The 57671-nt window shown below is 39.5% G+C and carries 58 protein-coding genes and 1 pseudogene (2 of these 59 only partly in view); 21 read left to right on the top strand and 38 right to left on the bottom strand.

The annotated features are described in order from the left end of the window. Positions 1–973, top strand: partial view of a GGDEF domain-containing protein gene (locus F909_RS05145; protein ID WP_005152876.1) — the 3' portion only. The gene continues 257 nt to the left of window position 1, outside the view; only the last 973 of its 1230 coding nucleotides appear in the window; its start codon lies beyond the left edge, outside the window; it ends in the stop codon at positions 971–973. Positions 974–1080: 107 nt separating this feature from the next. Here the strand turns inward: F909_RS05145 and aroC are convergent, their stop codons facing one another. The 7 genes from aroC to F909_RS05180 all read right to left on the bottom strand — a co-directional run bounded on the left by aroC (position 1081) and on the right by F909_RS05180 (position 7337). Next, entirely contained in the window at positions 1081–2172 is a 1092-nt protein-coding gene (aroC, locus tag F909_RS05150; RefSeq protein WP_005152874.1) for a chorismate synthase, read from the bottom strand. Positions 2173–2183: 11 nt separating this feature from the next. After that, entirely contained in the window at positions 2184–3194 is a 1011-nt protein-coding gene (gene prmB, locus F909_RS05155; RefSeq protein WP_005152873.1) for a 50S ribosomal protein L3 N(5)-glutamine methyltransferase, read from the bottom strand. A 126-nt stretch (positions 3195–3320) separates the two neighbouring features. Continuing rightward, the gene (gene trpB, locus F909_RS05160) at positions 3321–4526 is read right to left on the bottom strand and encodes a tryptophan synthase subunit beta (RefSeq protein WP_005152868.1); all 1206 of its coding nucleotides are present in this window, start codon (positions 4524–4526) and stop codon (positions 3321–3323) included. A 37-nt stretch (positions 4527–4563) separates the two neighbouring features. Next, a complete protein-coding gene (locus tag F909_RS05165; protein WP_005152866.1) occupies positions 4564–5751 on the bottom strand; it encodes a vWA domain-containing protein in 1188 nt (395 codons plus the stop codon). A gap of 12 nt (positions 5752–5763) precedes the next feature. Further along, positions 5764–6615, bottom strand: coding sequence for an AAA family ATPase (locus tag F909_RS05170; protein ID WP_005152864.1), 852 nt, complete (start codon positions 6613–6615; stop codon positions 5764–5766). A gap of 37 nt (positions 6616–6652) precedes the next feature. Beyond that, positions 6653–7039 (bottom strand): hypothetical protein, encoded by a 387-nt coding sequence (locus F909_RS05175; protein WP_005152862.1) that lies wholly within the window; start codon positions 7037–7039, stop codon positions 6653–6655. After that, a complete protein-coding gene (locus F909_RS05180) occupies positions 7032–7337 on the bottom strand; it encodes a YcgL domain-containing protein (RefSeq protein WP_005152860.1) in 306 nt (101 codons plus the stop codon). The genes F909_RS05175 and F909_RS05180 overlap by 8 nt, the downstream gene beginning before the upstream one ends. A gap of 170 nt (positions 7338–7507) precedes the next feature. On the opposite strand from F909_RS05180, the gene F909_RS05185 reads away from it, so the two are divergent. Further along, complete coding sequence (locus F909_RS05185; RefSeq protein ID WP_005152858.1) at positions 7508–8242, top strand: class I SAM-dependent methyltransferase; 735 nt, start codon at positions 7508–7510, stop codon at positions 8240–8242. Between the two features lie 22 nt (positions 8243–8264). On the opposite strand, the gene F909_RS05190 is transcribed toward F909_RS05185, so the two are convergent. The 4 genes from F909_RS05190 to F909_RS05205 form a co-directional block, all read right to left on the bottom strand. Then, positions 8265–9407: a ribonuclease D gene (locus F909_RS05190; RefSeq protein ID WP_005152856.1), complete on the bottom strand. Its 1143-nt coding sequence runs from the start codon at positions 9405–9407 to the stop codon at positions 8265–8267. Positions 9408–9696: 289 nt separating this feature from the next. Next, positions 9697–10293 (bottom strand): recombination mediator RecR, encoded by a 597-nt coding sequence (gene recR, locus F909_RS05195; protein WP_004653413.1) that lies wholly within the window; start codon positions 10291–10293, stop codon positions 9697–9699. 68 nt (positions 10294–10361) lie between these two features. Next, positions 10362–10691 (bottom strand): YbaB/EbfC family nucleoid-associated protein, encoded by a 330-nt coding sequence (locus F909_RS05200; protein WP_005152852.1) that lies wholly within the window; start codon positions 10689–10691, stop codon positions 10362–10364. A gap of 12 nt (positions 10692–10703) precedes the next feature. After that, the gene (locus F909_RS05205; RefSeq protein WP_005152848.1) at positions 10704–11891 is read right to left on the bottom strand and encodes an O-succinylhomoserine sulfhydrylase; all 1188 of its coding nucleotides are present in this window, start codon (positions 11889–11891) and stop codon (positions 10704–10706) included. Between the two features lie 135 nt (positions 11892–12026). Between F909_RS05205 and F909_RS05210 the strand changes: the two genes are divergently transcribed. Both F909_RS05210 and F909_RS05215 read left to right on the top strand, forming a co-directional pair. Further along, on the top strand, positions 12027–13112 hold the full coding sequence (locus F909_RS05210; RefSeq protein ID WP_005152847.1) for an alpha/beta fold hydrolase: 1086 nt from the start codon (positions 12027–12029) through the stop codon (positions 13110–13112). Positions 13113–13115: 3 nt separating this feature from the next. Continuing rightward, positions 13116–13988 carry an NAD(P)-dependent oxidoreductase gene (locus F909_RS05215; protein WP_005152846.1) on the top strand — a complete coding sequence of 291 codons (873 nt, stop codon included), beginning with the start codon at positions 13116–13118 and terminating at the stop codon, positions 13986–13988. Between the two features lie 109 nt (positions 13989–14097). Here F909_RS05215 and F909_RS05220 read toward each other — a convergent pair whose 3' ends face one another. The 3 genes from F909_RS05220 to F909_RS05230 form a co-directional block, all read right to left on the bottom strand. Further along, on the bottom strand, positions 14098–14679 hold the full coding sequence (locus tag F909_RS05220) for an isochorismatase family protein (protein WP_050559998.1): 582 nt from the start codon (positions 14677–14679) through the stop codon (positions 14098–14100). 188 nt (positions 14680–14867) lie between these two features. Beyond that, a complete protein-coding gene (locus F909_RS05225) occupies positions 14868–15077 on the bottom strand; it encodes a hypothetical protein (RefSeq protein WP_005152844.1) in 210 nt (69 codons plus the stop codon). Positions 15078–15124: 47 nt separating this feature from the next. After that, positions 15125–15718, bottom strand: coding sequence for a LysE family translocator (locus F909_RS05230; protein ID WP_005152841.1), 594 nt, complete (start codon positions 15716–15718; stop codon positions 15125–15127). A gap of 437 nt (positions 15719–16155) precedes the next feature. On the opposite strand from F909_RS05230, the gene F909_RS05235 reads away from it, so the two are divergent. Further along, on the top strand, positions 16156–16599 hold the full coding sequence (locus F909_RS05235) for a BLUF domain-containing protein (RefSeq protein ID WP_005152839.1): 444 nt from the start codon (positions 16156–16158) through the stop codon (positions 16597–16599). Between the two features lie 197 nt (positions 16600–16796). Next, positions 16797–17114: a DMT family transporter gene (locus tag F909_RS05240; protein ID WP_005152836.1), complete on the top strand. Its 318-nt coding sequence runs from the start codon at positions 16797–16799 to the stop codon at positions 17112–17114. Positions 17115–17602: 488 nt separating this feature from the next. On the opposite strand, the gene F909_RS05245 is transcribed toward F909_RS05240, so the two are convergent. The 3 genes from F909_RS05245 to F909_RS05255 all read right to left on the bottom strand — a co-directional run bounded on the left by F909_RS05245 (position 17603) and on the right by F909_RS05255 (position 20409). Then, a complete protein-coding gene (locus tag F909_RS05245) occupies positions 17603–18715 on the bottom strand; it encodes an OmpW/AlkL family protein (protein WP_005152831.1) in 1113 nt (370 codons plus the stop codon). Between the two features lie 240 nt (positions 18716–18955). Next, entirely contained in the window at positions 18956–19540 is a 585-nt protein-coding gene (locus F909_RS05250; protein WP_005152830.1) for a lysozyme, read from the bottom strand. 683 nt (positions 19541–20223) lie between these two features. Beyond that, positions 20224–20409, bottom strand: coding sequence for a hypothetical protein (locus F909_RS05255; RefSeq protein ID WP_005152822.1), 186 nt, complete (start codon positions 20407–20409; stop codon positions 20224–20226). A 754-nt stretch (positions 20410–21163) separates the two neighbouring features. Between F909_RS05255 and F909_RS05260 the strand changes: the two genes are divergently transcribed. The 3 genes from F909_RS05260 (at position 21164) to F909_RS05270 (ending at position 23280) form a co-directional block, all read left to right on the top strand. After that, entirely contained in the window at positions 21164–21433 is a 270-nt protein-coding gene (locus F909_RS05260; protein WP_005152820.1) for a YARHG domain-containing protein, read from the top strand. A gap of 82 nt (positions 21434–21515) precedes the next feature. Beyond that, positions 21516–21929, top strand: a complete 414-nt coding sequence (locus F909_RS05265; RefSeq protein ID WP_005152819.1) for an HIT family protein — start codon at positions 21516–21518, stop codon at positions 21927–21929. 253 nt (positions 21930–22182) lie between these two features. Then, on the top strand, positions 22183–23280 hold the full coding sequence (locus F909_RS05270; RefSeq protein WP_005152816.1) for a porin: 1098 nt from the start codon (positions 22183–22185) through the stop codon (positions 23278–23280). Positions 23281–23340: 60 nt separating this feature from the next. Here the strand turns inward: F909_RS05270 and F909_RS05275 are convergent, their stop codons facing one another. Next, positions 23341–24237, bottom strand: coding sequence for a LysR family transcriptional regulator (locus tag F909_RS05275; RefSeq protein WP_005152814.1), 897 nt, complete (start codon positions 24235–24237; stop codon positions 23341–23343). A gap of 138 nt (positions 24238–24375) precedes the next feature. On the opposite strand from F909_RS05275, the gene speB reads away from it, so the two are divergent. Both speB and F909_RS05285 read left to right on the top strand, forming a co-directional pair. Beyond that, the gene (gene speB / locus F909_RS05280; RefSeq protein ID WP_005152811.1) at positions 24376–25338 is read left to right on the top strand and encodes an agmatinase; all 963 of its coding nucleotides are present in this window, start codon (positions 24376–24378) and stop codon (positions 25336–25338) included. A gap of 53 nt (positions 25339–25391) precedes the next feature. Beyond that, positions 25392–26705 carry an MFS transporter gene (locus tag F909_RS05285; protein WP_005152810.1) on the top strand — a complete coding sequence of 438 codons (1314 nt, stop codon included), beginning with the start codon at positions 25392–25394 and terminating at the stop codon, positions 26703–26705. Between the two features lie 48 nt (positions 26706–26753). On the opposite strand, the gene F909_RS05290 is transcribed toward F909_RS05285, so the two are convergent. Both F909_RS05290 and F909_RS05295 read right to left on the bottom strand, forming a co-directional pair. Continuing rightward, the gene (locus tag F909_RS05290) at positions 26754–27368 is read right to left on the bottom strand and encodes a YidB family protein (RefSeq protein WP_005152809.1); all 615 of its coding nucleotides are present in this window, start codon (positions 27366–27368) and stop codon (positions 26754–26756) included. A 147-nt stretch (positions 27369–27515) separates the two neighbouring features. Continuing rightward, positions 27516–27977, bottom strand: a complete 462-nt coding sequence (locus tag F909_RS05295; protein ID WP_005152807.1) for a DUF6231 family protein — start codon at positions 27975–27977, stop codon at positions 27516–27518. A gap of 37 nt (positions 27978–28014) precedes the next feature. On the opposite strand from F909_RS05295, the gene F909_RS05300 reads away from it, so the two are divergent. Then, on the top strand, positions 28015–28884 hold the full coding sequence (locus F909_RS05300) for a DUF2797 domain-containing protein (protein WP_005152802.1): 870 nt from the start codon (positions 28015–28017) through the stop codon (positions 28882–28884). A 42-nt stretch (positions 28885–28926) separates the two neighbouring features. On the opposite strand, the gene lpxB is transcribed toward F909_RS05300, so the two are convergent. Next, the gene (gene lpxB / locus F909_RS05305; RefSeq protein ID WP_171067321.1) at positions 28927–30105 is read right to left on the bottom strand and encodes a lipid-A-disaccharide synthase; all 1179 of its coding nucleotides are present in this window, start codon (positions 30103–30105) and stop codon (positions 28927–28929) included. Positions 30106–30352: 247 nt separating this feature from the next. Between lpxB and F909_RS05310 the strand changes: the two genes are divergently transcribed. From F909_RS05310 to F909_RS05320, 3 genes are read left to right on the top strand one after another with little or no spacing between them, the layout of a single operon-like run. Beyond that, the gene (locus tag F909_RS05310) at positions 30353–30646 is read left to right on the top strand and encodes a hypothetical protein (RefSeq protein ID WP_005152796.1); all 294 of its coding nucleotides are present in this window, start codon (positions 30353–30355) and stop codon (positions 30644–30646) included. Positions 30647–30648: 2 nt separating this feature from the next. Continuing rightward, a complete protein-coding gene (locus F909_RS05315) occupies positions 30649–32205 on the top strand; it encodes a PepSY-associated TM helix domain-containing protein (protein ID WP_005152794.1) in 1557 nt (518 codons plus the stop codon). Then, positions 32202–32474, top strand: a complete 273-nt coding sequence (locus tag F909_RS05320; RefSeq protein ID WP_005152792.1) for a hypothetical protein — start codon at positions 32202–32204, stop codon at positions 32472–32474. The genes F909_RS05315 and F909_RS05320 overlap by 4 nt, the downstream gene beginning before the upstream one ends. Before the next feature lie 63 nt (positions 32475–32537). On the opposite strand, the gene F909_RS05325 is transcribed toward F909_RS05320, so the two are convergent. After that, complete coding sequence (locus F909_RS05325; RefSeq protein WP_005152789.1) at positions 32538–32729, bottom strand: hypothetical protein; 192 nt, start codon at positions 32727–32729, stop codon at positions 32538–32540. Between the two features lie 36 nt (positions 32730–32765). Further along, positions 32766–33138: pseudogene (locus F909_RS0120335) on the bottom strand (hypothetical protein). 216 nt (positions 33139–33354) lie between these two features. Here F909_RS0120335 and F909_RS05330 point away from each other — a divergent pair. The 3 genes from F909_RS05330 to F909_RS05340 all read left to right on the top strand — a co-directional run bounded on the left by F909_RS05330 (position 33355) and on the right by F909_RS05340 (position 36204). After that, positions 33355–34242 (top strand): sulfite exporter TauE/SafE family protein, encoded by an 888-nt coding sequence (locus F909_RS05330; RefSeq protein ID WP_005152786.1) that lies wholly within the window; start codon positions 33355–33357, stop codon positions 34240–34242. Positions 34243–34360: 118 nt separating this feature from the next. Continuing rightward, positions 34361–35452 (top strand): 3-deoxy-7-phosphoheptulonate synthase, encoded by a 1092-nt coding sequence (locus F909_RS05335; RefSeq protein ID WP_005152784.1) that lies wholly within the window; start codon positions 34361–34363, stop codon positions 35450–35452. A gap of 149 nt (positions 35453–35601) precedes the next feature. Beyond that, complete coding sequence (locus F909_RS05340; protein ID WP_005152782.1) at positions 35602–36204, top strand: LysE family translocator; 603 nt, start codon at positions 35602–35604, stop codon at positions 36202–36204. 24 nt (positions 36205–36228) lie between these two features. On the opposite strand, the gene F909_RS05345 is transcribed toward F909_RS05340, so the two are convergent. Continuing rightward, the gene (locus tag F909_RS05345) at positions 36229–37047 is read right to left on the bottom strand and encodes an AraC family transcriptional regulator (protein WP_005152780.1); all 819 of its coding nucleotides are present in this window, start codon (positions 37045–37047) and stop codon (positions 36229–36231) included. A 119-nt stretch (positions 37048–37166) separates the two neighbouring features. On the opposite strand from F909_RS05345, the gene F909_RS05350 reads away from it, so the two are divergent. From F909_RS05350 to F909_RS05360, 3 genes are all read left to right on the top strand, one after another. Continuing rightward, positions 37167–37670: a hypothetical protein gene (locus F909_RS05350; protein WP_005152778.1), complete on the top strand. Its 504-nt coding sequence runs from the start codon at positions 37167–37169 to the stop codon at positions 37668–37670. 72 nt (positions 37671–37742) lie between these two features. After that, positions 37743–39854, top strand: coding sequence for a TonB-dependent receptor (locus F909_RS05355; protein ID WP_005152776.1), 2112 nt, complete (start codon positions 37743–37745; stop codon positions 39852–39854). Between the two features lie 3 nt (positions 39855–39857). Continuing rightward, a complete protein-coding gene (locus F909_RS05360; protein WP_005152773.1) occupies positions 39858–41321 on the top strand; it encodes a PepSY domain-containing protein in 1464 nt (487 codons plus the stop codon). Positions 41322–41380: 59 nt separating this feature from the next. Here the strand turns inward: F909_RS05360 and F909_RS05365 are convergent, their stop codons facing one another. From F909_RS05365 to F909_RS05430, 14 genes are all read right to left on the bottom strand, one after another. Continuing rightward, positions 41381–42124 (bottom strand): adenosylcobinamide-GDP ribazoletransferase, encoded by a 744-nt coding sequence (locus F909_RS05365; protein WP_005152771.1) that lies wholly within the window; start codon positions 42122–42124, stop codon positions 41381–41383. A gap of 100 nt (positions 42125–42224) precedes the next feature. Beyond that, positions 42225–43808 (bottom strand): histidine-type phosphatase, encoded by a 1584-nt coding sequence (locus F909_RS05370; protein WP_005152769.1) that lies wholly within the window; start codon positions 43806–43808, stop codon positions 42225–42227. A gap of 111 nt (positions 43809–43919) precedes the next feature. Further along, on the bottom strand, positions 43920–44531 hold the full coding sequence (locus F909_RS05375; RefSeq protein WP_032878075.1) for a histidine phosphatase family protein: 612 nt from the start codon (positions 44529–44531) through the stop codon (positions 43920–43922). Further along, positions 44521–45588 (bottom strand): nicotinate-nucleotide--dimethylbenzimidazole phosphoribosyltransferase, encoded by a 1068-nt coding sequence (cobT, locus tag F909_RS05380; RefSeq protein WP_005152761.1) that lies wholly within the window; start codon positions 45586–45588, stop codon positions 44521–44523. The genes F909_RS05375 and cobT overlap by 11 nt, the downstream gene beginning before the upstream one ends. A 1-nt stretch (position 45589) precedes the next feature. Further along, positions 45590–46108, bottom strand: a complete 519-nt coding sequence (cobU, locus tag F909_RS05385) for a bifunctional adenosylcobinamide kinase/adenosylcobinamide-phosphate guanylyltransferase (RefSeq protein ID WP_005152758.1) — start codon at positions 46106–46108, stop codon at positions 45590–45592. 2 nt (positions 46109–46110) lie between these two features. Then, positions 46111–46734 (bottom strand): 2'-5' RNA ligase family protein, encoded by a 624-nt coding sequence (locus F909_RS05390; RefSeq protein WP_005152756.1) that lies wholly within the window; start codon positions 46732–46734, stop codon positions 46111–46113. A gap of 84 nt (positions 46735–46818) precedes the next feature. After that, on the bottom strand, positions 46819–48942 hold the full coding sequence (gene mtlD, locus F909_RS05395) for a bifunctional mannitol-1-phosphate dehydrogenase/phosphatase (RefSeq protein WP_005152754.1): 2124 nt from the start codon (positions 48940–48942) through the stop codon (positions 46819–46821). Between the two features lie 197 nt (positions 48943–49139). Beyond that, on the bottom strand, positions 49140–50309 hold the full coding sequence (locus tag F909_RS05400) for an MFS transporter (RefSeq protein WP_265596702.1): 1170 nt from the start codon (positions 50307–50309) through the stop codon (positions 49140–49142). 112 nt (positions 50310–50421) lie between these two features. Beyond that, on the bottom strand, positions 50422–52680 hold the full coding sequence (locus F909_RS05405) for a TonB-dependent receptor (RefSeq protein ID WP_005152749.1): 2259 nt from the start codon (positions 52678–52680) through the stop codon (positions 50422–50424). 9 nt (positions 52681–52689) lie between these two features. Beyond that, on the bottom strand, positions 52690–53940 hold the full coding sequence (locus tag F909_RS05410; RefSeq protein WP_005152747.1) for an MFS transporter: 1251 nt from the start codon (positions 53938–53940) through the stop codon (positions 52690–52692). Then, positions 53937–54308 carry a hypothetical protein gene (locus tag F909_RS05415; protein WP_005152743.1) on the bottom strand — a complete coding sequence of 124 codons (372 nt, stop codon included), beginning with the start codon at positions 54306–54308 and terminating at the stop codon, positions 53937–53939. Before F909_RS05415 ends, F909_RS05410 begins: the two co-directional genes overlap by 4 nt. Next, a complete protein-coding gene (locus tag F909_RS05420; protein WP_005152742.1) occupies positions 54305–54946 on the bottom strand; it encodes a GNAT family N-acetyltransferase in 642 nt (213 codons plus the stop codon). Before F909_RS05420 ends, F909_RS05415 begins: the two co-directional genes overlap by 4 nt. A gap of 29 nt (positions 54947–54975) precedes the next feature. Next, on the bottom strand, positions 54976–56793 hold the full coding sequence (locus tag F909_RS05425; protein WP_005152736.1) for an IucA/IucC family protein: 1818 nt from the start codon (positions 56791–56793) through the stop codon (positions 54976–54978). Further along, positions 56790–57671: the 3' portion of a lysine N(6)-hydroxylase/L-ornithine N(5)-oxygenase family protein gene (locus F909_RS05430; protein WP_005152735.1), read on the bottom strand. Its footprint extends 600 nt past the window's final position; the window shows 882 of its 1482 coding nt (coding positions 601–1482); its start codon lies off the right edge, out of view; the stop codon is at positions 56790–56792. The genes F909_RS05425 and F909_RS05430 overlap by 4 nt, the downstream gene beginning before the upstream one ends.

The raw sequence follows: 57671 nt of genomic DNA, 5'->3' as shown, positions 1-57671 counted from the left end.
CATCATTACCTTGGCATGGTTACTGTCTTTTCTGCCGATCATGAACAAATGGTTTGATCATTACGTTTGTATTGGCTCGACAGGTGCTGTTGCAATTTCCTTCACCATCATCAACGTGTTAGAACAAGGTCAAAATAATGTCCTGTTCCATGCTGCGATGATGTATGCCGTGGTCATCATCTATGCTTTTGTTGGAATGCGCTTCTACACTGCAATTATTGCTGGCTGGGTCGGTGGTTTGATTGGTATTGCAGCCAGTACATGGTTCAGCGGTGCAATTGACTGGACCTTCTTAAACCGTACTTATACCTTCAGTAGTTTCTTAGGTATGGCACTCGCTTATGCAACCGATCGGCAGCACCGTGAAAACTATTTGCAGAACTGTATGATCGAACTTAATCGCTTAGAATTGATGCGACAAGCACAGCAACTGTCCATTCTCTCTCAACAAGATGCATTGACTGGTCTAGCCAACCGACGCTATCTGGATGAAGTGCTTGAAAATGAGTGGAAACGGGCGACACGTCATGAAATGCCAATCACCATCATGATGATCGATATCGACTTTTTTAAGCTCTACAATGACACTTTAGGACATATTCAAGGTGATCAATGCTTACGGCGAATCGCCATCATGTTAGGCTCTATCGCCTCACGTAGCGGTGATCTTGCAGCACGTTATGGCGGAGAAGAATTTCTTTTGCTCTTTTCGATGACTGATCGCGATCAGGCCGTCACGCAAGTACAAAGACTGATGGAGTTAGTACGTAATATTGGAATTTTGCACCCACGTAGCAATGTTTCGAAACACGTGACCATTAGTGTAGGTGTTGCAACCATGGTTCCCTGTGTTGGAGATAGTCTTTCTGAGTTTGTTGCACAAGCAGATCATGCATTATATATCGCGAAAAGTAATGGTCGGAATCAATATCATATTGCGACATCAGATAATATGATTTCTGAAGCTTTATAATTCATTCATCATTATTAAATGAATATTAAACTAATTTAATTTCATACTGTTAAAATGTGACACAAGCCACACATATAATAAATTATTTGTGTGGCTTAATATTTTTATTATGGCTCAATCGGTTTAAATGGAGCAACAACATCTGCATTTTGTGCGCGATGTCTTAAAAAGTGATCCATTAATACAATTGCCAACATTGCTTCTGCAATCGGTGTTGCACGTACACCCACACAAGGGTCATGACGACCTTTGGTCAATACATCCGTATTTTCCCGCTCGATGGTAATGGTTTTCCCTGGCGTGGTAATACTTGCAGTTGGTTTCAATGCAATTGCAACACGAATGGTTTGACCGCTTGATATTCCACCCAAGATACCACCAGCATGATTGGCAAGGAATCCATCTGTCGTCAGTTCATCACGAGTCTCATGACCAAACTGCCCAGCAACCGCAAAACCATCACCAATTTCAACGCCTTTGACCGCATTGATGCTCATCATGGCATGGGCAATATCTGCATCTAAACGATCAAATACAGGTTCACCCCAACCCACAGGTACTTTTTCAGCAACGATTTCAAGTTTTGCACCACAACTGGTTCCTTGCTCACGTAAAGCAGTGACTAGTTGCTCAAAACGCGGAACTGCATCGACATCACCACAGAAAAATGGATTATTCGGCACTTCTGCCCAATCCAGTTTTTCAGCGACTTCATTACCAATTTGTGTGACATGTCCACGAATATCAATACCAAACTTTTCAGCAAGATATTTCTTCGCAATCGCACCCGCAGCAACACGCATTGCCGTTTCACGCGCACTAGAGCGGCCACCGCCACGATAGTCTCGGAAGCCGTATTTCTGTGTATAGGTATAATCAGCATGACCAGGACGGAACGTTTGAGCAATATTGCCGTAGTCTTTTGATTTTTGATCGGTATTGCGAATCAATAAACCAATCGATGTTCCAGTGGTTTTACCTTCAAAAACACCAGAAATAATTTCGACTTGATCAGGCTCTTTACGTTGAGTTGCAAACTTTGAAGTTCCCGGTTTACGGCGATCTAAATCTTTTTGCAGATCGGCTTCACAAAGCTCAAGACCAGGCGGCACGCCATCGACAATCGCCATCAAGCCTGCACCATGTGATTCACCACATGTTGTTACTCGAAAGAGTTGTCCAATACTATTCCCTGCCATGCTTTAACCCCTTAGTTTTGAACTGATTGCTGAAATACTTCTTTATAACGGCGGCATTGTTCAGCAGTTAAAGCAAAAATACCAGAACCGCCTTTTTGGAAAGTTAACCAATGGAAGTCAACTGTATTGAAGTTCTGACGCATTGCCCACTCAGAATTACCAACCTCAATCACGATTAGACCATCTTCAGTTAAATAATCAGCAGCTTGAGCTAACATTTTACGGACCAGATCCAAACCATCTTGACCCGCTGCCAAAGCAAGTTCAGGCTCATGCAGGAATTCTTCTGGTAAATCCGCCATATCTTCAGCATCGACATAGGGTGGATTACTTACGATCAAATCATATTGATTTTCAGCAGGAATTTTTGAAAATAGATCAGATTCAAGCAACGCCACTTGATACTGCTTATCATGATGCTCTGTATTAATTGAAGCCACTTCCAATGCTTCTTTCGAAATATCAGTCGCATCTACTTCTGAGTCAGGGTATGCATAAGCTAAAGCGATCGCAATACAGCCTGAACCCGTACACATATCCAAGATACGTTGCGGTGTTTTTGGGTTTTTGCTTTCTGGTAAGTTGTTTAATGCTTCCAACATTTGACCATTTTCATTTAAGCAATATGGTGCAAAGCGTTGTTCAATCAACTCAGCAATCGGTGAACGCGGAATCAAGACACGCTCATCGACATAAAATGGTTTATTGAAGAAATATGCAAGGTTCAATAAGTATGAAGTTGGAATTCGATCATTGATACGACGTTCCAAAAGACTTAAAAATTCAGCTTTTTCACTTGGCAATAGCTTCGAATCTAAGATTTCTGCATCAGCTTTCCATTCAAGTGAAAGTGTTTGCAAAACAAGTGCAGAGCTTTCTGCAAAATAATCTTGAGTCCCTTGACCTAAGTGTGCGTCGTATTGACGGAGTGCGGTTACACCAAAACGGATAAAATCTCGAATGGTTACTAAGTTTTCAGCCGCTTCTTGTATATGTTCAGGGCTGATTGTAGGTCGCTCCACTTAGGCGTCTCCAAAAGTGCTAATTGCAAAACGCTTTATTCTAACGGGATTAAGGTCGATTTAACAATAAAAAAACCGCCTCTCTACTAGAAGCGGTCTTTTAACATCAAATATCTGGTAAAAAACTTATAAGCCTAATTTTTCAGCCACATAATCCGAGTCTTTATCACCACGACCAGAGAGATTAACCACAATCTTGATGTTCTTATCCATTTTAGGCGCTTCACGTAAAGCCCAAGCAACCGCATGTGAACTTTCCAACGCAGGTACTATACCTTCTACACGTGAAAGGGTCATAAAGGCATCTAAGCATTCTTGATCAGTCGCTGTTTCATACTGCACACGACCCAACTCTTTGAGGAAGCTATGCTGTGGTCCTACACCAGGATAATCCAACCCAGAAGCAATTGAATGTACGGGTAAAGGTTCACCCTTATCATCTTCGAGAACATAACAGGCCATACCATGAATCTGACCCGGTTTGCCTAAGGTTAAAGTCGCTGAGTGTTTATCGGTATCAAGACCATGACCCGCAGGCTCGACCCCCACCAATTTAACGTCGGGCAGATTTAGAAATGCGGTAAATGCACCAATCGCATTCGATCCACCACCGACACAAGCCACCACATAATCTGGATTTTGTCCAAAACGCTCATTGGATTGAGTTTTGATTTCATCGCCGATAATCGATTGAAAATCTCGAACCATTTTCGGGAAAGGATGTGGGCCGACGACCGAACCAATCGCATAGATATAGTTTTTCGGATCTTTTAAATATTCTTCAAAAGCACTATCCACCGCATCTTTTAACGTCGCTGTACCTTGTGTTACTGAAACCAGTTTTGCACCCAAGATTTTCATTTTCACGACATTAGGATGTTCTTTTTCGATATCCACTTGCCCCATATGAATTTCACATGGAATACCGACCAGAGCACACGCTGTCGCCAAAGCGACACCATGCTGGCCTGCACCCGTCTCAGCAATCACTTTGCTTTTGCCCATGTATTTGGCAAGTAAAGCTTCACCCAAACAATGGTTGATCTTATGTGCACCAGTATGGTTTAAATCTTCGCGTTTCAGATAAATCTGCGCGCCACCAAGTTGTTCTGACAAACGCTTGGCATGGAACAATGGACTTGGTCGACCCACATAGTTTTTGAATAGGTCGTTTAACTCATCTTTAAATTCAGGCGTATGACGAATCTCTTCATAGGCCGCATTAATTTCATCCATTGCTTCTTTTAAATGCGGTGGAATGAACTGACCACCAAAGCTGCCAAAGAAACCGGCTTCATTCGGCAAAGCAACGCCATTAATTTGATGTTCCATATATTTTCCTGTTCTTATAAAGTCTTCATCTAAAATTTTAACGTGATAAATAGCGGGTCATGTCCTCAAGGCCTTTTAAAGTCATTGGAAACATATGACCTTCAAAAATTTCTTTAATCCAGTTAATCGTTTGAGTGTAATGCCAATAACCTTCCATTTCAGGATTGAGCCAAGCCGTTTTATCAAAATGCTGACGTAAACGTCTGAGCCAAACTTCCCCAGATTCTTCATTCATATATTCAACTGAACCACCCGTAGACTTTAACTCATACGGCGCCATGCTGGCATCACCAACTACGATGACACGATAATCACGTCCATAAGTATGGAACAGATCCCACGTATTCATACGTGTTGAGCTACGGCGATGGTTATCTTTCCAGACATAGTCATACAAACAGTTATGGAAATAGAAATATTCGAGAGTTTTAAATTCTGATTTAGCTGCGCTGAATAGCTTTTCGCATTCCGCAATATACGCATCCATTGAACCGCCAATATCAAACAGTATCAAAACTTTGATACGGTTACGACGCTCAGGGACTAACTGTACATCTAAGATACCTTGCTTTGCCGTTTCGCGAATGGTGCCATCGACATCCAGCTCTTCAGCTGCACCTTGACGAGCAAACTTGCGCAAACGACGTAAAGCAATTTGCATCTGACGTGTTCCCAACACTTGATCATCATCAAGATTTTGGTATTTACGTTGTTCCCAAACTTTTACCGCTGAACGTTTACGTCCTGGCCCACCAATGCGCACACCTTCTGGATGATCACCAAAAGCACCAAATGGTGAAGTTCCCCCAGTGCCAACCATGCGATTGCCACCCTGATGCTTTTTATGCTGTTCACGTAAACGCTCTTCCAACATTTTCATCAGTTCTTCGAGAGAACCCGCTTTTTGCAATTCTGCACGTTGTTCAGGGGTAAGATGCTTCTCTAACAGTTCGAGATCAAACCAGTCTTGAGGTAACTTTTGCACTTGTCGAAGTAACTCATCCAAGTCAAAAGTTTCAATGCCATCAAAATAATCTTTCATGGCCCGATCGAATTTGTCAAAGAAGCGTTCATCTTTGACTAAAACCGTTTTAGCCAGTTGATAAAACTCGTCCTGATCTGCAAACACAAGACCTGAAGCTACCGCCTGATTAAGATCAATGAGCTCACGTGTTGTTACAGGTACGCCATATTTGCGTAAGGTGTAAAACAGTCGCACAAACATTTTTAAACACTCTTAGCGGCGTGACATAAAGGCTAAACGTTCAAGCAATTGCACATCTTGTTCATTTTTAATCAATGCACCATACAATGGTGGGATCGCTTTAGATTTATCGTGGTTACGTAACACATCTTCAGGCATATCATCTGCCATCAATAAGCTCAGCCAGTCAATCAATTCAGAAGTTGACGGCGGTTTCTTCAAATTCGGAATTTCACGTAATTTAAAGAATACCTGTAAAGCTTCACTCACCAACGTAGTTGAAATATTCGGAAAATGAACTGCGATGATTTCACGCATGGTTGCATCATCAGGGAATTCAATATAATGGAAGAAACAACGGCGCAAGAATGCGTCTGGAAGCTCTTTCTCATTATTTGAAGTAATAATCACAATCGGGCGTTGTGTTGCGGTAATGGTCTCGCCTGTCTCATAAACATAAAACGACATTTTGTCGAGTTCATGTAATAAGTCATTCGGGAACTCAATATCCGCTTTGTCAATTTCATCAATCAACAATACACAACGCTCTTCACTGGTAAATGCTTCCCACAATTTACCAGGCTTAATATAGTTTTTAATGTCGTAGACACGATCATCACCTAACTGGCTATCACGCAAACGCGAAACCGCATCATATTCGTACAAACCTTGCTGAGCTTTGGTTGTCGATTTGATATGCCACGTAATCAACTTTAAACCCAGACTTTCAGCCACTTGTTCGGCAAGTAAGGTTTTACCTGTACCTGGCTCACCTTTAACCAAAAGTGGCTTTTGCAAGGCACGTGCAGCTTTCACTGCAAGTCTTAAGCTATCGGTCGCAATATATTGATCTGTACCAGTAAAGTGTTGTGTATCAGCAGACATTTAAAAAAACCTTATTTTTCTATATTTAACATCGTATCTAAACTGAACGTGCAGTTTTATTTGCAGTGTATTTTGACCAGCAGAAACCGATCAGCAACCCCAAACCAATGACAAACAGAATCAATGATAAGTTTGACCAGATTAAGACATGCTCTTTGGTTAGAACACCAAAAAGTAAGCCAAAAATTGCTGGTGCCAAGGCCGAGTTTGGACCTTCAGAAATTGTAGGTGTTGCAAGAACGGCAAAGGCCACAATCCATAAGATTCCACCAATTGGATTCGGTAGGCGTGACATCAAGCGATACCAACACCACAATGCAATTAGCGTCCCTGTAACATAAACAATGATCGCAACATTCTCTTCAGGAAACTGATCCAGTACTGAAAGAATGTTTGACCAAATTGCTGTTAAAGTTTCAAGCACCGCGTAAGCCCTCTGGTTCTACCGCATTCGGATTGATCAACCCTTCTGGCGGCATTTGAATGAAGAAGCCTTTGGTATTTAATGAATCTAAAACATGTAGAACATTAGCACGTGCAAGTTTACGTTCATTATGAAGTTCTAAATGCATCACAAAGGTCGCTTTGCCAAATGCTTGTAAAACTGTTTCTGGAACACCTTCAAATGGGCTTTCTTGTTCCTTGTCATCAGGATAATTTGGACGAGCAATATACATATACATTTCATCTTTCTTGCTCGATCTATAAATATCGCAGTGCATGTTTACTCACATCTATTAACAATCAAAGACAGCATACATGAAAATAAAAATGGATACATTAAGGATTGTTAACGCTAGAGTCGTCTTTTTAACGCTGCATAACAGAAGCAACTTTCGGTTATAAAATCAAAATGTCATAATCCAACGATAAAACTCATGCGAAAATTTATATGTCACAAAATAAATATGATGATCCACACTTTTTTACTGAATATTCAAAAATGCCTCGCTCAATCCATGGGCTAGATGCCGCTGGTGAGTGGTCAGTATTTAAAACCCACATGCCAGCGTTGAAGGACAAAAAAGTTTTGGACTTAGGTTGTGGCTATGGCTGGCATTGCCAATTTGCCGCTGAACAAGGTGCTCGTTCAGTGATCGGGATTGATTTATCCGCTAAAATGCTTGAAAAGGCGCGTCAGCTAACATCAGCCAAAAACGTGGATTATCAACAGGCCGCAATTGAAGACTTTGCAGCAGATACTGCCAGTTTTGATGTCATAATCAGTTCTCTCGCCTTGCATTACATCCAAAATTTAGAGACTGTCTTTGAAAACGCAGCACGATTACTGGTTCCGCAGGGTGAGCTGTATTATTCCGCAGAGCATCCAATATTTACTGTACGCGCACAACAAGACTGGATCTATGCTGCAGACCAACAACCTATCTATTGGCCTGTCGACCATTATTTCGAAGAAGGTAAAAGAGAAACCCATTTTTTGGATGCGAATGTGGTGAAATATCACCGAACTATCGAAACTCATGTGATGGCACTAATTAAAGCTGGGTTTGAGATCACCGCACTTATTGAGCCAACACCTCCGTCCGAAATGATTAAGAAAATGGGCTGGGAAAATGAACTCAGACGTCCAATGATGTTAATCATTAAGGCAAAAAAAAAGAGCTAATTGTTTAGCTCTTTTTAACATTTTAATGTGCAATCTTCATTTGACTGGCTAAATACTCAATATCTTCTCGCAACAGTGCAATCAATGGCTGAGTGAGAAGCTCATAACGCCAACCCATTAAATAATTAGGTAATGATTGTTCATCCAAATGAAATACCACATGCTCATAGATGGCATTCATCCATTTTTTGCGCAGCAACACTTCTTTTGGTATCCCTGTTTTCAGCACTACACTTTCAATCAAAGCATCAATTTTCGGTGCAATTTCCTTGGAATTACTCTTCACAGGTCGTGCCATGCGCAATGGCCACTCATCCTCAGGTGGTAAAAACTTGAGTAAATCTAAAATGGTTTTGCCATGCTCACGAACAATATGTGGACGGATATCTTTAATCCGAACCAGCTGAAAATTATTACGTGGATTTTTTTCTACCAAATCAATCATCGTGGAGTTTCTAAGAATAAAACTACGCGGTTGATTCAATGCCTTGGTAATCTGCTCCCGCCAAATACTCAATTGTTGCAGTTGCATTAACTCACGGCGTGAATGACGGTAATTGCCAATATCGGTATACAGTTCTGCCAATGGGGTTTCCATTGCGATCTCTTTGGTGAGATTCTGGCAATCCTCCAACACGTATTGATACAGCCCCTTCACTTTCAGATCATTTTTTAGGGTGTCTGCAAGTTTGGTTAAGTAGATGACATCATTTGCCGCATAACACATCTGCTCTTGTGTCAATGGTCGAGCTAACCAGTCTGAACGGGTTTGATCTTTTTCAATCTCAATATTCAAACACGTCTTCAGCGCATTTTGATAACTGACTTGTAAACCGTGCCCTAGAAATGCTAATGCGACTTGCGTATCAAATACATTGGCTAACGGTTTTTGATCTGCGTAGTGGTAAATCAAATCAATGTCTTCACCACATGCATGGAAAATGTTCTGCTGTGCCGCAAAAATTTTTGGCCAAAACTCGGTAAAATCCAAGCTTGCGCCATCAAGTAATACAATCTGACCGTTTAAATTAATTTGGCAGACACCAAGTTTGGGATATAAGGTATCGACCTTAATAAACTCAGTATCAAGTGCGTAAGTGGAACATTGTTCCATCTGGCTGAGGAGAACAGCTAAATCGTTTTGCTGCTGGATAAACTGAAACATGTTTGCTCAAATAAAAATAATATAGAACCTTGTGCAATAGGACTGTCTAATATCAGTCCTTGCTCAACTGAAATCAAATACAAAAAAATAACTGGTATTCCATATACAGAACATGAAATCACTCCTCTTCCATTTATCAAAAAACGAAAATCCTTTTCGCTTGCTCATAGTGCCACAAAACATCCCAAATAGATCTACGATAATGTTAGACAATATGTAAAATTTAATTATTTGTTTAAATTAACAGCATGAATTTAATATAAATATAAAAAAATGCGAATGAAGCCTATTATTTCATTCGCATACGGTTATGTACAGCTTGGCTCAAAGTATGGCTATCTACATATTCCAGCTCACCACCTTGTGGCACGCCTTGTGCAATTCGGGTCATATGAATCGGTAAATGTTTGGTCGCTTCAACCAGATAATGTGCTGTGGCTTGTCCTTCAACAGTCGCATTAGTCGCCAAAATGACTTCTTGAATCTGCCCTGCGCTTAAACGCTGAATCAGATAAGGAATCCCAATTTCTTCAGGACCAATACCATCTAATGGTGACAAATGCCCACCTAAAACATGATACTTGCCACGAAAGCTACCACTCTGTTCAATTGCCATCACATCTGCGGGTGATTCAACCACGCATAACAATTGTTCATCGCGTTCCACCGAAGCACAAATATCACAAATTTCATTTTCGGTTAAGGAATGGCAAATATGACACTCATGAATATGGCTTGATGCTTCATGTAAAGCATGTGAGAGCGCAAATGCACCTTCACGGTTTTTCATTAACAAATGTAATGCCATACGTTGTGCTGATTTAGGGCCAACACTTGGTAAAATACGCAATGCTTGAACTAATTGTTCAAATCTTTCACTAAACACAAATTAACTCGATCATTGATAAAAAAGACACCCTAAGTGCTTCATCTGAACACTTAGGGTGTTTTGAATTAGAATAAACCAGATAAACCTGGTGGTAAGCCCATTCCTGTGTTTGCGCTTTGTAGCTTTTCTTCAGAAATAATTTCAACTTGACGTGCAGCATCGTTCATCGCTGCAGCAATCAAATCTTCAATCATATCTGCTTCATCTTGTAACAATTCAGGGCTAATTTCGATACGCTTAACCACATTGCGGCAAGTCATCGTTACCTTAACTAAACCACCGCCTGCTTCCGCATGAACTTCAGTCTTCGCAAGCTCTTCTTTGGCTTTTTTAAGATTTGATTCCATATCTTTTTGCATGCGCTGAGCTTGCTGCATGAGCATATTAATGTTCATAAGTTTCTCTCGTTAAATTAAATCTAAACCGCGTGATATGTCGCGAATAATATCATCAATGTCTTCCAAACCAACAGACACACGAATCAAGCCTTCTTCAATTCCTGCGGCTTGTTTAGCTTCAGCCGACATTCTACCATGCGAGGTGGTTGCTGGATGTGTAATTGTTGACTTAACGTCACCTAGATTACTGGTGATCGACAAGAAACGGGTGTTATCAATTACCGTCCACGCACCTTCACGTTCACCTTTCACTACAAAAGATACAACCCCACCAAAACCTTTTTGCTGTTTTTTCGCCAGCTCATGTCCTGGGTGATCAGGTAAACCTGCGTAATACACTTTTTCAACTTTTTCATGTTGATGTAACCATTCAGCAAGTTTTTGTGCACTTTCACAATGTGCCTTCATGCGAATGCTGAGCGTTTCCAAGCCTTTCAAGAAGATCCATGCATTAAATGGACTCATTGAATTACCCAAGGTACGGATCACGCCGTTTACTTCTTCAAGTAGATCATTTTTCCCAACCACCGCACCACCTAAGGCACGGCCTTGCCCATCGATATATTTTGTTGCTGAATACAACACTAAATCAGCACCAAATTTAATCGGCTGTTGTAATACTGGTGTACAGAAACAGTTATCCACTGCGAATAAAGCGCCATTGGCATGTGCAATATCTGCAATCGCCTGCATATCACCCACTTGTGCCAAAGGATTAGACGGCGTTTCAATGAATAAAATACGCGTATTTGGACGAATCGCTTGTTTCCAGCCCTCAAGATCGTCTAGATCAACAAAGGTCACTTCAACCGCAAATTTCGCTACATATTTTTCAAATAAAGCAATGATTGAACCAAATACTGCACGAGAACAAATCACATGATCGCCAGCTTTTAGGTACGCCATACACATCGCATGTACTGCAGCCATGCCTGAACTGGTTGCAACTGCACGCTCTGCTCCATCCAGCACAGCTAAACGCTTTTCAAATGCCTGAACCGTTGGATTGGTATAACGTGAATAGGTATTTCCTGCGATTTGACCTGAAAATTTTGCAGCGGCATCAGCAGCACTTTCACATACAAATGATGACGTTAAAAAAATCGGCTCACTATGCTCACCTTCAGATGTACGATCATGCCCTGTGCGAATTGCCAGTGTTTCTAATTGGTATTCTAAATCATCGCTTGGATTCATCGTTTTGTATGCCTTATGATCATAATGTGGAAATATGCCAATATTTTGAGCGTCTAAGGTATTTAAGGTCAAGGCATAAGATGAAATTATCGCTTAGACTTCGTGCAATCTTGACTCATGATGAGACATTCTAAGATGAAATCGCTTGTGGAACAGCAAAAAATAAATTTTAAACATCTGGCTATGCGTGTATTCGATGCAGACAAACTGGTTTTGTCTCAATCAACACCATATCAAGTGATTGCGCAATTCCAACAAACTCGTGTGCGTTTCTACGCATCAGAAAATAAACGCTATAAAGAACCCTTAGTTTTCGTCGCGCCATTGGCAATCAATATGGATATCTATGACTTATATCCTTATCGCTCATTGATCAAATACTTTCAGGAAAGTGGTTTTGATGTTTATCTGATTGATTGGGGCAAACTCACCTATAAAAATTATCAAATTAACTTTCTATCTTTTATTGATAAGTTTATTCCAAAATGTATTGAAGCCATTCAACAACATTCCAAATCCGAAAAAATTTCGCTGCATGGTTGGAGTATGGCAGGTATTTTTGTCACACTTTATACCGCACGCCATCAGCCAAGTGTTGTCAAAAACCTGGTGGTTTTAGGCAGCCCAATCGACAGCTATGCTTCAGGTTATATTGGCAAACTCTATAAGACTTTGGCCTATCTCACGACCCGCAACCCAACCATTAAAGACTATATCTACAATCGTTTACCAACGCTGATGATCCATTCGCCAGGTTTTCTAAATTCGCTTGGATTCAAGTTGTTAGATCCAAAGGGATGGATTGACGGCAATATCCAATTATTAAAAAATTTGGATAATCTGAAACTGGTACAAGAAGATGCTACCTTGAGTCACTTCTTAAATAACATGATTGATTATCCGGGCGGTGTGAATCAGGACATGCTGTTTAATGTCTGGCTGCAAAATCCATTAAAAAATGGTGTCATCCAGCTCAAGAACAAAACCATCGAATTGAAAAAGATCAATTGCTCACTCTTGGTTGGCGCAGGTAAAGGCGATCAATTGGTGACTGCAGAATCAGCATTTCCGCTAACCCAGTTGACAAGCAGTCAAGATGTCACGTTTACTCTTATCCCTGGCGGGCACTTAGGTTTAATGTCTAGTCAAAACAGTTCAATTGAGTTCTGGCCAACACTGGCGACATGGTTAGCCGAACGATCGACGCAAATAAAAAGGTAAAGTATGACTCAATCTGTTGCATTTATTGGTTTAGGCGCTATGGGCTATCGTATGGCAGCGCATCTTCCTAAAGATTTCGAAAACGTTTATGTCTGGAATCGAAATTTTAGTAAAGCAGAACAACATGCAGCAGAATATGGCAGCACAGCAGTTGAGCTAGCTCAAGCAGTCCAAGCCGACATTATCTTTTCTTGTTTGCCGACCAGCGATGACGTTGCAGCATTGATCGAAGGTGTGGAAATTAAATCTGGATCGATCTGGATTGACTGTACCAGTGGCGTGCCAGAAACTGCACGCCGTTTGGCTGAAAAATTAAAAGCACAAAATGTAGACTTCCTGGATGCACCTGTCAGTGGGCAAACCATTGGTGCTGAAAATGCAACCTTAACCTTCATGGTTGGCGGTGATATTAATGCATTTGAAAACGCTTACCCTGCAATGGCCGCTGTGGGTAAATTGATTCAACATGTCGGCGAATCTGGCGCTGGCTTTGCAGTAAAAGCAATCAATAATATGTTACTTGCTGTGAATTTATGGTCTGTTGCAGAAGGTTTTAGTACTTTAAAAGCACATGGTGTCAATCTGGATGCAGCACTGAACTGTATTAATGCTTCAAGTGGCAAGAGCCTAGTGACTGAAACCATTTTTCCACAACGTGTACTGAGTCGAGAGTTCCCCGTAACTTTTGGTCTACCACTACTCGCAAAAGATACAGGTATTGCGCTTGATTTAGTCAAGGATGCAAAACTTCCTGCACCAATTCTGTCTTTAACTCAAAGTTTGATTCAAGCAGCGAGCTTAACAGCTGAACCAAATAGTGACTTCTCCACAGCAGTTAAGTTGTATGAATCGTGGAGTAAAATTACGCTGAAATAGGATTTATTCTATATCAAACTTTATCTATAAAATATTAAAAACCGCTCATTTGGGTGGTTTTTAATGATTATAACACTTTGTTGTGTATCATCATTTGTGTCAAATTTTCTTAAAAAAATACCTCATTCACTGATGCACAAATTATAATTTCATCACCAAGTGACCATTCTGCTACTCTAGCCACCATAGCAGCAGGTACACTCTCCGATCCTGGTCCTGCTGGCACATCATAAGTCGCATGCGCATCATGAGGTAACAACACATCAAAACCAAGTTCTAAAGCAGCACGTGCTGTTGCAGCAACACACATTTCAGATAAAACACCACATATCGCTATAGACTTAACATGATGATCATCCAAAATTTGTTGAAGTGATGTTCCTTTAAAACCACTATCTTCACTTTTTCGAATAATAATTTCATGCGGCTCTGGAGGAAAAAATAACTCCCAGCCAACTTCGTAGGGTTCATCTAAAGCCCCGATTTCTCCATCATTTTGCAAGAAAATCACTGGTGCATGAGCAGACCTCGCCTTAGCAAGTAAAATACGGATTGAAGCAAGCAGTTGCTTTGATGCAGGCACAGCTTCTGCACCTGATACAAAAGCATTCTGCATATCTACCACAATCAGCGCATCGACAATATTTGCTTGAATTGAAATAGCGATCTCCTCTATTGATTCAAGATCAATTTGGTCATAGGGCTTACTAGTATTCACATCAATTTTGAAATCTTTCCATTAAAAACCAAGGCTGTGTAGATCTGTATATCAATTTCATAAACATATTCTATAGCCTAACAGGAGCGACGACCTTCTTTTATTTATCGGGATAGAAAAACCTCCCGAAGGAGGTCTTATTGAGACGTATCTAAATATGCCTAAACAGCCCCTACATATCGATAAATACTTCCATCTTTAGGGTTCTCAAAAAGCAAATCCATATTTGGCAAAAGAATCTCTCCTTCAACTTCGATATGTTCAATTCGTTTAAAGAAAGGAATTTCTTGATCATTAATGGCCTTTACTTTGGCAGTCGCGATCTTTTCAGCTTCAAATTGATCCTTTACTTTAATTTTTATAGTCTTCATTAAAAACTCCAATTTTTTAAATTTTAAATACAATAGCAAAAATAAATTTAGAATGATGAAATTGCTGAATAAGCCAGCGGCATCGCAAAGAAAGTCAAAACAAACGCTGCCGAACGTTGCAAGTTACGTTGATTCAGCCAAGAAATTTTGTTGGAAATTAAAATAGATCCAAACGCGATCCATAAGAAAGCAATCGGAGTAATTAATGCTAAGAACGTCCCCATATGAACAAGATATTCATGAAGGTTGATCCAAGCAGTGTGTGGAAAAATGGCTGAAGCAAATAATAATGCTTTCGGGTTAAGTAAGGTCGCTACGAATAAAGCCTTAGAGGTAATCAAAGGTTGATTCAAATCTAGATCTCTAGTTGAAGTAATCCATAATTTAATTGCCAAATAAATAATAAAAGTCGCACTGAGCAATTTAATTAAAGGAGGTAGCCAAGGAACATAGTGTGAAACAGACTCAAGTAAAAAGCCCCATGTTGTAATGGCAATAAAATAACCGATGACCTCCGCGGGGATCAGTTTCAGAGAACGTTTGATCCCGGCTTGGATTCCAGATGAAGCCAATAATGTATTCGTTGGACCTGGTGTTAGTAAGATCGTAATAATCAAACCAATAAACAGAAATGACACCATAGACAAATACCTTTGCTAAGTTTCGCAAACGCAATATGGCAAAGTAGATCATTACTTGTCGACAAAATGGTTGTAACCAAAAATATTGTTATTATTTTTTCACTTTATAAATCAGCAGCTTAATAAGTTGTAAATTTAATTCAAAACTTAATCAATCCTTTATGAATATGTGATAAAAATCACATTTTATTAATAATTCCATGCAGATAGCCCGACTCTAGTTCACATAATATTTTAATTCGCAATAAAAATGTATAGATCAGATTTCAAGTACATTCGCCTTTTTCTCCTTGGCAAATTATGACTAACTCTCCGTTTTCACTCAGATTAAGCAGTGATGGTTTATGTTATTCACGACTCCTGTTACAGACTAAAGTATACAAACTATTGTTTTTTCTATATAACAAGGTATCAACCTTCAAAAATGAGCATATTTAATGGAGTCTGTAAGACTTTTATACGTAAGCAAAATTAAGAATATTGACTCAAACTTAAAAAAAGACCTGATTAAAATCCTTGATGAGGCTGTTGATTTTAATTATCGCAATGATATTAGAGGTGTTTTATATTATGGTCATGGCTATTTTGTACAATGTCTAGAAGGTCAAAAGCATATTGTTGATGATTTGTTTTATAACAAAATTGTGAAAGACGAACGGCATATCAATTGTGAAATCCTCTATTACACTCAATGTGAAAATCAATTTTTCTCACAATGGTCTATGAAATTTTCCCCTATTAATCAGAACATTTCAGATTTTTTTACGAAGTACCATCTAGAAGAATTCAACCCGTATCTGCTCACAGCTGAGACCGTTGAGAAATTCGTTTCTGTATTAGCAGGTGAACCTGAATACGATGTGCAAGCTTATGTTTCGTAAATGAAATACCTTTTCATCTCAGGGTAATAAGTAAAAGGGATTGTTTATTCAATACCTTTTACCAACAGGAAAAATTTAACAAAAATAAATTGAAGTCATTCCGCAGTGGTGCTTATATAGCTTAGAAGAGGACGACCTCTTTGTTGAGTTTTTTCAAGCTTTAGGACGACCTAAAATATTAATAATGAGGTGTCGAAATGGCTTGGGCCTATCTAATTTTGGCTGGTATTTTTGAAATCGTATGGGCATATTCAATGAAAATGTCCGATGGTTTTACTAAACTTACCCCCAGCATCATTACCATTGTATTTATGATCTTAAGCTTCGGCCTACTCGCTGTGGCAATGAAAACTTTACCGTTAGGCACTGCCTATACGATTTGGGTTGGCATCGGTGCTGTTGGTGCATTCTTGATTGGTATATTTTTTCTGCATGAGCCAATGGGCTTTTTACGTCTTTTAGCTGCTGCTTCTATCGTATTTGGTGTGATATTGATGAAGGTAACATCAAGCTAATTTTCATTTATATAAAAGCCCTCGAATGAGGGCTTTTATATTACTTTTAAAGAATATTCTCTTTTTTCTATTTTCCTAATCTCCAAAATCTCTCACTTAATTTGGATTAATAAAATAGAAATATACGATAAGAGTAGCTAGCAGAATGCTTGCAAGTGTTAAATAGAACCCCGTTGTATTGAAGCTTTTCAAGAATTTCAAAATAGTCATATTTCGCAATTTATTGATAAGTTACGAGAATTATCACACAATTCAACTCTCATTTGAGTTTTAATTGATCAAAAAACAAACATTCATATATTTTTCTCTTCGGTATAATTTACCTATATTAAGGATGTATCAGATCAATTCGTATAGTTCTTATTTAAATCCTACTGCTCAAAATAATAAGTCTTTCACACCTCCTGCATTATAAAATTATTATGTAGAAAAGAGCAGCTACACGAATAATCACTCTTCTCTACACCCTTCATAGCAGAAACTAGTATTTAGAAGCGATAGCCAATCCCCATATAGGTAATAAGTGGGTCAATATCAATCTTTGTTGTTGCATGAATTAATCTACTGCCAGTGCTATTGTTGACAACATCAATTGTTGCCTTATTATTCAGCTTCGCATAGGAAACCGAACCTACGCCATACCAAGAATCATTAAAGTCATAAGTAAAACCAACCGAAACAATAGGTGCAATTGCATCATCAGCATCGACTTTAACACTCATATCACCACTCGAAACTTTACGATCTAACGCAGCCCCAGCCTTTCCGTCCAATACATTTTGAATCATGTGTCCAGCTGAGATTAGATCAGACCGGATACCATCATTGAGTTTAATTTGATTAAAATGAGCATACATCAAACCTGCACCAACATATGGCCTAAACTTATCTACTCCGCTTTTCCCAAACTGATATTGTGCTTCTATTGTTGGTGTCCAGGCACGAACTGTTGCGGCTTTAGATTTATTACCTAAATTAGTAATAGGTACAGCTTGACCCAGTGTAATTCCATCAGGGAATAGAATTTTTACAATATCATTCGGTGATACGGCCAACCCACTTAATGGGGCCAAAATTTCCCCTTTACCTTTAATATCAACTTTTGGTGGTATTCCACCAATAAACTGTAATGAAACTTTATCATTCAAGTAATAGTTGAACGTCAAGCCCAAGGTATCTACGTCATCAACCTCTAAACCTGCACCATTTTGTTGCCATTTTTCTAGTCCGTAAATATTAGCATTGCCTGCCACCTCAGGCAAAATATTACCATTCCCATCTGTTAGCAAGACAGTCATAGATGGGTCAGCTAAAGCCAGTTCTAGAAATTCTTTTTGATTAAATTTCTCACCACCTAAATCAGTTCCCATTGCATTCGGATCAACTGAATTTAGAAAGCTAGTCGTTGAAATGCTTCCAACTGTAGCTACCGTTCCATTTTTAACATTCGTATTAATATTAAAAGGATTTGCTTTACCCTGAGGCATCACATGTAACCAACCCACTGAAACAGAAAACCTTTTAAATTCCTGTGCATAAGTCAGATTAGTTAATGTGATCAAAGTAGTTGCTATTACAATTTTTGTTGCTGTTTTTTTCATTGTATTTCATCCTGAAATTCTACATTACCTGATTTAGTAATGTGTTTCCCGAATATAACTACAAACATATTTTTATCAAATGTTAAATTTTAGTTCCTGATAAAAGGAGATTAATCACTTGAATAGTGTGATCTACTTAACAAATGCATAGTCTTTTTTATTGATTGGTAAATTAAATTTAAAACAAAATGAAGTTATTGTTATAACTAAAATCTCAAGACACTACGGCACAAATAATAATTACATCTTTAAGAATAAACTCCTCTCTACTTCACGACGGCGCACTAACCCTCTTAAGATTTTCCCTCCACCTTTATTCCAAACTAGGAATTGATCTGCTGCACCCCCATAGTCATTGAGGTTTAACTTTTTTAAAAGTGTGGAATTTTTAAAAGCTGTCTGGCCAATGTTATAAGTCAGAGAAACCAGTGCATCGAATTGATTTTGAGACAACGCAACACTTACATTTTCATTTACAGTAGCCTGAAATCGTCTTAAATCATGCTGAAAAAAGAACTTTGCCTGTTCCAAAGTACAAGAGTCACCTTTCTTAACTCGAGTACCGTTTGGATAAACAGTTGTGCCAAAGCCAATCGTCCACACATCTGTACTATCGTCATAGGCATGCAATTTTAAATTTTCAAAGCTTGTAATTAGATGAATACCATCAACACTTATAATTCTTGCTGAATCAATGGCGACACCCAGCATTTCAGTAACATCAGTTGCAATTGCAATATTACTTGAGTCATCAGTAGGATGCTTCTTTGTTCTTATTAAACTGTCAAGACCGATTTTTATTAAGAAATCAAATATCGCTTTCATCAATCATTCCTACCCTACCTAACCGCTTTATCACTTAAAAGCTATTATGCTCAATGAAATAACGTTGATCAAAGCACGCATCAAACGATTACTCTGACGCTTTCGCTCAATCCACCCAGCTAACAGCTAAGATTTCTGAACCATATCACTTTTCTTTAGACAATAAAAAACCATCTTCGCAGATGAGGTGAATTAATTTTTGAAGTTTTAACAAAAAATAGTTAATATTCTTATAATTAAAAATGTATGAAGGCAGGATTAGCTTTACTTTATCATCGTCTTAATTTGGGTTAATAAAGTAAAAATATACAATAAGAGAAGCCAATAACAAAGTGGCAAGTGTTAAATAAGACCCTGTCGTATGGAAGCTTTTCAAAAATTTCAAGATATCCATATTTCACTATTCCTCACAAAATCGAGGCAATTATCACATATTCATGAGAAAATTGTGAAACATATTGTGCTAAGAAAATTAGCATTTCAGCCAAAAATTAAAGTTTAATCAATTTCACCTTCCTTCGTATGCTTCAACAGATCGGCCGAAGTAAATGCATTCCAACAATGAATGTAGGTATATACCCATTCTAAAGTTCAATGCTTTTAGTCCGCTTATGATGTCGTCTAGACAAATTTCAGCCATAAAAAAAACCGTACTCATTAGTACGGTTTCTTAGAATTTTAAATTATTCGGCTTTTTTCCAAAAAACAACAGCTATATTGAACTCATATTTTATTAAGAATGCACAAGCGATAAGCCCTATACACACTGACAGTAGTGTTAAATCCCCAAGCACACTACCTACTACAAAAATTAGCAGTCCAAGTATATTCAAAATATAAAAGACAACAACTCCCAAACCATCATTCATCATGTTCCCCAAAACACAATTTCAAGAGCATATAAATTAATTGTATTACAAACTTTATACAATATAGCTGGGCTATTGAATTTTATGTATAGTTTCTTTAGTTTAAATGGTTTTTCCAGTTACACAATCCTACATTAAGTACAATCTTTAACCATTGTCTGACATATGGTTATTTCCATCGATTTAAAACTCATCTAAATATTTTCGGCGATTAAAAAGCCCACTCTAATGAGTGGGCTTCCCCTTAATTCTTTTGCGCTGAATGAAGGTTCTTGTTGTTTAGTTATTATCAAACAACAGAGCGAATATAGATAAAAGCGTGATGCAAATCAACAAAATTATGCGATTCTTGTGATTATTTTAAAGATAAACTAAATAATTAAGAACCCTAGGGCACCCAATCCTTAGCGTTGATGAAAGCTTATTTCTTTCCTAAAATTTAGCTATGAGTCAGAGAAACAACAAAATTGCAATATCGTAAAAAATGCCCAAATGCCATACAACTAAGTTAAAGTATGAAAAACAACAATAAATATAATCACTTGTTTTATATTAAATTAAATAAAAACTATTGATATATAAGGTTTTTCTGTATTATATGGATAAATTATGGAGTAAAATTACACTCGTACTATACAGTTTCATTGAAATTTCTTTAATAAACCTTATATTGGTATATACGTAGCAATCAAGTGCCATATGAATAGATTCCATACAGCTTTGATTTATACTTTTTTGATTAGAGGAACACCTCATGAATAAGTTAATGGTTGCAGTTTTCGCGGGTTTAGTTACCCTGACTGGTTTTAGTGTACAAGCTGCAACACCAGAACAAGAATGTAAAAAATTACAGGACGATTATAACCTGATCTATGCATCTAAGGGTTTCTGCTTCAAAGATGCAGATGCTAAAGCAAAGTTTGGTAATGAAAACTGCCACACCACTAAACCAAAATTTTCAGACAAAGAACAACAACGTCTTGATGAAATCAAAGCTCGCCAAAAAGAGCTAAACTGCAAATAGATAATCCTTTACGGAGTTAACTGCTCCGTATCCCTCTGCATTTTACCGCTTAAAGCAATACGCTCTATTTAAAGGATGAATCATGGCATACGATGACCAAAATATTTTTGCACGCATCCTACGCGGCGAATTACCTGCGATCAAAATCTATGAAGATGACCAAGTTCTCGCTTTTATGGATATTATGCCCCAAGCCGATGGTCATGCTTTAGTAATTCCTAAAACACCTGCTGTGACTTTGCTAGATCTACCTGCTGATGCGGCTGCCTATACCATCCAAATTGTTCAAAAAATTGCAAAAGCTATAGAAGCAGCGTTAGATGCTAAAGGTATCGTTTTAATGCAGCTGTCTGGTGCAGCAGCAGGACAAACGGTACCTCATGTACACTTCCATTTGATTCCAAGTTCAGTGCATGAACTTGGTCGCCATGCCGCAAAAATGGGTGATCAGGAAAAGATTGAAGCATTAGCTGAAAAGATCAAAGCTGCACTCTAGTTTTTGATTTTTAAAAAGACGGAGCCTTTACTCCGTCTTTTTTATTTCCTAATTATATAAAAAATAATAAGAAATATAATTATTACTAAATATGAATCGTCATCAAACTGTCATTTATTCTTCACTTCTCTGTCACAAAGTTTACCGATACTGCATACAAGTCAGTGAGCTATGTAACTTTATGTACATATGCAAGCTCATAACAGTAACTAAGGCATCAGCCATTTACAAAAAGTGTTTTGGAGAAATCTCAATGAAAAAATTGCTTCTTGCTGCTACTGTAGCAACTTTAGCCATGAATGCAGCGCAAGCAGCACCAACATTGTATGGTAAGCTCAATGTGACTTTGGATCAAATTGATAAAAATGGCTTTAAAGATGAAAGCGTAACAAAAGTAAACTCTAACGCTTCTCGTATTGGGGTGAAAGGCGAAGAAAAACTGACTGATAACCTTTCTGCAGTTTACTTGATCGAATGGCAATTTAATGCAGATGGTGATGGCGATCAATCATTCAGCAACCGTAACCGTTATGTAGGTATTAAATCTGAAGGTATCGGTACTTTAAAAGTAGGTCAATTCGATTCTTACTTTAAAAATGCTGCTGGTAACAACCAAGATATTTTCAACGATCACAACGAACTGGATATGACGAAGGTACTCGTTGGTGAAGATCGCTTAAAGAACGTGATTGGTTTTGAAACTGATAAAAAATTGTTAGGTGGTTTAGCATTCAACATCATGTTCCAACAAGGTGAAGAATCGTCTGCCATTAAAAATGATGCAAAAGGTCAAAAAGGCAGCCGTGATGGTTTCGGCGATGGTGTTTCTACCTCGCTTACTTATGAAAATAAGGACTGGGGCTTGGCAGCAGCTGTTGCTGGTAACTTTGGCGTTGCATCAAAATACAACGCGTATAGTGACCTAAGTGGTGACAATAGCGTTTATTCAGACGCAATCCGTGTAACAGGTTCTTTAGACTTAACACCTGCTGGCGTTAACGGTTTAGTATTTGGTGCTCTATGGCAAACTGCTCAACCAACAGATGATACAGTTGTGGTAGGTACTACACCTGCTGTTTCATACAAAGGTTTACAAGAAGATGCTTATGGCGTAACAGCTGCTTATACAATCCCATCGACTCCAGTGAAGTTGAAAGCAGAATATATCTCTTCTACAACTGAAGTGAATGGTCGTAAAGACCGTCAACAAGATCTCTATGGTGTGGGTGCTGACTACCAAATCAACAAACAAACGCGTTTCTACGGTGTTGTAGGTCAACAAAAACGTGATTGGTTGGTAAAAGATGATAAGAAAACTACAATCGGTTTAGGTATGGAATATAACTTCTAATTTGAAGTTCGAGTCATACAAACAATAAAAGGGCTATCAGCCCTTTTATTTTTACATTTATTATTTTTCATCAAAAAAATTTTTTATCACTTTACGAAAATTTTGAATCACTATTTCCCGTGTTCTGCCACGCCTAAAAATAAGAGAGAATGGCGCGCAGTAACCGAACGTTGCGGGTAATAGAACTTTTAAACGTTTTTGTTCCACCCAGTACTGTGCAAAATGTTCGGGTAAATAACCAATGTACTGCCCAGATAAAATTAAAATTAATTGTGCTTCCATGGAATCAACTGTCGCAAATGAATGCTTAAATCCCTGTTTTGCGAGTTCAGTGTGGCTCCAGTAACCACGACTCACCATTTTTCCTTGTCGAATGACGTCAGCAGTCAGTTTCTGCTGTGCGAACATAGGATGTTTATCACTACAAAATAGCCAATGCTGTTCTTTATGGAGAGGCTGATATATAACCCCATTCATTTTCATAAAGAATGAACCAATCGCGACATCAAAACGATTTTCTAAAATTCCCATTTGCAGCTCATACGGCGACTGCACCTGAATTTTGATATAAATATGAGGGTTTTGTTTTGAAAAAGCACTGATAATTTGATCGAGAGGAATATTCTTGTCGGTTACCATTGAATCTAACATACCGATTCTTAACGTACCGGTTAACTCACCTTTAATCTGAGCCGTATGCCTTGAAAAATTTTCCAGTTCATGCAAAATCCGTTTGGCCTCCTGTAGAAACATCTCTCCTTTTTGCGTTAAAGAAAAACCACCACGTCCTCGTTCACATAACTTAAAACCCACGATTTGTTCTAGTTGAGTCATATAGGTACTAATTGCGGAGGTTGATAGATTCAACTCCTGTTGAGCATTTGCAAAGCCTTTATTCCTTACAACGCTGACAAAAATTCGAATTAATTTAATATCAGAATAGGCCACTTCTTCCATCATATTTTCCTTATTTCCTCTGCATTATTTTAAAGCATCCAACATCAGATTAGTTTAGAAAAATCTGAACTAAATTTTTTAAAAAAAGGATTTATTCCTACCTGAGGCTGGTTGATAAATAAATAAAAGGAGAAATAAATGAACAAGATGTTAAATCAACCACTCGGTGGAAATGAAATGCCTCGATTTGGTGGTATTGCCTCAATGCTGCGCCTTCCAGTGGTAGAACATGAGGCTGGGCTTTCTAACCTAGATGCTGCTTTTATTGGTATTCCTTTAGATATTGGCACCTCCTTACGGTCAGGTACCCGTTTTGGTCCCCGTCAAATCCGTGCTGAATCGGTCATGATACGCCCATATAACATGGCAACAGGTGCCGCACCTTTTGAGTCTTTGAATGTTGCAGATCTAGGTGATGTTCCTATTAACACCTTTAACCTAGCTGAAACAGTACGCATTATTGAAGAACATTATGACCACATTCTGGCGCATCCAATTATTCCACTCACACTGGGTGGCGATCATACACTAACCCTCCCCATCCTCAGATCGATCTATAAAAAACATGGTCCTGTTGGCCTCATTCATATTGATGCGCATGCTGATGTCAACGATGAAATGTTTGGCGAAAAAGTCGCACATGGCACCACTTTTCGCCGTGCCGCAGAAGAAGGCTTACTCGATTGTCAACGTGTTGTTCAGATTGGTTTACGTGCTCAGGGCTATAGCGCAGACGATTTTAACTGGAGTAGACGTCAAGGTTTTCGTGTCGTTCAGGCCGAAGAATGTTGGCATAAATCACTGGCTCCTTTGATGGAAGAAGTAAAACAGCAAGTAGATGGTGGGCCTGTTTACCTCTCCTTTGATATTGATGGGATTGATCCTGCATGGGCACCCGGTACAGGTACACCCGAAATTGGTGGGTTGACCACAATTCAGGCAATAGAAATTGTTCGGGGTTGTCAGGGCTTGAATCTTGTTGGATGTGATCTGGTCGAAGTATCGCCGCCATACGATACCACGGGCAATACGTCTTTATTAGGTGCCAATTTACTTTATGAAATGTTATGTGTTTTGCCAGGCGTAAAGATACATAAATAATTGTATTTACAAATGATAATAATGAAATAAAGGAATATTAAAGGTTTTATAGGATGAAGATAGAACAATCAAAACGGGCTGCTGCGGCAGCATTTATCGGCACAACCGTAGAGTTTTATGATTTCTATGTGTATGCCACTGCCGCAGCTTTAGTACTCGGTATCGTATTTTTTCCTCAAACCGATCCTGTCACTGGCACATTGGCTGCTTTTGCAACCTTTGCAGTCGGTTTTATTGCACGTCCTATTGCAGCCCTCATTTTTGGACATCTAGGCGATAAATTCGGCCGCAAAAAAATGTTGCTATTCACAATGCTATTGATGGGATTAGCAACCACAGGAATTGGACTCATACCAAGTTATAACAGTATCGGAGTTTGGGCTCCTATACTGCTGATTGTCCTGAGATTTATGCAAGGTCTATCTGTCGGAGGTGAATGGGGTGGTGCCGTGTTAATGGCAAGTGAACATGCACCTGCTGATAAAAAAACCTTTTTTGCTTCTTTTGCTCAAATGGGCAGTCCTGCTGGCCTAATCCTTTGCTTATTGGTTTTTAGAACCATTACCTCATTAGATGAAAAAGACTTATTCACTTGGGGCTGGCGTATTCCGTTCCTGTTGAGCTTTGTCTTTATGCTGATTGGTCTTGCAATACGTTTAGGTGTTGAAGAACCGCCTGAATTTAAACAAATGCAGGAGAAACAGGAAATCGTCAAATTCCCAATTAAAGAATTGCTCAAAAACTACTGGCCTCAGGTACTTTTCGCGGGACTCTCTATCACAATCGGTACAGCGGGTTTCTTTTTCACCAATACGTTTATGATTACCTATGTCACCCAATATGTAGGGATCAGTCGCCCAACCATTCTAGATGCATTATTTTGGGTAACTATATTTGAATTTATTGCGATGCCAGTTGCTGCATGGTATGCCAGCAAAATTGGTTCACATCATTTTTTATTCTGGGCTGCCATTTTATGCATTGCTGTACCTTATCCAATGTTTATGCTGGTCAGCACTAAAAATATTTATTTGATCGTTTTAGGCATTACATTGGCTGTAATTGCGCTGTCTTCACTGTATTCAGTCGTCGCTGGTTTTATGGCTGAAGCTTTTCCTGCCAAAGTTCGTTATTCAGGTATTTCCATTTCCTATCAAATGATTGCAGCGATCACAAGCGGCTCTACACCCTTAATTGGGACCTTGCTTGCACAGCGCTACGCTGGTGAATGGTTACCTTTAGCGCTTTTATTCAGCTTCCTATCTTTGCTTTCTCTGATTGGTATCTGTGGCATCACTCGGCTGAGAAAACGACATTTAAATCAGAATAAAATAGAAAAAACTGAAAAGTCACAACAAGTTGCTTAATTAAAAAAAGCCTGCTTGTATGAGCAGGCTTTTTTTATATCGGATATTTTATTTCTTTAAAAAACCACTCACAAGATTCAACACTTGCTGAATATCCTGATTGGCTTCTTGAGGATTGGTACTGCTGCCTTGAGGCGTCAGTGAATCAATCACTTGTGGTAAAACAGAAGCAATTGCACCATAAATCGCCTGTTTAGGTGCTTGAGTTTGTTGTGCAACTTGCTCAACATCTTGGTCATCAAATAAACTTTGAATATTTTGCTCTGGAACATCTTGCGCATTTTGTTGTTGTGGATCTACCCAACTTTGCACTTGATTGCTTAAACCAGCATTTTTTAGTTTATCCAAAGCCCCTTGTAAACCACCTTGCTTTTGAATCCAAGCCAAAACCAAAGGTAGGACTGCAATTAATAATGTTTGTGCTGTGTTCCCACCGGTTGCATTACTTTGGGCTGAAGTATTTCCACCACCCAATTGACCCAATACTGAACCTAAAATCCCACCTAAACCACCTTGTTGGTTTTGCGTATTCTGTTGCTGTCCACCAAGTTGTCCTAAGACAGAACCTAAAATGCCACCTAAACCACCAGCTTGTCCTGATTGTTGCTGACCGCCTAAAGCTTGCTTTGCTAAAATTTCTACAATATTGGTTAAATCTGTCATGAGCTACACGTTCCTTTTGGAATATTTATCCGAAAAGCATACGCTGCTTTGAAAATACAAAACAAAGTTAAATTGTTAAATTTTGCAAGAACTTGCAACCCATCTTCAAGTAATCAACATTTACTCAAAATCCAAACAATTGGGGACTTACCAACGAAATTTATTCCAGTTTTCAGGGTTCGCCCAAAACTTGGAGTTGAACCAATCCGGGACATGCTTATAGGTCAAAATATTAAACTGCCATAATGCAAAATCACGGTCATGTTGGGTTTTATCAATCAATTGAGTGAAACCCAACGAACGTAATAGTTTTTCATCATCCAGTTTACTGACCACGACAATCCGTTTTGCCATGAGGTCTCGTAGCTTTACTAAAAGTTGTGCTTTTTGCGTTTCAGTGATGTTTTGCATTTCTTCTGTATCAAATAATACAAAACCTAAATCATAACGCTGCGTAAATGGCAGACTTAAAAAGTCAGTTACGTTAAAATAATGCCATTGAATTGAAGCATTTTGGTCAATCTGCTGACCTATACAAAGTGCAGTATGAATGGGCTGTTCTTGAGATAAATCGTCTAGCATAGAAGTGATGACATTTTGTTCAGCCATAACTGCAACCCTTGATTGAAAAGATGAGAGTTTATTAATGGAACTACAAGGCATTTGTCATAAAATGCATGCAGCGCTCAAAACGCATAGTGTAACTGATCAATCAACAAGCAAGGCAAATGTTGAATATAAATTTATATTAGATCGTTCAGAAACTGACCTACCTTTCGTTTTAGGGCAAGAAATCGAAATTGAATGGACGGGTAATATCTTTTGTACCTCTTGCGGTTCAAAAACACCGAAGTCGTATTCACAAGGTCATTGTTTCAAATGTTTTAAAACCAAGGCCGAATGTGACCTATGTATTATGAAGCCTGAAACTTGCCATTATCATTTGGGCACTTGCCGTGAAGACCAGTTCGCTCACGATGTTTGCTTCCAGCCGCATATTGTGTATTTAGCCAATTCAAGTGCCTTGAAAATCGGGATTACCCGTATCGTCAATATGCCAACCCGCTGGTTAGATCAAGGCGCAACACAAGCATTACCCATCTTAAAAGTTGGCTCGCGTCGTTTGTCTGGGCATTTGGAAACGTTAATCGGTACACAAATCGCGGATAAAACCGACTGGCGTAAACTGCTCAAGGGTGAAGCAGAACCCTTGAATCTGCTTGAACAGCGTGATCAAATTCTTGAAGAATTTGCTCCAAAAATTCAAACTATTCGTGATGAATTTAGTCAAAATCTAGAGTTTAACGAAGATTTGGAATTCTTGGAGGATGAAACACCACGAGAATTTATCTATCCCGTTGAGCACTATCCTGAAAAGATTAAATCAATGAATCTGGATAAAACCCCAAAAATTCGTGGTGTGTTGCAAGGGATTAAAGGCCAGTATTTGTTAATGGATATTGGTGTGATCAATATCCGTAAATATACCGGTTATGAACTGATCCTTCGTACCTAATTCGCATCATAAAAAGGTGGCTTTCAATGCCACCTTTTTTATTTATTCCGTTTTTAAACAGTTCAAAATTGCCTGCACCGGATCCTCAGTATTACCTGAAATCAATTGTTTATGCATGCTTAAATGTTGCATCATTTGAATATGCGCGGTTTCATGGTCCATTAATTTTTCAATTTCAGTGGCTAAATGCTGTGGTGTTGCATCGGCTTGAATCAGTTCCTCAATCACTTTCTTACCTGCAATAATATTCGGTAATGAGTAATACGGAATTCTAACCATGAATTTCGCAATCAAATAAGTCAACCAATTCAGTTTATAGAACGTCACCATTGGTCGATGTAATAACATCGCTTCCAGAGTTGCTGTCCCTGATGCCAAAGCCACAATATCACTGGCATTCATAACAGTACGACCAATTTTAGATTCAGCATCACTATTTTCTAGCACATGAATTTTGGACTTTAGGCTACTATCGAGATGTTGAATACCCTGTTCGATTTGATGTTTACGCGCATCATTAATCGCAGGAATTAAGAACTCCAGATCTGGATGCTTACGGTGCAAGATTTCTGCTGCCCCAGTCAATAAAGGTAGTAATCGTTCAATTTCACCACGACGACTACCCGGTAATAACGCTATATGAGTTTTATACGCAGACAAGCCCAGTTGATGCTTGGCTTCTGTGATTGGATTTTTTAAGGGAAGTTGTTTCGCCAATGGATGCCCAACAAATGCAGCGGCAACCTCATAATTTTCATAAAAGGTTTTTTCAAAAGGAAATAAACACAGAACCAAATCGATACTACGCTTAATGCCATGAACACGACCTTGACGCCATGCCCAGACCGAGGGGCTGACATATTGTACTGTTTTTATAGATAAATTCTTCTCTTTAATGCTCTTGGACAAACGTAAATTAAAATCTGGCGCATCAATACCAATAAAGATATCAACAGGGCGCTCTGTCCAACGTTCAACTAAACCGTCACGCACAGCAAACAGCTTTTTTAAATCTTTAAGGACTTCAACAATTCCCATCACCGAAAGAATTTCCATTGGATAATAACTGTGAAATCCCTCTGCGATCATTTGTGGGCCACCAATCCCTTCAAATTCAGCATCGATTCCTTGTTCGCGAAAACTACGCATGAGTTTTACCCCTAGAGTATCTCCAGAAACTTCCCCCACCACGATACCAATTTTTAGTTTTTGCTTTAACAAGACCCACGCCCCACAGAAATGTTTAAATGATTCTAACAGAATGATTTTACATCGAATCACCCTAAACCATACAAATTGTTCATGATTGGTGAAAATCAGTTCTGATCTAAGATGACGTTTATTATTTAAAATACAATCTAGATTTACGATGAGCTAAGAATTGATTGCAATCTACCTAAGATTTAATATGAACAAGAATCATTTTCATGTGTGATTTATTCTCCCTTCTATTGCCTCAAGACCGTTTATGGCCAAATCTACATCTATTTCGCTTGTCTATCGACTGAGCATTTTCTATCGCTTTGTGCTGAGCTTTGCTCTTGGCTATTTATGTATGATGCATTTGAGCCTCGGACTCGGCTCATTATTTAGCCATATATTCGACAAGGCAGAGGCGATCTATCTTGCAGCATTTATTTCAATTCTCTTTTATCTTGCCTTTATCATTGTGAGTTTTTGTACACATTCACTGTGGAAACTTAGCTTGACCAGTCTAGTTTTGACTGGGGTATTGTTTGGCTTATCTGTGGGTTTAAATTAAAAATGCAAAATAAAGGCGTTCGTCAATCAATGGCATGGTTGCATGCTTGGACAGGCTTGATTTTTGGTTGGCTTTTATTCGCCATTTTCCTGATGGGTACCAGCTCCTACTATCGTCATCAGATTAATCTATGGATGCAACCACAACTGGCTCAATCTCAAGTTAATCAGGACGCTGCTATACGTACAGCAACGGACTATTTAGCTAAGAATGCGACTGACGCCAAATCATGGTTTCTCAATATTGCCAATGATGATGAACCTGTCAATAAGATATATTGGCAACAAGCCAGCGGTAGCTATGAAAGCCGTAGTTTAGATGCCAATACTGGTCAAGAGCTGAAACTTTCAGCGACCCAAGGCGGAGATTTCTTTTATAACTTCCATTTTCAGCTGTATGGTGTTCCCATCATGGTTGGACGGCTAATTGCCTGTCTTGCTGCGTTGATTATGCTAATTGCCTTGGTTTCTGGAATTATTACGCATAAGAAGATCTTTACCGATTTCTTTACCCTCAGAACCTTTAAATCACAGCGTTCCTGGTTGGACTTTCATAATGTCTCCTCTGTACTGGCATTGCCCTTTTTTCTAACCATCACTTTTACAGGATTGGCGATTTTCTTCTATCTCTATTTGCCTTGGGGGATGCAAAAACTCTATCCTGAGAATCCTTTTCAATATTTTACTGAAATTCGAACCACTGAAAAAAGTACGACACATCAAGCTGAACCTAAAAAAGCTGAGATGTTGCCCATCAGCACCTTATTAGAAAAAGTAAAACAACAATGGGGAGATCAAGCCTTAGCATCGATTGAGGTTAAAAATCCAAATACAGACCAAGTCACTATTACATTTAAACAATTAGAAGATCGTTCGATTACTTTAAATCAAGCACAAATCACATTAGATGGACAAGGTAACGTGTTGGGCAATACCCGAAATGAAAGTGCTGTAGCTCTCTTAAATGCGGGTGTTTATGGCCTACATATGGCGACTTTTGCACAACCAATACTACGATTCGCCTTCTTTTGCTCAGGCATTTTGGGTTGTTTAATGATTGCTTCAGGTCTATTGCTATGGAGCTTAAAGCGTCAGATTCAAAATAAATCGAATCAATTTCATTTTGGCTATTATTTAGTTGACCGTTTAAATATCGCTGCATTTATTGGTCTTCCTATAGCAATGCTCGGCTATCTCTTCTCCAATCGGCTTGTACACGTAACAGAGAGCACTCCGAACTATGAAATCTATACATTTTTCGGTGTTTGGGGACTGAGTTTTATCATCGCTTTATTAACGAAAAAGCAGTACTTATGGAAATCACAGGTTTTTATCTTTGGATTAGTTGCCTTGATTCTACCTGTCTATAACTTGTTTTATCTGCTCAATCATCAGCTAATCACAGATTTACAAAGTTATTGGCTGTTCTTGCGGATTGATCTATTTGTACTGGTCTGTGCCCTGTTTGCCGTGTTTATTTTTAGAAATATTCAACCCATTCAACAAAAATCAGCTCAAAAAATCAAAGTAAAATTAGCCCAAAATGAGGTGAAAGCATGATTATTTTGAGTCTTGTATTGATACTGATAGGAATGCTACTGCTCTATAAATGCAGTTCAAAACAAATCAACAAAACCAAACAAGCGCTTTTTATTCGCTATCAAACACACCTTAAAATTTTGGCTTATCTCTGCTTCTTGCTGGCTGGTAGTCTGCTTTGTTTAAAATATGGCAGTTCTATTGGATTTGTAAGTTGGTGGATTTTTGCAACCCCTGTAACCTTTTTATTGGTGTTATGGGTCAATGAACTTAAACCGACAAAAAAATAAAAATGGATTTGAATACGATAGCTATCCACAATAACGATTGAGGATAGCTATACAAGTTAAAAATTAATGCCCGTGATGGCTATGGTCTTCCTGAGAAGTCATTTTGTCTTTGTCATCACAACATTTCATCTTTTTTTCACAGCACTCTTTTTTATTGGTGGCCTCTTTTTCTTTACAGCAATCACTTGCAGCAAAAGCAGGTACTGTTGTAGCCAATAAAAGTGTTGAAAGCAAAATGGTTTTAATATTAAACATAATCATGTCCTTGAAATAAAAATAAGAAATTTGAATTTATAAAAACGGGACATGATTTGGGGGACGGTAAGGTAACTGATAAATGCCTAAAGTCAGTTGATCCATATAAGCTGAATTTTCAGTTCTAACGAATTGTATGCTTCGCTCAATTGATTGATGCCTATGTTCAAAAGTTGCAGCTACGCAGCACATACTCTTTTGACAGTGCGATGTATCGATTTTGCCACTGTCCATACGGTCATGCTTAGTCATCGTAGACATTCCACAATCAGACTGAAGCATGATTTGAAATGACTTGTTCTACAACAGCTTGATTCACTTTATTCATAGACAAAGCCATTGCATAGCTATTGGTGATAAAACACATAGCAATCAGCGATAAAATGAGGCTTCGAATGAAAATAGACATAAGGTGAAATAATCAAACATACAATCCGTGTATAAATCTCAAAATAAACTAATCACAGCTCATAAAGCAAGCTAATCTGAATAAAATAGGGTCTAAAAAGCCGTAAATTTGGCCTCCTTAGCTTTTTTTTGCATAAGTAAATCATTATTCATCACAACGTGTTATCTGAAAAAAGCATAAGATATGCTGTTTTTTGCATAATTGGGCATATTGTCGATGTTTGGTCCTATAGAATTTATTATGGCTGGAGTATTGGTTGGCTTCTGTGTCGGTATTACAGGTGTCGGTGGTGGTTCATTAATGACCCCTATCCTGATTAGTCTTTTTAAAATCGAACCACATATCGCCATTGGAACTGATCTACTTTACGCCTCAATCTCTAAATTCTGTGGCTCAGTCGTTCATGCAAAAAAACTGAATATTGTCTGGCCTATTGTACTTTGGCTGTCTTTGGGTAGTATTCCAGCCTCATTCGCAACCTCTTGGGTGCTTGAACATTATCTAAGTCAATCAACCCATTATAAAGCTGTATTGACCATGGTCTTGGGCTTTATGTTGACCTTGACTGGTATCTCAATTGTTTTCCGTGCGCAAATTGAAAAGTTCTTTGACAAATTCCGTAACCGTGAACAAGCAGATATGGAAAGTGAACAACATGCACTACAACACAAACGTCACTATATTGTGATTATGGGCATTGTGCTCGGTATCTTTGTGACCTTGTCTTCTGTGGGCGCAGGTGCTTTCGGCATCATGGCCTTAGTTCTTATGTTCCCGAATCTACCGATGATTCGTATCATTGGTTCAGACGTGGTACATGCAGTGTTACTCACCGCGGTTGCTGGCCTAAGTCACATGTCTTCAGGTAATGTCGACTTTACGCTGTTAATGTGGTTATTGGTCGGTTCAATTCCTGCAATTATTGTCGGTACACTCATCAGCTCACGTATGCCAGAACGACTGATTCGTAAAATTCTAGGCATTACCCTATTTGCTTTAGGTGTAAACTTTATGGTGAACCCGATTAAGGCGAAACCGAAGCCAGTTGAAACACACCAAGCTGTTGTTGTTCAACAAATAAAGCATGTAACTACAATTGTTTAAGCGTTACAATGCCGATTATTTCTACATAAATTATGCTTTTCGCTAGTTAATCAATCGGCATTTCATGCTATATTCGTAGACAAAATAACCTTTTCTTTCGATTGAATTTGTGACAGCAATGAATACTCTACAGTCAAATCCAGTTTCTCAGCCAGATATCGACGACGTTAATATTAAAAGCATTCAAACTTTGATTACCCCAGCAGAACTGAAAGCTGACCTCCCTTTATCTGATGCTGCTTCTCAAACTGTTTTACAAGGACGTGCAACTGTACGTAACATTTTAGATGGTAACGACAAACGTTTGTTTGTGGTGATTGGCCCTTGTTCAATTCACGATCCTAAAGCTGCACATGAATACGCTGATCGCCTCAAGGTGCTCAGTGAAAAAGTAAAAGACACCTTATATCTGGTGATGCGTGTTTATTTTGAAAAACCACGTACCACAGTCGGTTGGAAAGGTTTAATCAACGACCCTGACATGAATGACTCTTTCAATATTGAAAAAGGTTTACATATCGGTCGTGGCTTATTGATTGATTTGAATGAAAAAGGTTTGCCATGTGCCACTGAAGCACTGGATCCAAACTCACCACAATATTATCAAGACTTGATTTCATGGTCTGCAATTGGTGCACGTACGACGGAAAGCCAAACGCACCGTGAAATGTCTTCAGGCCTATCATCTCCTGTCGGCTTCAAAAATGGTACTGATGGTGGCTTAACAGTTGCGACCAATGCGATGCAATCTGTTAAACATGGCCACAGCTTCTTGGGCTTAAATGAAAATGGTCAAGTTGCGATTATCAATACTAAAGGTAATCCATATGCACACGTGGTATTACGTGGTGGTAATGGCAAGCCAAACTATGATGCAACTTCAGTTGCAGAAGCAGAAGCAGCTCTGGCAAAAGCCAAAGTTAGCAACAAGATCATGATTGATACTAGTCATGCTAACTCAAATAAAGACCCGTACTTACAACCTTTGGTTTTGAAAAACATCACGGAACAAATTCTGGATGGTAACAAATCAATCGTTGGGATCATGGTTGAGAGTCACTTAAAAGGTGGTCGTCAGGATATTCCTGAAAATCTGTGTGATCTTGAATATGGTAAATCAGTGACTGATGGATGTATCGATTGGGAAACCACTGAAAAAGCATTACTTGAAATGCATGAAGCCTTAAAAGACGTATTAGCAACACGTTAATTTGATCTTTTATTCATGATAAAAACAGGCTCTTATGAGCCTGTTTTTTTTATTTATCGATTCGATGAACTTGCACAAACGTACAATACAGCTCACAGCACTTTGCCCTATTTTGATCATCCTTTGTTATTAATTCATTTAGGTTGGTCATGGAAATTTTTCTTTATACCTTAAGTGTGATGTACAGTCCTGGTCCTGTGAATTTTATGGGATTGAATGCAGGACTGACTGGACAATTCTCTCGGACATTGGGATTTTTTACAGGTGTTGGCTGCTCTATGCTGATGTTATTCATTGTGTTTGGTTATGCAGGCGCAGCGTTGATTCCACACAATTATCTACATTTTATTGCTTTAATCGGTGCGCTTTATACCTTTTATTTAGCCTATAAAATGATGACGGTACATACTGAACTCGACACGGGTCAAACCAACAATAAAGCACTAACTTTTTGGAATGGTTTCTGGATTCAAAGCCTAAATCCCAAGGCAATTTTGGTGATCTTACCTGTGACCACAATTATGTATCCTGCTGCACATATTACAGGTAGCTTGATTCTGATTGTTTCCTTCTTCATTTCTGTTGGTGCTGCGGGCGCACCACTGTTTTATTCATTTGCAGGATCCGTCATTGGCAAGAAACTAAGCAATCCAATTTGGCTTAACCGCCTCGATAAAATATTAGGAATTTTCTTAATCATTTCAGGTCTATTGATGTTGTCTGATTTCTTAAAAGGCATGCACCTTATTTAAAACATTCTTAGTCACAAGCACAGCTTATCTCTGACGCGTATAAATCTCTTTCCATCTTGCTGGGGTAATTCCAAAAGCTTTACTAAAGTGCCGAGTCATATGGCTTTGATCAAAGAAACCAGCAATGATGGCGGCCTGAGTCAACGACTCTCCGTACATCAAACATTTTTTCACGATATCCAATCGACGCATAGTCATATAACGATGCGGACTGGTACCAAATAGCAATCGGAAGTCACGAGAAAGACTCCATCGATCGCGTCCTATATTCTGTTCTAAATCATCCAAACTGATGTTCTGATCAAGTGAAGTATGAATAAACTCTCTAGCACGCTCCGCCGCAATATAATCATAGCGTTGCCACGAGCGAGGTGGCTGACCTGCAACTTCATACAAGGTTGTCGCCAAGTCATACAAAGCATCTTCTTCTTCTAAAATATCCAATGAATCTTGCATATTTTGCAAAAGTGTATCGGTCACTCGATAAAGCCGTAGATCATCACTCAATCCCTGCTTGAAAAAAGGCAGAGGCTTGCCTTTCATGATCTTTTGAATCAATGCAGGTTCAACGTACATCATTCGGTAGTGAAAGCCATCTTGCGTCCCTGCACTGCCATCATGTTTTTCATCTGGATGCAACACCATAGTCATGCCATGCTGACTATGTCGGACTTCACCACGATAATGAAAACTTTGCACGCCTGACAAAGTACGGCCGATCGCAAAGGTATCATGTTGGTGTGATTCATACGCATGATCAGAAAAGAAAGCTTCGATTCTTTCCAAACGATCACTCTCAGAAGCCCGAATAATCCAATCGGACTGATTTGCTATTTTTGACACGCTGATCTGCCTATAAAATATTGAATTCAGCAGTCTCAGAATACCTTAATTTTGCTTTGATCTATAAGTCATTTTTTGATTATACTGCTGCCACATTTCTCCTACGACGTATCGCTGATATGAAGTCCAGTTTTCGTCAACATTTGCTTAAGTGGCGTGCCAGTTTCGGCGCGGTTACTTTGCTATGTTTACTCTGGCATATCTTCTTACCAACGATGGTCCATACAGGCGTCGTACCTGCACTTTATGCAATGCCAAGCCATTGCCAAGTCACAGAAATTCAAAATGCCTCGTTGATGTCAAGTACGCATTCAAGTCATCATCAACACAGCACGCATGACATGCATCACGGACCGCAGCTACAGCATGCCAAACATGCCCAGCTCAGCGCATATGCACAACAAGTGTATGCACTGGCAAGCCAAATCATGAAGCATTGTCCGTTATGCTCACATGGTTTAGATGCCGCTGCGATCGTTCCGCTGATTGCATTCATTATTATATTTCTACTGGCTTGGTTTAGTCGTGTACGCTGCCTCTGCTATTCGTGGACAGAAGATCTGCACATTGCCCGTATCTTTTATATTTTTCCAACCAAACAAGCCCCGCCACTCGCTTTATAAATCGCAAATTTTACTTCGTGACCAGTTACAACTGGGGCACGTCCTTATGTCTTGCTTTTTATAGAGTTCAAAATGAATACTCAATTCCGTTTGTCTGTATTAGCTGCTGCTTGCCTTTTTGTCAGCTATAACTCAGTTGTTTTTGCTGAAACTGTGCCATCTGATGCGACCAAAACCTTAGCCACGATTGTTGTGACTGCAAGTCGTGAAGGTGAATCGATTAATAATACCCCTGCTGCGATCAGTAAAATTAATAGCAAAGATCTTGAAGATAAACATGCGACTTTTATTGGACAACTGCTGAATCAAACACCAGGCGTATTGATGAATGATTTAGGCAATGAACAGCATATGATGTCCATTCGCCAACCCATTACTACAGCAGCGGTTTATCAATATCTAGAAGATGGTATTTCAATTCGTCCTGTAGGTGTGTTTAACCATAATGCCTTATATGAAGTGAATTTGGCAGGCATTGATAGCATCGAAATTTTACGCGGCCCTGCCAGTAGCTTATATGGCAGCAATGCAATTGGTGGAGCCATTAATTTCCTGACCAAAGCACCAAGTACAAACCCCACAGCAGACCTTGGCATCAGTACCAGTTCAGAAGGTTATCGCCGTTTGGACGTCGGTGCTTCCAATACTTTTGAGAGTGAATTTGGCGAACAAGGGTTAAGACTTTCAGCCTATGCCAGTGATCGTGGTGATAGCTGGCAAGATCATGCTGAAAGCAATAAACAGAGTGTGACGCTCAGACACGACTGGCGCATATCTGATGCTACACAAATCAAAAATATCGTCAGCTATAACCATTTAAAAGCAGATATGACGGGTAGCCTAAATCTAGATGATTATCGCAAACGTCCAGGATACAGCTACCAAACCTTTACCTATCGTGAAGTCGATGCCACTCGGCTTTCCTCTCAGATTAGCCACCAGTGGAATGATCAGCAACAAAGTCAAGTCACCCTGTATTATCGTGACAATACCACCGAGCAAAACCCAAGTTATAACATCCGTACTGATGTTAAAAATGGCAAACCGACTGGCACTTATAGTGGGCAAACCACTTATAACGCATTTCAATCTTATGGCTTAAATGCTCAGCATTCGGCTACATTTGATCAGGTGAAATTGATTGTTGGCGCAATGGCTGATCATTCTCCAAATCAAGCTAAAACCCATGACATAGAAGTCTTCCGTGATCCCAATACATTGGTTTATACCGGTTATAAACAACGTCAACAACTGCGTGATTTTAATGTTGATGTAAATAATCAGGCCCTCTACACACAAGCCAATTGGCAAGTCCGACCAAACTTAAATTTAGTTGCAGGTACTCGCTATGATTGGATCAGCTATGACTATGAGAATAAGTTAACGCCTTCAAAAACCACAGGAGCACCTAATGAAAAACGTGACTTCCACAAGGCCAGTCCTCAAGTCGGTTTTGTCTGGAATATCACTCCTGCAATTGATCTTTATAGCAATTGGTCACAAGGTTTTGTCCCACCAGAAGTCAGCAGCTTATATGGTGCGAATCTAGTCACGCCAGACCTAAAAGAAGCAACATTTAATAATATCGATGCAGGTTTACGCTTCAAATTATTTGATGATCGCGTAGATGGTGAAATCACCCTCTATCGTTTAGAAGGCGAAGATGAGGTGATTAGCTATACCAAACCTGATAACACGCGCGAGCCACGCAATGCAGGTAAAACCTTGCATCAAGGAATTGAAATTGGAGGAACGTGGAAGCTCAGTGATTTATATGATCAGCACTTAAAACTCTCAGGCAGTGTAGCCAAACATGAATACAAGCAATTTCAACCTTCGAGTGTTTTAGATTATAGCGGCAACACCATGCCAAGTGCGCCTAAAACATTTGGTACACTTGAATACCAGATCAAGCCAATACCTGAGCTATTACTTTCTGCCGAAGCGGTATATGTCGGCGCTTACTGGATTAATGATGCCAATACGGAAAAGTATGATGGCCATACGTTACTAAATTTGCGTGCCAACTATCGTAAAAATGCCTATGAGGTCTTTGGGCAGATTTTGAATGCGACAGATGTGCATTATGTAGAAAGTACCTCGTTTAGTAATAACCAAGTCAGTTATACCCCGGCTGCACCACGAACCTATTTATTAGGTTTACGTTACCATTTTGGGAAATAAGCAATGAATGCCAAACAACTGAAAAAACTACTGTCATTGCACCGTAGTTTTGGGATGGTGCTGGGCGTTCTCGTTTTACTCTGGTCTTTAACAGGTGTGTTGCATCCGATTATGAGTGCAACACAACCTCAGCCTGTGAAACGAATGCCTCCATCTCAACAACTGGATTTAACACTTGCCTTAGCAGCAACAGATGTCCTGAAACAACATCAAATCGCGCAATTTTCGGCATTACAGGTGATTGAATTAGAACCTCAGCATATTGCCTATCGCATATTACAACCCAATCAAAAAATTGCGGAATACTATGATAGTCAGACCGGTCAATTGCTGATTAATGCCGAACAACAAGATGCCGAGCGTTTAGCACGCTGGTATACGGGTCTTACTCAACAGGAAATTGTATCTAGCCAAATCATCACCGCTTTCAGTGATGATTATCCAAGTGTTAATCGATTACTGCCTGTTTGGCGTGTTGATTTTCAAAATGGTGTACGTGCATATGTGGATCCTTCACAAGCACGACTAGCCACGCTATCTAATGATCAAAAGATGTGGATGGCAAAAATCTTCCGCTTAGGTCATACCTGGACATGGGGTGATCAAGCTTGGACAGGCCAAGCTGTCCTCATGCAGATCGTCTTGATTGGCATACTGTGCATGATTTTTATGGGGATTGGCTTATTCTTTAACATTCATAATCGGCGCAATCATCGTCTAGGGCAAAAACCGATCCGCTTTCTACATCGCTATTTAGGCATCAGTTTAAGCGTATTTATTGTGCTTTGGGTGCTCAGTGGCTTCTATCATATTTGGCAAAAAAAAACCGATATTAAAAATACTCAACCCGTTTTCCATAGTGCTGATTTAACTGCTATAGCATGGCAACACGTCACTCAGCAGCCCATTCAGCGTCTGGATCTCGTTCCAACCACCTTTAGCAACACGCATACCCGTGCTGCATGGATGATTCAAGCCGTTGGACAAAAGCCATTACAAGGGAGCATGACGGCGGCAAGCAAGGAGCATGATCATCACACGATCAAAACAGCAGCTCCCGCGATTCAGTTTGTAGATGCTGGTCATGGTGAACCGCTTGATATTCTTGAGCAAAGCAAACAATTGGCCGCAAGTTATTTAGCTTTACAACCCGAACAGGTTCAACAGGCCACATGGGTAACTAGTTTTGGAGGAGAATATGGTTTTATCAACAAACGCTTACCCGTGATCAAGGTTGAAACTCGGTTAGAGAATCAACTCAGACTGTATATTGAACCGAGCAGCGGCGTGATTGCAGCTCAGGTCACACAACAAGATGCTTTAGAAGGATTTAGTTTTGCTTATTTGCATAAATGGACATGGTTGCCGATAGATAAAACACTTCGAGATATCATCTTGGGCACGATTGCAGCACTGGTTGCCTTACTCGCTGTGTTGGGCTTCTTGGTTCAATTGCGTAAACGCTAACATTACTTAAGTGATCCTTCTTTTTTAGGGAGGATCACGCCACCTCAGGTAATTAATTTTTAAATGATATAGAACGAGGCAATCACAGCACTGAGGAGCACCCCTGTTTCAGCCAGCTCAATTGCAGCACCCACAGTATCACCAGTGATTCCACCAATGCGTTTAATAAATAATGAGCGTAAGTAGAAAAGTATTAATAAAAAAAACAGTAATGCAATCAATCCGGCCCAATCAAACATACAAAGCAATGCAATTGTAATGACAAAAACCATCCAAAGTCGCTTTTTTGGCATAAAATCTGTCATAGAACGCCCTAGGCCTTGAGCACGTACATACGCTGTGGTGAGGAATAAAAACAGTGGCACACTGCGCCCAAGCATAGGTAAGACAATTAAAAAAGCAGCCATTTGTTGTTCAAGCAAAACGTATAAGGCCACAAATTTTAGCAAGCAGACTACAACTAAACTCAGCACCCCGATTGGGCCACATGCAGGGTCTTTCATGATTTTCAAGGTTCTTTCAGGATCACCAAATCCACCGACCCATGCATCTGCTGTATCCGCTAAACCATCGAGATGTAATCCACCGGTCAGCCAAATCCATAACACTAAAATCAAGGCTGCACTCAAGATGATCGGAAGTTTTGCCAATAGCATTGCTGCAGCAAACAAAATTAACCCAATGAATAAACCGACAAAGGGATAAAACAGTAGTGCCTGACCATTCTGCTTTGCACTTGGCATCACTTTTAAATCAATCGGCAAAACGGTCAAAAACTGCAAGGCAATCCAAAAAGGTGTCATGCAACCTCTCAATTACAACGGGTTTATCATGTATGGATTATGAAGAAATAAAATTGGGAATAGCAAGCTATTCCCAAATGAAAAGGCTGAATATCTTAGATTATTGAATTTGATAACATTGTTTAAGCTTTAAATAATCATAATAAAAACTATTAGTGCTATAACGTGCGTAGTTACAACTCGACTTAAACAAAGTTTCTTTCTCGTTATAGAACATTTTTACCAAGGTTGTGCCTTGCTTGTCTTGATAAATATCCCATTGTAAATTCGCTGCCATCGGCGACACCATTTCACCTCGCCAAGTACTATTGCTGTAATTATAGGTTTGACGCAACGATAAAGGCTGCATCATATTATGCAACTCTAAGCTCGTCGCCAAAGGAATAATGATTTCTGCATGAGCAAAACGTAATGCCGCACGATGTGCTTGTTGCTTATCAATAATCGCATCGACCTGTTTAAATAAGTCTTGTTTCAAACCTTGAGCAATTGCACTGGTAACATTCTTCGATTCGGTGAAACTTGGGCCTTTGCTATAAAAATCGTTGGCATCATTAAATTCAGCATAGAATTTTGCCGCATCTAAAGGCATATATTGATCAAAATCAATCCCTTTCAATTCAGTTCTCATTCCACCTGAAATCGAATACAGCTCATAGATATAAGCTGCGGCATCTATAGCGCTTGCAATACTATTTTTTCCCTTACCTTTTTCAGTGATGGTTTCGCCTTTAGGTGAAGTAACGCTATATGAACCAATATTGCTAAATACATAGCCTGTGGTTCCCAGTTTTTGAATAAATTCTGCTTTGAACAGTGGATTCAATACACTCTTTGCCACTTGTTCAGCACGACTATTTTTCGCAAGTTCATTTAACTTATTGACCAGATCTGCATCCTCTTCTTCAAAATGCTGATAGCCTTGGCTGGCATCGTAAATCGCCTGTTGTTGTGCAGATAAGGGCTGTGCTAAATCTTGATCTTTATTCAAACTATGAAAATAAAGCTTAAAACGATCCACCCCACCATCTTGAATCGATGGCACGCTGCTACTGGCCAAACTGGTGTATGACATTGGGGTAATATGTGCCTTTAATTGCGGTTGCTGTTGGATTAATTCAGCAGTAAAAAACTTGGCACTATCCACCGCACGGTCTACCCCCGAACTTTGCACTAAAATTGATGTTGGTTGTTGTGATGCGGTTTGAAATAAATTTGGAAGTCGCTGTAATAAACGATCAGCAATACCACGATGTTCCTGAATACCTTGCATGGTTTCATTGCCATAGCCAAACTGACGGATGCCATCCACACCATAGCCCAGTAGCATATTGGCTTTCATCATGCTTTCTAAATCTGCTCCCAGCTTTTCGCCTAAAGGTGTAAGTGCATTTTCAGCTTTAGCTTGTTTCCAAAGGTTATATAGTGCCAGATCATATTTAATACTGGATAAACCGCGTGAACCATGGCGTGCAACCAATTCAGTAAATACGGGCTGAAATCCTTGCGGAATGACTTCATATTTTTTGAGATCTTGTTGCGGTTGGTACGGAGTTTTGGTCTGATAGTATTTTGATGCAGTATTCGTTTCTGGCGGATTTTGCGATTCTACGTGATCATCGTTATTACATGCTATCAATAAAATACTTGCGCATAACACACTGCTTTTCAATAATATATTCATGATTGATTTGATTATAGGTCAAGAAATTGACCTGTATCATAGGCAGTGGCAATGACAGTTCGATTACATCAATACGACTTTCATGAATACTGAAAATAAAACGATCTTTTATCATTTTCCATTTGTAGATTTTTCTATAAATTGAATCTCATCACAGTGATGAGTCAGCTCAAGTGAATATAATTTTCCTAACTCTGCAGGCATAGTTAATAGGTCATCCAGCTTTTGCTGACGTGCCAAGCAAGTCAGCAACTTAATCACTCCACCATGTGTCACTACTAAGGCGTTATTCCAGTTTTGCTGCTGCATCTTCATATATATCAGCTCAATACCGAATAGAATCCGCTGTTGAAATTCCTGTAAAGACTCTCCGTTTGGTGCCTGAAACTGCGTTGGAAATTGCCAGAAATTTGCCAATAATTCAGGTTGTGTGTCATAAATGGTTTGGGTAGAAACACCTTCCCAATCACCAAAATACATTTCTTTGATTTCGGCATTGAGCAGTAAAGGCAATTCAAGTTGTTTAGCCAATTTGCACGCAAAGGCTTGGCAGCGTTGCAAAGGTGAGCTAACGATCACATCCCATTTTAGCTGGCTATCCAAATGCTGCTGAACAGTGCTTTGCATCTGCAGCCAGCCTTGTTCAGTCAATGCATCATCAAGATGCCCACGTAAGGTATGGCTCAGTGTCGTTTTACCGTGCCGCAATAAATCAAGGTGCAACTTTATCACCTGTCACAGCAGCTTCAGCAAAGGTTGCCATTTGGTTATGCAACACGCATGCAAGTTCGATCATCGACAATGCTGCACCTGCACCACTGCCTTCACCTAATCGTAAATTCATTTTTAAAATCGGTTGAGCATTCAACTCGTTTAAAATACGGTAATGGCCATACTCTGCTGATTGGTGTCCAAACAACATCCATGCACGGCTCAGTCGTTGAATACGGACTGCGCATAAAGCTGCAACTGAACTGATAAAGCCATCCACAATAATCGGTAAGCCGATTTGTGCACAACGTAAATAAGCCCCTGTCTTTGCCGCAATCTCTAAACCACCAACAGCTGCTAGAATGTTTAAGGCATCATTTTTAACTTCCGTTTGATGAAGCTTTACCGCTTGATCAATCACGTTGATCTTATGTTCTAGCTGTTGATTGGTAATGCCTGTACCCACACCTGTCAGTTGTGCAGCATCTTCATTCAATAATAAACAAGCCAATGCTGAAGCAGAACAGGTATTCCCAATCCCCATTTCTCCTGCAATAAAAATATCAGCAGCTTGTGCTTTGGCTTGATCAACACTGTCTTTACCCAGTTGTAAAGCCGCTAAGCATTCCTGTTCCGTCATCGCTGCTTGTTGAGCAAAATTGGCAGTACCAGGACGAATACAATGTCGTTCAACACCAGCATAATCATAGGCATCACCCACCGTGCCACAATCAATCACTTGTAAATGTGCATGATGATGTTTAGCAATGACACTAATGGCTGCACCGCCTGAGGCAAAATTTTGTAGCATTTGGCGAGTTACTGCTTGAGGGTAAGCCGAAATATTTTCAGCAACTACACCGTGATCGCCAGCAAAAATGGTAATCCAAGGCTGCTGAATCTGCGGATGTACAGTGCCTTGTAAGCTTGCCAATTGAATTGCAATCTGTTCAAGCTCTCCCAACGCGCCGGTTGGTTTGGTCAATTGGAGTTGTCGTTGTTCGGCTTGCTGTTTCGCAGCTAAATCAGGTTGTTGAACGGCGGCTAAAAACCATTGTTGTTCAGTCATGTTATTTCTCATCTTTTAGAATGATTGGAAAGCCTGCCACACAAAATATAACCTTCTGAGCAAGTTGACCTAAGGTCTGATGCAAACGCCCTGCCTCATCGACAAAACGGCGACTGATTTCTCCCATAGGCACTACTCCAAGCCCAGTTTCATTACTGACCAGAATAATTTGAGATTGTAGTTGTGGTAATACTTCGAATAGTTTTTGCATCTGTTGTTGCTGCAAAGCAGGTTCTTCAGCCAATAACAGATTACTCAGCCACAAGGTCAGGCAATCGACCAAAATCAGCTGATTAGGTTGATCGCATTGCAAAAGTTGCTCAGCGAGATAAATCGGTTCTTCACACACTTGCCAATGTTCGGGACGTTGCTGTTGATGATGCTCAATTCGCTGCCGCATTTCTTCATCAAGTGCTTGCGCTGTTGCAATATACACAACTGCCAAACCCGAATCTTTGGCGATGTGTTCAGCCAAACGGCTTTTCCCTGAACGTGCGCCACCTAAAATCAGTTGCAACATATCTAACCTAATTTAATTTGTCGATAAGGATATAGTAATCCTTGTAAAATCTGTGCCTTATAATAGCCGAAAGTCAGTTTTTTGACCTGAATCTTCATGGTTTTTAACGACTGTTGTTGTATCCGCTGTAATACCATAGCACTCGGCCAAGCTTCACCATACAAACCTAAAGTAATATGCGGACAATATTCAAGTGCTGCGATCTCTTCAGATACACGAGCAAATTGCTGACGAATTTGAGTTAGTACACCCTGCTGATCTTTAATCTGTAGAAACAAAGCACTACTAAAACTATCGATCTGTGTGATTTCAAGCTCAAAAGGTTTGAGCTGTAATGCTTCAACTAGCTTGATCTGCTGCTGTAATTGTTGAATCTGAAAGTCATCATCGTATTGTTTTTCTGAGGAAGTCAAAAAACCACAAACAAAAATCGTGATGTGAAATTGACGTTGTGGATTTGGGACAAGCAGATCTGCAAATTGAGCTCGGATTTCATCTAAATATTCGATCAACTCCGGTTGATCAACGTCGATATACCACAAAGCATAGTTTGAACGCCCGAAATGCCATTCAGGATAATCACGTACTTCTGTTGCAATCAGTTCAGTTGCTGCTTGTAATAACACAACGTCTAAATCATTTTAAAGTTGTGTTATTCAAACATAAAGCAATTGAGATGTTAAGGCTTCTTTACCACCAACTATAGAGACTTAAGCGGACTGAGGTTTTAACTCATCGAGTTGTGATAAGAACGCATCGTCATCAAGTTCAACCTGTATCCCTTTATACAGTTGATTTAATAATGCTTTCCTTTGACTCTCATTGATGTCCATATGTTCGATATTGGTCTGAATATGTTTGACGATTTTAATTTCATCGACCTCAAGCATTTTCAGCGCATAGGCATAACCATAAATTGCACCTTGGATCAGCTTTTGATAAGGGAGCTGCTGCTGCACATGACATTCTAAACTACCTAATACCCGCTCATTTAAATTGAGTTTTCTAAGCGGATCACGTGCCACACGTTCACATGGGTCTTTATAAGCCGATCGACATGAGTGAAGAAAACTTTCGGCCATTCGGTCCAATTCTTTGGCTTGATGAGGAATTAGATTTGCTAGACCTAATTTGACTTCGTCTACGACTCGTTCTGCATATTTCATAATCTTTGGATCAGCCATAGCAATGCCGATGGTTTCATGTCCAAGCATACTGGCATACCAAGCCACCATGGCATGGCAACCATTCCATAACCGATTTTTGATGATTTGAATCTCAGAAATCTGATCGACTAAAATCATTTGTCGCATTTTATTGAGCAATGGACTCCGATTTTCAACATAAATCGGCATATCTGTTTCACTATGGAACAAGATTAAATCCATGTTTTGCAAGAATTGCCCTGTTTGAAATTGTCCGCGCATATCTTCTAAACAGTGTGTGATCTGTTGTTCCTGATTTTCAGTTAAGGCCGTCTCATCTGACAGCTCAATCGTTTCAGGATTTAACTCATTTTGGTACTGCTTAAACAAGTTATGCTTAATATTGAGCTGACGATATAAGGCTTGATCAGTAAGCTTGGACACCATTCGATTAACCACGGTATCGCAAAAATAATGTTCACTTAAAATATGCTCTGCAATATCTTCATCTGTTATGTCCAGCAAAGCTTCACGAATATGTTTCAGCACCAGATATTTGGCGCAGACTTTATTTAAAATAATTAAAAAAGTAATTGGTTCATTATTTTCAGCATCTGCTGACATAAACCGAGCAAGCAACCCCTTGGCGATGGTTTTCGCCTCAGACTGAATCGCCTGTTCAGGCAGACATAAGGCAATTAAGCTCGATTGCATATACATTTCCAGCATCTGCTGTTCATTATCTGCATCAATCGCGATTAAATTTTCAATTCGCTCATCGTAAGAAGATTGCCCATACCGGATGCTGTAACGGCCAAAACTATTCACAGATTCCAAATAAAGACGATTTCGGGTCGATGCCAAAATACGTTTGGGCCGTGTATAACCATCCCAATGCGATAGGATTTGTGCAATATAGCCACCACCGATTGCACCAAAACCATGAATCCCCGCCGTCAGTTGATTCGAACTTTGTGGAAATAATTCTTGTAATTGTGGCATCCCCATTTCAGGAATATAGTGATCCAAAGCATTCAGGCACTCATACATATCCTGATAATAGAAATTTGCTTTGGCAAGCATGCTGTCATTTGGTTCTTTTATATCTTTGAATAAAATCGTAATCCCGCCAGCATCATACGCTGAACAAATCCCATTTTCTGAGTCCTCAAACATCAAACACTGTTGAGGCTGCAAATTTAATTTTTGTGCAGCTTTTAAAAAGATTTCTGGATGAGGTTTACCCTTTTCAACTTCATCGCCACAGACCAATAAATCAAAAAACTTATAGACATTGGCATTTATTAAATATTCTTCTGCAATTGCCCGACGACTGGACGTCGCAACAGCCATTTTTAAGCCTGATTTTCTTAAGCGCTCTAAAACCTGAATCAAACCTTTTTTGATCGGCACCCCATTGTTACGAACGAATTCTAATTCCACTGCATCCGCACGTTTACGAATTGCGGTATAAGGAACATCTGCACCGTAAAACTTTTGTGCCAGCTGTTCAGATGCTTTCGCACTTAAGCCTAAACATTGCAGCAAATATTCATCTGAAAATTCCTGTCCAATGAGCTCTTTTGATGCCTGTTTCAATGTTTGGAAGCGTAATCGCTCGGTATCAAACATTGTTCCGTCCATGTCAAAAAGTGCTCCTTGAACAGGATAATCATGAAATATAAGCATCTTTACTCCTTTGATCTTGTTATGACGCTTTATAGGTTACTCAAAAAAACACACTAGAATCTAACTCGTTAATAAATGAAATAAATTTGATCAAAAAACAATCAAATATTATTTTTTAAAGCTTGTAGTTGACTAGTTTTGTAAAGATTCCTTGCATCAAGACCAAAAAAATGAATGTTTTTAGTCTAATTTACGGTTTATTCATCAACTAACGACGTCGTCACACCCTCTTTTCGAATCAACATCCAACTAAAATAAAATCCAATCGATAGAGTAAGAAAGAGTAATAAATAGAAAGGAAAATGAGTATCAAAACGGTACAAAAAAGTGCTGAGTAATGGCCCTACAATTAAGCCCAATGCCTGTGTCGCCGTACAAAAACTTGCCATTTTAACCTGTGCTTGCTGTGATACCGCTTGGGCAGCACCTGTGGTAAATGCTGGTAATAAACACGCTACGGAAATGCCATAAAAAATATAGCTGGCCTGAAACACTAAAATTGTAGGTGCATACAATGAAAGTAATAAGCCAAAGCACATGGTGACTAAGCCAATCATCACTAAACTATTTAATTTAAGCCGTAAGACTTTCACGATCAAAAGTTGGGTAAGTAGCAGACAGACTCCAACCACCAACATGCATTGGGAGAAATAAACTGCACTTTGCTGACTTGTTAAATGAAATTTATCTTGAATATAAAAACCTGCCGTCATATTTAAGGTCACTATTGCAACATAAGTGACAAAACCAAGTGCTAGCCAAATCAAACTTTGCATTAAAATCGGTTCATTGTCTAAGCCACTAATCTCGTCTACCTTATTTGTGGAAACAGGAGACTGAACGCGTGGCGTTTTGCTAAAAAAAATACTCAATGCAATACTTACCAATCCAAGTAAAGCAACGGCAATCCACATTGGAAAAAGTAAACCGCCAAATAATAAAATAGATGTGGCAAATGGCCCAATAATCATCCCAAAGCTATTCATTGCACCGAACATTGCCATCTGCTTACTACGATCATCGGCTTCAGTTGAGTGCGTCATCACATAACTTTGCAGGCCAATTTGTGGCAAAGCCATAAAAATACCAGTAGATGCTCGACTGAGTACCAATAGAGTAAAAATCAGTAGCGTTGGTAATATTGCCTGCGTTCCAAAATACAAAATTAGAGTAAAAATTGCCCATGTAAAAGTCATTCCCCAAAAACCATAATTGACCAATTGGTTAGGAGATTGATTGCTTTTCCTTTTCGCAATCCAAATCGATGCAATTGCCATACAGATAGCCCCTGCTGAAACAATTACTCCACCTTGAAATTCAGATAAATGTAATTGTCGAGTCAGCGGTGCTAATAAAGGGAGAATCATGGAAAAACAAGTTCCATTGATCAAAGCCGCTAACGCTAAAAATTTTAAATTGTTGTTCATCATGAAAATCATCAAAAGAAAAGGCATCTGAACAGATGCCTTTTTGATTAGATTAGTATTTGAGGGTGTAACTCAAACCATAGGTACGGCCTTGTGCAGGCAAACTAGAAATTGGGCCATAAACCGCCTCAGCTGCTTGACTAAATACAGTTTTATAATCTGCATTCCAAACGTTATAAACACCGAAGCCAACAGTTCCAGGACCAGCTTTCGCATTCGCGATCACATCCATAACAGCATAACCTTTGATCTTAGTTGCTGCATTTGGGCGGACATTAGTATCATATTTCGCAACTAAAGAATCTTCATATGCTTTATCAGTTCCCTTCACAGCCAACATCTGGACTCTTAAACCATTCCCTTTATCATCATTCCATTCACCAAATAATGTACCTTTGACTGGTGAAACTTGTAAGGCATTAAGTTCTCGCCAAGAACCCGCAGCATCTTTGAATTGCCCTCGAGTATAAGCAAGTGTTCCACCGACACTAAATTGATCTAAAATAGGCATACTTGCGTTTGCTTCTACACCGTAAATTCGTTGATCAGTATCTGCAACAGTTACTGAGCGGTCAGCTTTAAATTGAACAACTTTATCGGATGTATTATAGAACGTGGTTAAACCTAAATTTGCACCTTGATCATTTTGAAATCTCCAACCAAGTTCATAATTATTGACCGTAATTGGATCAACATTACCAGAACGGACAACATAGCCTGCTGAAACATCACGTAATACACGTTGAATATCGGGTAAGCTAAAACCTTGTGAAAAGTTGGCAAATATTTGTTGCTGATCATTAAATTTATAAACAGCCCCTAAATTAAACAATGTTTTATCATGTTTCACTGAACCCGCTGCGACTGTACCGACAGGTTGGCCTGTTATATCCCCCTGAATAGCTGCAACTGTTGGTTTAAATGCTGTTGTATCACTTTCGATTCGTTGATAACGCAGACCAGCCTGTACATTTAATGCATCAGTTAAATCATAGTTCCCTTGAACAAATGCACCTAAATTTTTAATGGTTGCATCTGGTCCAAAATCATAAGTACGTCCAGTATTATTATATTTCAGACCATTGTTTGTAAAACTATATAAGTCAGCCACTTGCTTATCTTTCTCATGATCATAATCAATACCATAAGTCAGTTTTAAATCACGATCAGCAAGATTAAGTTTAGATGTGATTGCAGCGCGTACCCCCGCGATATCAATATCAGACTCTGATTGATATGCTAAGTAATACCCTGCTGGGATAAAATTACTGAGTATCGTAGGATAAAATCTCGCTTTCTCGTTACGGTAATAGGCTTCAACATTCAGCTCTTGACCCAACAAGTCAGTATTTTGATACTGTGCATTGACTGCATAACGTTTCGTAAATGGTTGATCGTCAATTTCAAACCCTTTTAATGCCTTTAAGCTTGGTGCATTACCTTTTAAAACTGCAAAATTAGGACCATAATCAGGACCGTAATCTGAGTCTTGTTTATCATCATAATATTGTGCACCAACACTTAACTTCTGCTTATCTGTAAACTGCCAGCTTAAACGTCCATTGACATCAACAGTTTCTGTGTCTTGACGATCCGTCTGTGCAACCTCTGGTCCAATACGATTACCACGGCTGTCTTGAATCTCGCCGCGTTTGGTGTAACCAGCCCCGAGAAAACCATTCCAATCGCCTTGATTGAAGGCAACTGATTGATATGCTTCATATGCCAAAGCATCATTTTTAAAGTTGTCACCTGAAGTAACACCAAGTTTTGATTCAAAGTTTAATCTATCACCCGAACCTTTCTTGGTGATGATATTGATAATGCCACCTGTTGCCCCAGATCCATAAATACTACTTGCACCTGAAACAACCTCTACACGCTCAATTGAGTCAGGACTAATACTATTTAATTGGCGAGAAGCATCACGAGATCCTGTCTGCGCTACGCCATCAATCAAAATGAGTACCTGACGACCACGCATGGTTTGTCCATAATTAGTTGTTGTACCACTACTTGGACTTAGTGAAGGAACCAATTGAGCTAAAATATCTGCAAGTTTACGCCCCGCTGTAGCTTGTTGTTCAATCTGCTTTTGCTCAATTGCTTGAACAGTTCCTGCAATTTCAGCAATACTTTGTGCTGAACGCGATGCTGTCACTACAATCGGTGCAAGTTGTGTCGATCTTTGACTTTCTACTGCAACAGTCGTTTGAACAGCGGCATCAGCTTCAACAGTTTGTGCATACAATTGCGTACTGATTGCTAAGCTTAATAGCGTTAATGATGTTGAAAGTGAACGTACTTTCATAAATTACCCCTAGGTGAGTTGTTCCGTTTGTTTTGCTTTGTGGATTAACACTTGGCTGAGCAAGACGCTCAAGACAGATGCCGCCGCTAAAATGAGATAGAAATTTCCATAACCAAATGCTTTGGCCAAGAAACCAGACAGTGCACCGCCAATGAAGTAAACCAATAGCTCGAAACAAACCAAAATCGTAAAGTCTGTTCCAGCTTGTTCTTTGGAGCTGGTATGCATGAAATGAGCGTATAAAGCAGTCATGGCGATATAGCGAATCGCCAAAATAACCACAACAAATAGCCCCAATAACATATGCCACTGGTTAAACCAGCTAAGTAAGACGGCTACTCCAAGCACGGCATAAACCAAACTACGTGCCCAACCAGCCCAAATCAGCAATTGTGTTGCTGCTATTTTTTTTAGTAAGAAAGCCGCTGTTACGGCAGCCAATAAGCCAATACCAGCACCAATCACAGACATCAGCACCCCAATCTCTGCCAGAGACCATTTTTGATCAATCAGCATTGGATTCAACATCGCCATTGCAGGTGCTTCTACCACGCGATAACACACGATCAATGCCAAAGCCCATAACATTTCAGGACGTTTAAATGCGCGAATGAGGCTCGGTGGCTGCTTGGCAATTTTTTCTGTACTCGATTTTTCTTTGATTTGAAAAATCGCCAACATGGTCAGTGCTGTCATCACCGCTAAACAAATCAAAGCGGTTTGCCAACCATACAATTGATAAAGCCACAACGTTGTAGCCCCACCAATCATACTTCCGAGTGCCACACCAATACTTTGCGCCATACTGCCCAATCGGTATTCGGACTCAGAAAAGGTCTCAACCGTATAACCATCAATTGCAATATCTTGGGTGGCAGCGAAAGTTGAAATCCATAAACCGACAATCACAAATACACTCAGACCATAATCAAATTGCGTCAAAGCCAAGGCAACGACACCTAATACCAATGCAATTTGCGTAAATAACAGCCAAGTTTTACGTTTGCCAAGCGCTTTAAAATAAAAACGATCAATTAAGGGCGCCCAAAAAAACTTAAATGCCCATGGGATATACAGCAACGACAGCATGCCAATCCAACGTAAATCTACACCTTGATGGCGTAGAATTGCAGGCAATGCGACGTTATAAAAATACAGCGGCAATGCATGTGCGAGATAAAGCACAACGACAACCGATAAGCTCAGCGCAGAGACTGTTTTGACTGGGAAATCCTGATTAGGTTTTAATTGTTGGTTCATAAATACCTCTGCATGGCCCATTGCATGGCATCGGATTTTTCTAAACTGACAAAGTAAGGAACATGCCAGGCCTTCTGCAAAGCTGGCGTGTCCAATCGGATACGGTCTGCTTCATCTTGGGCAATTCGCGCAAAACCTAAGCAATATTGATAAAAATCTTGTTTGTATTGCTTGTACCACTTTCCCTGAATAACACGATATTCTTCAGGAAATTCGGTATTTAGCTCGGTTTGCATAATCAACACAAAACTTCTTTTTTGTTCGAAATAGTGCTGAATATGCGTCAACCATTGCTCAAATTCAGCCACCGAGACATGCGCTGCAAAGCGCATGTCCAAGATGTGTATCTCATTTATGGATAAGCTCATGTAACACTCAAGAGTTTGGCTGGCTGATCAGCAGCTAGCTGTTGTTGTGAAGTTTGGTAATATTCTCCAAACTTGTTATAAAAAGTTTCTCTAAAGCAGTAATACAACATCGCCGTTTTTTCTGGCATTGGAATAAGGCGTTGGGTTTCGTAACACAGATCTGCAACGACAGCAGCATAAGGCTTGACTGTATGGTCGGGTTCACCCACAATTTTTTTCGCTTGCGAATGCTCAAAAATGTAGAAGCTAAGTAAGCGAATAGTCGGACGTAAAAAGCCTTTACCAAATACGGATTTGTCACCAAACAATAAATGCCAACCGAGATCATGATCATCACCATCGTAATAGCGACCTAAACGATCTCGTTTGCCTTCATAAATCTCGGTATATCCCACATCTTTACCATCTACGCCCACAATCAATAAACGTTGATGATCATCTGCTAGCATCTTGTCGAAATAAACTTGGAGATCTAACTCTGATTTATTCAATTGCCATTGCGGAATAACATGCGGTTCATGCATCCACTGATGCAGCAAAGGGATATCTTGGGGATACTGCACTTGGCGTAAGTAGTATTGTGTTCCATCTTCGTGGTATTCAAAATAATCTGGTAATTGCTGAGAAATAGTTTTCATATCGAACCTTTATAAATTTAGAAAAAGACTTAACCTGCTTTAGATTCAACTTGCTGAGTTGACCATTCGGCCAATGTTTCAGGGCTGACTGGATTCGGGATTGGATCAAGGAATACAGGCACTGGACGCTCTGCTTCATCGTTATAACTGGTGGTAAATAAACGAACGCGGTTCAAACAAATTTTGGTATACGTTGGGCGCAACATGGCAAATTTTTCAGCACGCTCGGCCAACTCAGGATGTTGTTGGTTAAATTCAACAATGCTGTTGGAAATGGTCTGCCAAAAATCCAGTTCTGAATATTCAGGGTAATCTTGCAAGAACACATTACAGATGTAACGGTAATGGACCATAAATAAACCCGTGAAAATGAAATGGCTTAAATCGGCAGCATCATGGCGCAGTAGCAAATCACCTTCAGATGGCAATTGAGCCAATTCAGGGAAATCTTCATCAACTAGATTAATGTCATCAATAAAGTCCTTTAATACCAAGGCTTTCGGCACACCATTTTCATGCACTAACATGGTGTTTTCACCATGCGGTGAAAATGCCAATCCATAGCGATAAAGACAGAGTAATAACGGACTTAAGCAAACTTGAGCAAACTGCGCCAGCCATGCCAAAGGACTTAGACCTGATGCTTGAATGAGTACGCTCAGGATCGATTGCCCCGAAATATCTCGGTGTAATAACGCAGCTTGCGACAGAACTTGCTGTGATGGATCAACATAGCGATCGACACTTTCACGCCATAGACAACCAAACAACTCTTTAAATTGATAAGGTGCACCTTCAATTCGGTCAAAACATGGTTGGTGAATGGTTAAAGTTGCAATTTCACCCAAGAAAATCACACCTGTATTCTGTAATTCTTGATCTTGTTGATGGATTTGTTTTAACCACGCCGTCACTGCTGGCGCAGCAAGATTACGTTTTGATGGTAATCCTCGGTAAACAGCAGTATTAAAAATACTGACTGGCAGCTTAATGTAATGACGTTGTAAGTTTGATGTATTGCACAAAGTACGAATGGACTGCATCGGCACATAGCTATCTTGGCTAATGTTGAGCTCAATAATTTTCTGATCCACGATCTCATTGGCATAGGTTGGAACTAGCCATTGGTGCCATTGCCAAGCATGTACTGGAATTAAAAAGTAATTCTGAGGATCCAGATTTTTTTCTTTTAGAACATCAATGAATTGTTCAAGTTCATTTGCATCAAATTCATGCTGATACAGACCACAAGCGTCCCACTGCTCTGTACTGCGGAATTCGGCTAAATCACGATGGACTGCCAACCAGAGTACTTTGACTTCTGGTGATAGTTCTGGCGCAGAACTTAAATAATCATCATAACCAAAGCCCATACGACCCTTGCTCATAATGAGCCAAGGATGCCCACGCAGCATACCCTCAACTTTATAGTGCGGTTCAGTTAATACTGCATGACTTGGTAAACGTGCCTCGTTGAACAAATGCGCTTCTGCTAACCAAGTATTATTCATTTCTTTAATCAAATACGCTTTGGTAAATGGTTTCACATTTGAACTGTCAGACATTGCGACAATAAACTCATGTAAATTCCAAGCAGGTTGATCATGCTCATGAGCATTGCTGACATCCCGTACCGAGCCTTCCTGAATGTTCCAATGCCCAAGTAGATATTGATGCCCTTGAAATTCATAGCGACGATCTGCAAGCTCTAATTGATAACGTCCAGTAGATAAGGCTTTAACTTCAATAATTTCTTCATATAGAAACTCTGCAATCGCCATTTCAATGAGACGTTGTCCTGCGGCACGCCATTGCTGTTGATTAATCTTTAAGGTCGCAAAGTTCATATCAATTTCTCATACGTTGAAAGTACAGAAGCAGTTTGTGTACGTGTATTAGCGCAACGACTACCGGTATGTGTGGTAATCGTGCTCTGTTCTATTTTCTTTAAAAGAGGATGGTTTTTACTGACCGTCTTTTCAGCAAGACGATCTTCTGAAAGTCTTTTGTCATCAACTATTTGAATCTTGGGATTTTGAGTGAGCTCAAAATGCTGGAAGGTCTGAGCCTGCTGACCAAGATCATAAAGTTGGTGATCAACCAGTTGGTTGATAATGGTTGCAGCACGATATGCACCTAGACCTAAGTCTGGAGTACCTACACCGTGGCTGTGCATTTCCTGATTTTGGACAAAAATATTGCCATTCAAGTGATGGACAACACGATAATCCGCTGAAATTTGCCAACGCTGTTTATGGTCAAATTCGATATAAGGTTTTAACAGCTGCATAAATTTAAAATCAGGCGTGAAGTAACCCGTTGCTGCCACAACAAAATCGCAATCAAGATGGAAAGCCTGTGCAGTCGCGCGGTGCTGAAAATGTAGTCGAATTTTTTGTGTATCTAAAACTTCTGCATCCTTTAAGTCACACTGACTATGCAAATGTGTCTGCAAAGTTTGTCCAGCGATACTACGGTGATACAGCTTTTGATAAATTTCGCGAATGGTTTTTGCACTGATTCCTTTATATAACAGTGCCTGTTGCTGCAATTGCTGTTCTTTCTTTTCAGCTGGCAAATCATAAAAATGCTGTGCGTAATCTGGGCTAAAGTGTTCTAATCCTAATGGCGCATATTCCATTGGGAAGAAACCTTGCGAACGCGTGAACCAATGCAAATCAAATTGATGATTCGCTTTATCTTGCTGTTCCTCAAACAAATCAAT

The sequence above is a fragment of the Acinetobacter sp. ANC 3929 genome (assembly GCF_000369405.1).
In the GTDB taxonomy this organism is placed as follows: Bacteria; Pseudomonadota; Gammaproteobacteria; order Pseudomonadales; family Moraxellaceae; genus Acinetobacter.
This window is presented reverse-complemented; position numbering and strand designations above follow the sequence as displayed.

Coding starts and splice junctions, on each gene's coding strand:
- aroC (WP_005152874.1), bottom strand. CDS start 2,172: ATGGCAGGGAATAGTATTGGACAACTCTTTCGAGTAACAACATGTGGT.
- trpB (WP_005152868.1), bottom strand. CDS start 4,526: ATGGAACATCAAATTAATGGCGTTGCTTTGCCGAATGAAGCCGGTTTC.
- F909_RS05165 (WP_005152866.1), bottom strand. CDS start 5,751: ATGTTTGTGCGACTGTTTTACACCTTACGCAAATATGGCGTACCTGTA.
- F909_RS05170 (WP_005152864.1), bottom strand. CDS start 6,615: ATGTCTGCTGATACACAACACTTTACTGGTACAGATCAATATATTGCG.
- F909_RS05180 (WP_005152860.1), bottom strand. CDS start 7,337: ATGCACTGCGATATTTATAGATCGAGCAAGAAAGATGAAATGTATATG.
- F909_RS05185 (WP_005152858.1), top strand. CDS start 7,508: ATGTCACAAAATAAATATGATGATCCACACTTTTTTACTGAATATTCA.
- F909_RS05190 (WP_005152856.1), bottom strand. CDS start 9,407: ATGTTTCAGTTTATCCAGCAGCAAAACGATTTAGCTGTTCTCCTCAGC.
- F909_RS05200 (WP_005152852.1), bottom strand. CDS start 10,691: ATGAACATTAATATGCTCATGCAGCAAGCTCAGCGCATGCAAAAAGAT.
- F909_RS05205 (WP_005152848.1), bottom strand. CDS start 11,891: ATGAATCCAAGCGATGATTTAGAATACCAATTAGAAACACTGGCAATT.
- F909_RS05210 (WP_005152847.1), top strand. CDS start 12,027: ATGAAATCGCTTGTGGAACAGCAAAAAATAAATTTTAAACATCTGGCT.
- F909_RS05215 (WP_005152846.1), top strand. CDS start 13,116: ATGACTCAATCTGTTGCATTTATTGGTTTAGGCGCTATGGGCTATCGT.
- F909_RS05225 (WP_005152844.1), bottom strand. CDS start 15,077: ATGAAGACTATAAAAATTAAAGTAAAGGATCAATTTGAAGCTGAAAAG.
- F909_RS05230 (WP_005152841.1), bottom strand. CDS start 15,718: ATGGTGTCATTTCTGTTTATTGGTTTGATTATTACGATCTTACTAACA.
- F909_RS05235 (WP_005152839.1), top strand. CDS start 16,156: ATGGAGTCTGTAAGACTTTTATACGTAAGCAAAATTAAGAATATTGAC.
- F909_RS05240 (WP_005152836.1), top strand. CDS start 16,797: ATGGCTTGGGCCTATCTAATTTTGGCTGGTATTTTTGAAATCGTATGG.
- F909_RS05245 (WP_005152831.1), bottom strand. CDS start 18,715: ATGAAAAAAACAGCAACAAAAATTGTAATAGCAACTACTTTGATCACA.
- F909_RS05250 (WP_005152830.1), bottom strand. CDS start 19,540: ATGAAAGCGATATTTGATTTCTTAATAAAAATCGGTCTTGACAGTTTA.
- F909_RS05255 (WP_005152822.1), bottom strand. CDS start 20,409: ATGAATGATGGTTTGGGAGTTGTTGTCTTTTATATTTTGAATATACTT.
- F909_RS05260 (WP_005152820.1), top strand. CDS start 21,164: ATGAATAAGTTAATGGTTGCAGTTTTCGCGGGTTTAGTTACCCTGACT.
- F909_RS05265 (WP_005152819.1), top strand. CDS start 21,516: ATGGCATACGATGACCAAAATATTTTTGCACGCATCCTACGCGGCGAA.
- F909_RS05270 (WP_005152816.1), top strand. CDS start 22,183: ATGAAAAAATTGCTTCTTGCTGCTACTGTAGCAACTTTAGCCATGAAT.
- F909_RS05275 (WP_005152814.1), bottom strand. CDS start 24,237: ATGGAAGAAGTGGCCTATTCTGATATTAAATTAATTCGAATTTTTGTC.
- speB (WP_005152811.1), top strand. CDS start 24,376: ATGAACAAGATGTTAAATCAACCACTCGGTGGAAATGAAATGCCTCGA.
- F909_RS05285 (WP_005152810.1), top strand. CDS start 25,392: ATGAAGATAGAACAATCAAAACGGGCTGCTGCGGCAGCATTTATCGGC.
- F909_RS05290 (WP_005152809.1), bottom strand. CDS start 27,368: ATGACAGATTTAACCAATATTGTAGAAATTTTAGCAAAGCAAGCTTTA.
- F909_RS05295 (WP_005152807.1), bottom strand. CDS start 27,977: ATGGCTGAACAAAATGTCATCACTTCTATGCTAGACGATTTATCTCAA.
- F909_RS05300 (WP_005152802.1), top strand. CDS start 28,015: ATGGAACTACAAGGCATTTGTCATAAAATGCATGCAGCGCTCAAAACG.
- F909_RS05310 (WP_005152796.1), top strand. CDS start 30,353: ATGGCCAAATCTACATCTATTTCGCTTGTCTATCGACTGAGCATTTTC.
- F909_RS05315 (WP_005152794.1), top strand. CDS start 30,649: ATGCAAAATAAAGGCGTTCGTCAATCAATGGCATGGTTGCATGCTTGG.
- F909_RS05320 (WP_005152792.1), top strand. CDS start 32,202: ATGATTATTTTGAGTCTTGTATTGATACTGATAGGAATGCTACTGCTC.
- F909_RS05325 (WP_005152789.1), bottom strand. CDS start 32,729: ATGTTTAATATTAAAACCATTTTGCTTTCAACACTTTTATTGGCTACA.
- F909_RS05330 (WP_005152786.1), top strand. CDS start 33,355: ATGTTTGGTCCTATAGAATTTATTATGGCTGGAGTATTGGTTGGCTTC.
- F909_RS05335 (WP_005152784.1), top strand. CDS start 34,361: ATGAATACTCTACAGTCAAATCCAGTTTCTCAGCCAGATATCGACGAC.
- F909_RS05340 (WP_005152782.1), top strand. CDS start 35,602: ATGGAAATTTTTCTTTATACCTTAAGTGTGATGTACAGTCCTGGTCCT.
- F909_RS05350 (WP_005152778.1), top strand. CDS start 37,167: ATGAAGTCCAGTTTTCGTCAACATTTGCTTAAGTGGCGTGCCAGTTTC.
- F909_RS05355 (WP_005152776.1), top strand. CDS start 37,743: ATGAATACTCAATTCCGTTTGTCTGTATTAGCTGCTGCTTGCCTTTTT.
- F909_RS05360 (WP_005152773.1), top strand. CDS start 39,858: ATGAATGCCAAACAACTGAAAAAACTACTGTCATTGCACCGTAGTTTT.
- F909_RS05365 (WP_005152771.1), bottom strand. CDS start 42,124: ATGACACCTTTTTGGATTGCCTTGCAGTTTTTGACCGTTTTGCCGATT.
- F909_RS05370 (WP_005152769.1), bottom strand. CDS start 43,808: ATGAATATATTATTGAAAAGCAGTGTGTTATGCGCAAGTATTTTATTG.
- cobT (WP_005152761.1), bottom strand. CDS start 45,588: ATGACTGAACAACAATGGTTTTTAGCCGCCGTTCAACAACCTGATTTA.
- cobU (WP_005152758.1), bottom strand. CDS start 46,108: ATGTTGCAACTGATTTTAGGTGGCGCACGTTCAGGGAAAAGCCGTTTG.
- mtlD (WP_005152754.1), bottom strand. CDS start 48,942: ATGCTTATATTTCATGATTATCCTGTTCAAGGAGCACTTTTTGACATG.
- F909_RS05400 (WP_265596702.1), bottom strand. CDS start 50,309: ATGATTCTCCCTTTATTAGCACCGCTGACTCGACAATTACATTTATCT.
- F909_RS05405 (WP_005152749.1), bottom strand. CDS start 52,680: ATGAAAGTACGTTCACTTTCAACATCATTAACGCTATTAAGCTTAGCA.
- F909_RS05410 (WP_005152747.1), bottom strand. CDS start 53,940: ATGAACCAACAATTAAAACCTAATCAGGATTTCCCAGTCAAAACAGTC.
- F909_RS05415 (WP_005152743.1), bottom strand. CDS start 54,308: ATGAGCTTATCCATAAATGAGATACACATCTTGGACATGCGCTTTGCA.
- F909_RS05420 (WP_005152742.1), bottom strand. CDS start 54,946: ATGAAAACTATTTCTCAGCAATTACCAGATTATTTTGAATACCACGAA.
- F909_RS05425 (WP_005152736.1), bottom strand. CDS start 56,793: ATGAACTTTGCGACCTTAAAGATTAATCAACAGCAATGGCGTGCCGCA.